71 protein-coding genes (2 of these 71 running past the window's edge) are annotated in these 52,533 nt (G+C 60.0%); 38 read left to right on the top strand and 33 right to left on the bottom strand.

Translation table 11 applies throughout. The features are described 5' to 3' along the window. From ACE3O2_RS00395 to ACE3O2_RS00410, 4 genes are all read left to right on the top strand, one after another. Positions 1–471: the 3' portion of a LysR substrate-binding domain-containing protein gene (locus ACE3O2_RS00395; RefSeq protein WP_374334326.1), read on the top strand. It extends 432 nt beyond the left edge of the window; the window shows 471 of its 903 coding nt (coding positions 433–903); the start codon falls outside the window, past its left edge; it ends in the stop codon at positions 469–471. Positions 472–502: 31 nt separating this feature from the next. Next, positions 503–931 (top strand): hypothetical protein, encoded by a 429-nt coding sequence (locus ACE3O2_RS00400; RefSeq protein ID WP_374334327.1) that lies wholly within the window; start codon positions 503–505, stop codon positions 929–931. 11 nt (positions 932–942) lie between these two features. Further along, positions 943–1,350, top strand: a complete 408-nt coding sequence (locus ACE3O2_RS00405) for a hypothetical protein (RefSeq protein WP_374334328.1) — start codon at positions 943–945, stop codon at positions 1,348–1,350. Positions 1,351–1,461: 111 nt separating this feature from the next. After that, positions 1,462–2,163: an aspartate/glutamate racemase family protein gene (locus ACE3O2_RS00410; RefSeq protein WP_374335503.1), complete on the top strand. Its 702-nt coding sequence runs from the start codon at positions 1,462–1,464 to the stop codon at positions 2,161–2,163. A 6-nt stretch (positions 2,164–2,169) separates the two neighbouring features. Here ACE3O2_RS00410 and ACE3O2_RS00415 read toward each other — a convergent pair whose 3' ends face one another. From ACE3O2_RS00415 to ACE3O2_RS00465, 11 genes are all read right to left on the bottom strand, one after another. Continuing rightward, the gene (locus ACE3O2_RS00415) at positions 2,170–2,610 is read right to left on the bottom strand and encodes an SRPBCC family protein (RefSeq protein ID WP_374334329.1); all 441 of its coding nucleotides are present in this window, start codon (positions 2,608–2,610) and stop codon (positions 2,170–2,172) included. A 194-nt stretch (positions 2,611–2,804) separates the two neighbouring features. Then, positions 2,805–3,689 (bottom strand): hypothetical protein, encoded by an 885-nt coding sequence (locus tag ACE3O2_RS00420; RefSeq protein WP_374334330.1) that lies wholly within the window; start codon positions 3,687–3,689, stop codon positions 2,805–2,807. 157 nt (positions 3,690–3,846) lie between these two features. Further along, positions 3,847–4,359, bottom strand: a complete 513-nt coding sequence (locus ACE3O2_RS00425; RefSeq protein ID WP_374334331.1) for a GNAT family N-acetyltransferase — start codon at positions 4,357–4,359, stop codon at positions 3,847–3,849. A 158-nt stretch (positions 4,360–4,517) separates the two neighbouring features. Then, entirely contained in the window at positions 4,518–4,997 is a 480-nt protein-coding gene (locus ACE3O2_RS00430) for a DUF4124 domain-containing protein (RefSeq protein WP_374334332.1), read from the bottom strand. Between the two features lie 110 nt (positions 4,998–5,107). Beyond that, entirely contained in the window at positions 5,108–5,467 is a 360-nt protein-coding gene (locus ACE3O2_RS00435; RefSeq protein WP_374334333.1) for a hypothetical protein, read from the bottom strand. Positions 5,468–5,552: 85 nt separating this feature from the next. Beyond that, the gene (locus ACE3O2_RS00440; protein WP_374334334.1) at positions 5,553–6,485 is read right to left on the bottom strand and encodes a hypothetical protein; all 933 of its coding nucleotides are present in this window, start codon (positions 6,483–6,485) and stop codon (positions 5,553–5,555) included. Between the two features lie 109 nt (positions 6,486–6,594). Beyond that, positions 6,595–8,322: a flotillin family protein gene (locus ACE3O2_RS00445; RefSeq protein WP_374334335.1), complete on the bottom strand. Its 1,728-nt coding sequence runs from the start codon at positions 8,320–8,322 to the stop codon at positions 6,595–6,597. Positions 8,323–8,350: 28 nt separating this feature from the next. Next, positions 8,351–8,968: a YqiJ family protein gene (locus tag ACE3O2_RS00450; RefSeq protein ID WP_374334336.1), complete on the bottom strand. Its 618-nt coding sequence runs from the start codon at positions 8,966–8,968 to the stop codon at positions 8,351–8,353. A gap of 9 nt (positions 8,969–8,977) precedes the next feature. After that, positions 8,978–9,646, bottom strand: coding sequence for a PspA/IM30 family protein (locus ACE3O2_RS00455; protein WP_374334337.1), 669 nt, complete (start codon positions 9,644–9,646; stop codon positions 8,978–8,980). 1 nt (position 9,647) lies between these two features. Continuing rightward, positions 9,648–10,169, bottom strand: a complete 522-nt coding sequence (locus tag ACE3O2_RS00460) for a hypothetical protein (RefSeq protein ID WP_374334338.1) — start codon at positions 10,167–10,169, stop codon at positions 9,648–9,650. Positions 10,170–10,331: 162 nt separating this feature from the next. Next, positions 10,332–10,436, bottom strand: coding sequence for a DUF779 domain-containing protein (locus ACE3O2_RS00465; RefSeq protein ID WP_374334339.1), 105 nt, complete (start codon positions 10,434–10,436; stop codon positions 10,332–10,334). Between the two features lie 114 nt (positions 10,437–10,550). Between ACE3O2_RS00465 and ACE3O2_RS00470 the strand changes: the two genes are divergently transcribed. Next, positions 10,551–11,264, top strand: a complete 714-nt coding sequence (locus ACE3O2_RS00470) for a hypothetical protein (protein ID WP_374334340.1) — start codon at positions 10,551–10,553, stop codon at positions 11,262–11,264. Between the two features lie 41 nt (positions 11,265–11,305). On the opposite strand, the gene ACE3O2_RS00475 is transcribed toward ACE3O2_RS00470, so the two are convergent. Continuing rightward, positions 11,306–11,671, bottom strand: coding sequence for a DUF779 domain-containing protein (locus tag ACE3O2_RS00475; RefSeq protein WP_374334341.1), 366 nt, complete (start codon positions 11,669–11,671; stop codon positions 11,306–11,308). 143 nt (positions 11,672–11,814) lie between these two features. Next, on the bottom strand, positions 11,815–13,335 hold the full coding sequence (gene adh / locus ACE3O2_RS00480) for an aldehyde dehydrogenase (protein WP_168875926.1): 1,521 nt from the start codon (positions 13,333–13,335) through the stop codon (positions 11,815–11,817). A 322-nt stretch (positions 13,336–13,657) separates the two neighbouring features. Between adh and ACE3O2_RS00485 the strand changes: the two genes are divergently transcribed. Beyond that, positions 13,658–15,571, top strand: coding sequence for a sigma-54-dependent Fis family transcriptional regulator (locus ACE3O2_RS00485; protein ID WP_374334342.1), 1,914 nt, complete (start codon positions 13,658–13,660; stop codon positions 15,569–15,571). Positions 15,572–15,646: 75 nt separating this feature from the next. Here ACE3O2_RS00485 and ACE3O2_RS00490 read toward each other — a convergent pair whose 3' ends face one another. From ACE3O2_RS00490 to ACE3O2_RS00505, 4 genes are all read right to left on the bottom strand, one after another. Next, positions 15,647–15,973: a hypothetical protein gene (locus ACE3O2_RS00490; protein ID WP_374334343.1), complete on the bottom strand. Its 327-nt coding sequence runs from the start codon at positions 15,971–15,973 to the stop codon at positions 15,647–15,649. A 329-nt stretch (positions 15,974–16,302) separates the two neighbouring features. Continuing rightward, the gene (locus ACE3O2_RS00495) at positions 16,303–17,061 is read right to left on the bottom strand and encodes an HNH endonuclease (protein WP_374334344.1); all 759 of its coding nucleotides are present in this window, start codon (positions 17,059–17,061) and stop codon (positions 16,303–16,305) included. Positions 17,062–17,298: 237 nt separating this feature from the next. After that, positions 17,299–18,213, bottom strand: coding sequence for a hypothetical protein (locus tag ACE3O2_RS00500; protein WP_374334345.1), 915 nt, complete (start codon positions 18,211–18,213; stop codon positions 17,299–17,301). A gap of 33 nt (positions 18,214–18,246) precedes the next feature. Continuing rightward, entirely contained in the window at positions 18,247–19,155 is a 909-nt protein-coding gene (locus ACE3O2_RS00505; RefSeq protein WP_374334346.1) for a hypothetical protein, read from the bottom strand. Positions 19,156–19,422: 267 nt separating this feature from the next. On the opposite strand from ACE3O2_RS00505, the gene ACE3O2_RS00510 reads away from it, so the two are divergent. From ACE3O2_RS00510 to ACE3O2_RS00540, 7 genes are all read left to right on the top strand, one after another. Further along, positions 19,423–20,337 carry a diguanylate cyclase gene (locus ACE3O2_RS00510; protein WP_374334347.1) on the top strand — a complete coding sequence of 305 codons (915 nt, stop codon included), beginning with the start codon at positions 19,423–19,425 and terminating at the stop codon, positions 20,335–20,337. A gap of 74 nt (positions 20,338–20,411) precedes the next feature. Next, on the top strand, positions 20,412–21,029 hold the full coding sequence (locus ACE3O2_RS00515; RefSeq protein WP_374334348.1) for a DJ-1/PfpI family protein: 618 nt from the start codon (positions 20,412–20,414) through the stop codon (positions 21,027–21,029). Next, positions 21,026–21,589 carry a nucleotidyltransferase family protein gene (locus ACE3O2_RS00520; protein ID WP_374334349.1) on the top strand — a complete coding sequence of 188 codons (564 nt, stop codon included), beginning with the start codon at positions 21,026–21,028 and terminating at the stop codon, positions 21,587–21,589. The genes ACE3O2_RS00515 and ACE3O2_RS00520 overlap by 4 nt, the downstream gene beginning before the upstream one ends. A 51-nt stretch (positions 21,590–21,640) precedes the next feature. Beyond that, complete coding sequence (locus ACE3O2_RS00525; RefSeq protein WP_374334350.1) at positions 21,641–22,117, top strand: hypothetical protein; 477 nt, start codon at positions 21,641–21,643, stop codon at positions 22,115–22,117. Between the two features lie 21 nt (positions 22,118–22,138). Then, a complete protein-coding gene (locus ACE3O2_RS00530; protein WP_374334351.1) occupies positions 22,139–22,513 on the top strand; it encodes a hypothetical protein in 375 nt (124 codons plus the stop codon). After that, the gene (locus ACE3O2_RS00535; protein WP_374334352.1) at positions 22,510–22,902 is read left to right on the top strand and encodes a hypothetical protein; all 393 of its coding nucleotides are present in this window, start codon (positions 22,510–22,512) and stop codon (positions 22,900–22,902) included. The genes ACE3O2_RS00530 and ACE3O2_RS00535 overlap by 4 nt, the downstream gene beginning before the upstream one ends. 47 nt (positions 22,903–22,949) lie before the next feature. Further along, positions 22,950–23,378: a hypothetical protein gene (locus ACE3O2_RS00540; protein WP_374334353.1), complete on the top strand. Its 429-nt coding sequence runs from the start codon at positions 22,950–22,952 to the stop codon at positions 23,376–23,378. 217 nt (positions 23,379–23,595) lie between these two features. Here the strand turns inward: ACE3O2_RS00540 and ACE3O2_RS00545 are convergent, their stop codons facing one another. Then, a complete protein-coding gene (locus ACE3O2_RS00545) occupies positions 23,596–24,342 on the bottom strand; it encodes a DUF4184 family protein (RefSeq protein ID WP_374334354.1) in 747 nt (248 codons plus the stop codon). 649 nt (positions 24,343–24,991) lie between these two features. Between ACE3O2_RS00545 and ACE3O2_RS00550 the strand changes: the two genes are divergently transcribed. From ACE3O2_RS00550 to ACE3O2_RS00565, 4 genes are all read left to right on the top strand, one after another. After that, positions 24,992–25,255: a DUF2798 domain-containing protein gene (locus ACE3O2_RS00550; protein WP_168875939.1), complete on the top strand. Its 264-nt coding sequence runs from the start codon at positions 24,992–24,994 to the stop codon at positions 25,253–25,255. A gap of 126 nt (positions 25,256–25,381) precedes the next feature. Then, positions 25,382–25,822, top strand: a complete 441-nt coding sequence (locus ACE3O2_RS00555; RefSeq protein WP_374334355.1) for a hypothetical protein — start codon at positions 25,382–25,384, stop codon at positions 25,820–25,822. Positions 25,823–25,915: 93 nt separating this feature from the next. Beyond that, positions 25,916–26,410, top strand: coding sequence for a hypothetical protein (locus tag ACE3O2_RS00560; RefSeq protein ID WP_374334356.1), 495 nt, complete (start codon positions 25,916–25,918; stop codon positions 26,408–26,410). A 44-nt stretch (positions 26,411–26,454) separates the two neighbouring features. Continuing rightward, positions 26,455–26,853 carry a hypothetical protein gene (locus ACE3O2_RS00565; protein WP_374334357.1) on the top strand — a complete coding sequence of 133 codons (399 nt, stop codon included), beginning with the start codon at positions 26,455–26,457 and terminating at the stop codon, positions 26,851–26,853. A gap of 8 nt (positions 26,854–26,861) precedes the next feature. Here the strand turns inward: ACE3O2_RS00565 and ACE3O2_RS00570 are convergent, their stop codons facing one another. Both ACE3O2_RS00570 and ACE3O2_RS00575 read right to left on the bottom strand, forming a co-directional pair. After that, positions 26,862–27,245 (bottom strand): hypothetical protein, encoded by a 384-nt coding sequence (locus tag ACE3O2_RS00570; RefSeq protein ID WP_374334358.1) that lies wholly within the window; start codon positions 27,243–27,245, stop codon positions 26,862–26,864. Positions 27,246–27,272: 27 nt separating this feature from the next. Then, the gene (locus tag ACE3O2_RS00575) at positions 27,273–28,145 is read right to left on the bottom strand and encodes a hypothetical protein (RefSeq protein ID WP_374334359.1); all 873 of its coding nucleotides are present in this window, start codon (positions 28,143–28,145) and stop codon (positions 27,273–27,275) included. A 156-nt stretch (positions 28,146–28,301) separates the two neighbouring features. Between ACE3O2_RS00575 and ACE3O2_RS00580 the strand changes: the two genes are divergently transcribed. Continuing rightward, a complete protein-coding gene (locus ACE3O2_RS00580; RefSeq protein WP_374334360.1) occupies positions 28,302–29,036 on the top strand; it encodes a hypothetical protein in 735 nt (244 codons plus the stop codon). A gap of 11 nt (positions 29,037–29,047) precedes the next feature. Here ACE3O2_RS00580 and ACE3O2_RS00585 read toward each other — a convergent pair whose 3' ends face one another. The 7 genes from ACE3O2_RS00585 to ACE3O2_RS00615 all read right to left on the bottom strand — a co-directional run bounded on the left by ACE3O2_RS00585 (position 29,048) and on the right by ACE3O2_RS00615 (position 33,021). After that, positions 29,048–29,554 carry a hypothetical protein gene (locus ACE3O2_RS00585; RefSeq protein ID WP_374334361.1) on the bottom strand — a complete coding sequence of 169 codons (507 nt, stop codon included), beginning with the start codon at positions 29,552–29,554 and terminating at the stop codon, positions 29,048–29,050. 212 nt (positions 29,555–29,766) lie between these two features. Continuing rightward, entirely contained in the window at positions 29,767–30,393 is a 627-nt protein-coding gene (locus tag ACE3O2_RS00590; RefSeq protein ID WP_374334362.1) for a hypothetical protein, read from the bottom strand. Further along, positions 30,390–30,818 carry a hypothetical protein gene (locus ACE3O2_RS00595; protein WP_374334363.1) on the bottom strand — a complete coding sequence of 143 codons (429 nt, stop codon included), beginning with the start codon at positions 30,816–30,818 and terminating at the stop codon, positions 30,390–30,392. The genes ACE3O2_RS00590 and ACE3O2_RS00595 overlap by 4 nt, the downstream gene beginning before the upstream one ends. A 64-nt stretch (positions 30,819–30,882) precedes the next feature. Beyond that, a complete protein-coding gene (locus tag ACE3O2_RS00600; protein WP_374334364.1) occupies positions 30,883–31,344 on the bottom strand; it encodes a hypothetical protein in 462 nt (153 codons plus the stop codon). Positions 31,345–31,485: 141 nt separating this feature from the next. Beyond that, positions 31,486–32,241: a hypothetical protein gene (locus ACE3O2_RS00605; protein ID WP_374334365.1), complete on the bottom strand. Its 756-nt coding sequence runs from the start codon at positions 32,239–32,241 to the stop codon at positions 31,486–31,488. Then, positions 32,238–32,597, bottom strand: coding sequence for a suppressor of fused domain protein (locus ACE3O2_RS00610; RefSeq protein ID WP_374334366.1), 360 nt, complete (start codon positions 32,595–32,597; stop codon positions 32,238–32,240). The genes ACE3O2_RS00605 and ACE3O2_RS00610 overlap by 4 nt, the downstream gene beginning before the upstream one ends. 7 nt (positions 32,598–32,604) lie before the next feature. Continuing rightward, positions 32,605–33,021 carry a hypothetical protein gene (locus tag ACE3O2_RS00615; protein WP_374334367.1) on the bottom strand — a complete coding sequence of 139 codons (417 nt, stop codon included), beginning with the start codon at positions 33,019–33,021 and terminating at the stop codon, positions 32,605–32,607. A gap of 192 nt (positions 33,022–33,213) precedes the next feature. Here ACE3O2_RS00615 and ACE3O2_RS00620 point away from each other — a divergent pair, with 192 nt between their 5' ends. The 6 genes from ACE3O2_RS00620 (at position 33,214) to ACE3O2_RS00645 (ending at position 36,786) form a co-directional block, all read left to right on the top strand. Then, positions 33,214–33,621 carry a hypothetical protein gene (locus tag ACE3O2_RS00620; RefSeq protein WP_374334368.1) on the top strand — a complete coding sequence of 136 codons (408 nt, stop codon included), beginning with the start codon at positions 33,214–33,216 and terminating at the stop codon, positions 33,619–33,621. Between the two features lie 136 nt (positions 33,622–33,757). Continuing rightward, positions 33,758–34,120, top strand: coding sequence for a hypothetical protein (locus ACE3O2_RS00625; protein ID WP_374334369.1), 363 nt, complete (start codon positions 33,758–33,760; stop codon positions 34,118–34,120). 74 nt (positions 34,121–34,194) lie between these two features. After that, entirely contained in the window at positions 34,195–34,437 is a 243-nt protein-coding gene (locus ACE3O2_RS00630; protein ID WP_374334370.1) for a hypothetical protein, read from the top strand. 43 nt (positions 34,438–34,480) lie between these two features. Then, positions 34,481–35,050 (top strand): hypothetical protein, encoded by a 570-nt coding sequence (locus tag ACE3O2_RS00635; protein WP_374334371.1) that lies wholly within the window; start codon positions 34,481–34,483, stop codon positions 35,048–35,050. Between the two features lie 166 nt (positions 35,051–35,216). After that, on the top strand, positions 35,217–35,966 hold the full coding sequence (locus ACE3O2_RS00640) for a substrate-binding periplasmic protein (protein WP_374334372.1): 750 nt from the start codon (positions 35,217–35,219) through the stop codon (positions 35,964–35,966). Positions 35,967–36,003: 37 nt separating this feature from the next. Further along, a complete protein-coding gene (locus tag ACE3O2_RS00645) occupies positions 36,004–36,786 on the top strand; it encodes a substrate-binding periplasmic protein (RefSeq protein ID WP_374334373.1) in 783 nt (260 codons plus the stop codon). A gap of 3 nt (positions 36,787–36,789) precedes the next feature. On the opposite strand, the gene ACE3O2_RS00650 is transcribed toward ACE3O2_RS00645, so the two are convergent. Further along, positions 36,790–37,416 (bottom strand): hydrolase, encoded by a 627-nt coding sequence (locus tag ACE3O2_RS00650; RefSeq protein ID WP_374334374.1) that lies wholly within the window; start codon positions 37,414–37,416, stop codon positions 36,790–36,792. 42 nt (positions 37,417–37,458) lie between these two features. On the opposite strand from ACE3O2_RS00650, the gene ACE3O2_RS00655 reads away from it, so the two are divergent. Next, the gene (locus tag ACE3O2_RS00655; protein WP_374334375.1) at positions 37,459–38,064 is read left to right on the top strand and encodes a TetR/AcrR family transcriptional regulator; all 606 of its coding nucleotides are present in this window, start codon (positions 37,459–37,461) and stop codon (positions 38,062–38,064) included. 42 nt (positions 38,065–38,106) lie between these two features. Here ACE3O2_RS00655 and ACE3O2_RS00660 read toward each other — a convergent pair whose 3' ends face one another. Both ACE3O2_RS00660 and ACE3O2_RS00665 read right to left on the bottom strand, forming a co-directional pair. Continuing rightward, on the bottom strand, positions 38,107–38,493 hold the full coding sequence (locus ACE3O2_RS00660) for a nuclear transport factor 2 family protein (RefSeq protein ID WP_168875961.1): 387 nt from the start codon (positions 38,491–38,493) through the stop codon (positions 38,107–38,109). 652 nt (positions 38,494–39,145) lie between these two features. Then, positions 39,146–39,607: a hypothetical protein gene (locus ACE3O2_RS00665; protein ID WP_374334376.1), complete on the bottom strand. Its 462-nt coding sequence runs from the start codon at positions 39,605–39,607 to the stop codon at positions 39,146–39,148. A 219-nt stretch (positions 39,608–39,826) separates the two neighbouring features. Here ACE3O2_RS00665 and ACE3O2_RS00670 point away from each other — a divergent pair, with 219 nt between their 5' ends. Next, on the top strand, positions 39,827–40,117 hold the full coding sequence (locus ACE3O2_RS00670; RefSeq protein ID WP_374334377.1) for a hypothetical protein: 291 nt from the start codon (positions 39,827–39,829) through the stop codon (positions 40,115–40,117). A gap of 73 nt (positions 40,118–40,190) precedes the next feature. Here the strand turns inward: ACE3O2_RS00670 and ACE3O2_RS00675 are convergent, their stop codons facing one another. Further along, positions 40,191–40,715 (bottom strand): hypothetical protein, encoded by a 525-nt coding sequence (locus tag ACE3O2_RS00675; protein ID WP_374334378.1) that lies wholly within the window; start codon positions 40,713–40,715, stop codon positions 40,191–40,193. 5 nt (positions 40,716–40,720) lie between these two features. Beyond that, a complete protein-coding gene (locus tag ACE3O2_RS00680; RefSeq protein ID WP_374334379.1) occupies positions 40,721–41,305 on the bottom strand; it encodes a TetR/AcrR family transcriptional regulator in 585 nt (194 codons plus the stop codon). An 81-nt stretch (positions 41,306–41,386) separates the two neighbouring features. Here ACE3O2_RS00680 and ACE3O2_RS00685 point away from each other — a divergent pair, with 81 nt between their 5' ends. Beyond that, a complete protein-coding gene (locus ACE3O2_RS00685; protein WP_168875965.1) occupies positions 41,387–41,800 on the top strand; it encodes a DUF2000 domain-containing protein in 414 nt (137 codons plus the stop codon). A gap of 23 nt (positions 41,801–41,823) precedes the next feature. After that, a complete protein-coding gene (locus tag ACE3O2_RS00690) occupies positions 41,824–42,423 on the top strand; it encodes a LysE family translocator (protein WP_374334380.1) in 600 nt (199 codons plus the stop codon). Between the two features lie 20 nt (positions 42,424–42,443). Here the strand turns inward: ACE3O2_RS00690 and ACE3O2_RS00695 are convergent, their stop codons facing one another. Further along, a complete protein-coding gene (locus ACE3O2_RS00695) occupies positions 42,444–43,049 on the bottom strand; it encodes a TetR/AcrR family transcriptional regulator (protein WP_374334381.1) in 606 nt (201 codons plus the stop codon). A 118-nt stretch (positions 43,050–43,167) separates the two neighbouring features. Here ACE3O2_RS00695 and ACE3O2_RS00700 point away from each other — a divergent pair, with 118 nt between their 5' ends. The 10 genes from ACE3O2_RS00700 to ACE3O2_RS00745 form a co-directional block, all read left to right on the top strand. After that, complete coding sequence (locus tag ACE3O2_RS00700) at positions 43,168–44,466, top strand: NAD(P)/FAD-dependent oxidoreductase (protein ID WP_374334382.1); 1,299 nt, start codon at positions 43,168–43,170, stop codon at positions 44,464–44,466. Then, positions 44,459–45,232, top strand: a complete 774-nt coding sequence (locus tag ACE3O2_RS00705; RefSeq protein ID WP_374334383.1) for a DUF1365 domain-containing protein — start codon at positions 44,459–44,461, stop codon at positions 45,230–45,232. Before ACE3O2_RS00700 ends, ACE3O2_RS00705 begins: the two co-directional genes overlap by 8 nt. Beyond that, positions 45,232–46,440, top strand: a complete 1,209-nt coding sequence (locus ACE3O2_RS00710) for a class I SAM-dependent methyltransferase (protein WP_374334384.1) — start codon at positions 45,232–45,234, stop codon at positions 46,438–46,440. Before ACE3O2_RS00705 ends, ACE3O2_RS00710 begins: the two co-directional genes overlap by 1 nt. Positions 46,441–46,493: 53 nt before the next feature. Further along, positions 46,494–47,270: an SDR family NAD(P)-dependent oxidoreductase gene (locus ACE3O2_RS00715; protein ID WP_374334385.1), complete on the top strand. Its 777-nt coding sequence runs from the start codon at positions 46,494–46,496 to the stop codon at positions 47,268–47,270. 20 nt (positions 47,271–47,290) lie between these two features. Further along, positions 47,291–47,704, top strand: coding sequence for a nuclear transport factor 2 family protein (locus tag ACE3O2_RS00720; protein ID WP_308418692.1), 414 nt, complete (start codon positions 47,291–47,293; stop codon positions 47,702–47,704). Positions 47,705–47,796: 92 nt separating this feature from the next. Continuing rightward, on the top strand, positions 47,797–48,174 hold the full coding sequence (locus tag ACE3O2_RS00725; protein ID WP_374334386.1) for a nucleotide pyrophosphohydrolase: 378 nt from the start codon (positions 47,797–47,799) through the stop codon (positions 48,172–48,174). Positions 48,175–48,236: 62 nt separating this feature from the next. Beyond that, complete coding sequence (locus ACE3O2_RS00730; protein WP_374334387.1) at positions 48,237–49,568, top strand: hypothetical protein; 1,332 nt, start codon at positions 48,237–48,239, stop codon at positions 49,566–49,568. Positions 49,569–49,725: 157 nt separating this feature from the next. Continuing rightward, positions 49,726–51,588: a DUF2971 domain-containing protein gene (locus ACE3O2_RS00735; protein ID WP_374334388.1), complete on the top strand. Its 1,863-nt coding sequence runs from the start codon at positions 49,726–49,728 to the stop codon at positions 51,586–51,588. Positions 51,589–51,653: 65 nt separating this feature from the next. Then, a complete protein-coding gene (locus ACE3O2_RS00740; protein WP_374334389.1) occupies positions 51,654–52,034 on the top strand; it encodes a VOC family protein in 381 nt (126 codons plus the stop codon). 33 nt (positions 52,035–52,067) lie between these two features. After that, positions 52,068–52,533: the 5' portion of an exonuclease domain-containing protein gene (locus ACE3O2_RS00745; protein ID WP_374334390.1), read on the top strand. 131 nt of this gene lie beyond the right edge of the window; the window shows 466 of its 597 coding nt (coding positions 1–466); it begins with the start codon at positions 52,068–52,070; the stop codon falls past the right edge of the window.

Below are 52,533 nucleotides of genomic sequence, written 5' to 3' on the forward strand. Positions count from 1 at the left end.
ATCGGGGTGCGCTATGGCACCGGCCACTGGCCCGGTCTGACGGCGGAAAAGCTGCTGGATGAAGACCTGTTCCCGGTCGCCTCCCCGCGCCTGCTGGAACGGCACGGCAGCATCGCCACCCTGCTGGCGAACGAGAGCCTGCTGCACGACCTCTCGATGGATGGCCACGCCGACTTCCCCGGCTGGGAAGGCTGGCTGCAGCACGCTGGCTGGAGCGGGCTGCCGGTACGGCGCGGCCTGCAAATCAACAACTCCGCCGCGGTACTGCAAGCCGCCATGGACGGCCACGGCATCGCCCTCGCCCGCAGCGTGATGGTGAAAGACGACCTCGCCACCGGCGCGCTGGTGCGGCTCAGCCCCGACCTCACCCTGCCCTCCCCGCTGGCCTACTACGTGGTCTACCGCCCGGACTGCGCCACCCAGCCCAAACTCACCCGCTTCCGCGACTGGCTGCTGCAGGAGGCCGCATGAGTGCCATGTCGACACCCACCCGGAGGGCAGCATGAAACAGACTCAAAAATGGATCGCGTTCGTCCTGCTGGTCAGCAGTGTCGGATGGATGATCCCCATCCTGAGTGCCCTGCTGCATGGCCATGTGCACGCTCGCTCTGCCACCCTGCTATCCGCTTTTAACGGCCCCTTGCTGTGTGGCCTGCTGTGGATGCTCACCGCACTGCTGCTCCTGCTGCAGCGGTGGCGGCTGGCCTGGGCTACACTATTGCTGCTGAGCATCGCCCTGCTGCTGCGCTGGTGGCATTATCGGGAGCAGCTCCCGCCCTTTGGCCGTAGCCGGTTTCACCCTGAAGGCACAGGCAACCTGGTCATGGACATCTGGCAGCAACAGCACTTCGCCCTGCTGATGGTGAATGTATCCGTGCTGGTGCTGCTCGGGTGTGCCAGACGCCTATCCGCCGAACCGCGACAACCCTGATGCTGAGCCCCATGCCCACACGCCCCGCCCTGCCATCACGACCCAAACCCATACTGCTGGGGCTACTCGCTGGTGCACTGGCCTTTGTCGCCCTGCAGATGATTGCAGCCCAGTATGCCGACTACCGCGCGCTGAGCAATAGCGAGGACCTGCTCGCCGCCTTGCGCCCGGTGCAGCAAGCACTGGATGCCGCCCCCGGTGGTGCACAGGCAGGTGCCGAGCAAGCGGAGCAGACATTGCGCTCGCCTTCAGGGTGCACGATCGGGCGCTATCGTGTGATACACCATGGCATGATTGTGGCCTATGGTGATTTTGGCCAACTGTTGCTGCTGATGCGGTCAGGCAAGGGCTGGACGTGTACCGGAGGCAGCCCGGATGCCGTGCCGCGCGCATGCCGGTCGTCGCCTTCCAATCCTTAACCTGATCTTAAGCCTGCACCCTGTATGCTGCTGATGACGCACGGTCGCGGGTCAGCCGGAGGCGTGTGCAGGATCACAATTACAGAACAAGATGAGGGCAAGCACGTGAGCATGAAGATTGGCATTGTGGGGGGGCTGAGCCCGGAATCGACGGTGACCTACTACCTGCACCTGACCCGGCGCTATGCGCAGTTGTTTGGGGGATCAACCGCACCGGAGATCGTGATCTACAGCGTGAATCTGGAGGCTTACCACCAGTATCGCAATCAGGGCCGCTGGGACTTGATCACCGATGATCTGGTGAAGGCGATTCACCATCTGGAGGGCTGCGGCGTGGACGTGGCGCTGATCTCCACCAACACCATGCACAAGGTGTTTGCCGAGGTGCAGGCACGCTGCACGGTGAAGCTGCTGAGCATTATTGATGCCACCATTGCCGCCATTCAGGCGCAGGGCTTGCGCAAGGTGGGCTTGCTGGGCACCCGCTTTACCATGGTGGACGATTTCTTCTCCAAGGAGCTGACCCGGCACGGGCTGGACCCTGTGACGCCGAATGCAGAAGAAGTGGCGATGATCCACCGCATCATCGAGGATGAACTGGTGAAAGGGATATTTACCGAGGCCTCCCGCGCGCAGTACCTGGCAGTGATCCAGCGCCTGATCGGCGAAGGCGCGGAGGGCATCATTCTGGGCTGCACCGAGATTCCACTGCTGATCCAGCAGCAGCATGTGCCGGTTCCGGTGTTCGACACCGCCACCTTGCACGCCGAGGCGGTGCTGCAGTATGTGCTGCCGCACCATACGCCGGTTTGACGCCGCTCAGGGGATATTCGGCTCCACCAGCCGCGCCAGATGCTGCAGTGATTCTTGCCAGCCGAGGTAGCAGGCTTCCGGCGGGATCAGGTCGGGGATGCCTTCTTGCACGATGTGGATTTCCGTCCCCACGCTGACCGGCCGCAGGGTGACGGTCACCTGCATCTCGTCAGGCAAGGCCGGGTCGTCAAAGCGGTCGCTATAGCGCAGCCGCTCGTTCGGCACCAGTTCCAGATACTCGCCGCCAAAGTGGCGAGTCTGCCCGGTGCCGAAGTTGGTGAACGAAGCACGATGAGCGCCGCCCACCCGGGCCTCCAGCGCTTCCACACGGCAGGTAAAGCCATTGGGCGGCAGCCAGCGCGCCAGCGCATCGGCCTCCAGAAAAGCACGGTAAACCTTGTCCGGCGTGGTAGTCAGCACACGGTGCAGGCGGATGGTATTCGGCATGGCGTCACTCCCGGAGGGTGGTGTGAGCAGGCAGCATAGTCGCTGGTACGGGGCGGGGACAGAACATCATCCTGTCATGCCCTCTCAGCTTAATCAAGCAAGTCGGGCAAACATGTTTTATCAGGCTCAGCGCTCAGCTTGCCCTGCCAGCAAAAGCCAGAGCTATGCTGTGACAAGCCTCATTCCCACCGCTTTTAATTGTAATACATATGTGAAGTGATTCTATATTTCCCCAAGTCCACCATACCTTGAGCATCAAGAATGTTCGTATAGCGAATAACAATCCCATCGCGTTCAAAACACCGATCCACCATAGCCTTCACCAATTCGGTATAGCGCTCAGCGATCAAACCCATTGCAATATCCATAGATTCTGCTGCATTGCCTTCAAATGCAGGAAATTGGTTTTGTGCTGCACGTCGAAACAGCCAGAGCACGTCTGGAGGAATATTTGATTCCAGAAATTTTTCATCAGGGGTACGCCCCATGTGGGCATCGGCATAAATGCTGATCAAGCGCCTATATTCATCGGCATTGATTGGCATCGCCGCCCCTGACGGTATGGATGACGTACCCATAGCTCCATGCAGAATAGCTTGGTCTACCAATACTTGCCTATAATTCCAACGGACAATTGCACGCACCCTTGGGTTTTTGCCCCCTTCAAACGCCATGTCAAGCCATGGGCTCTTGAGCCTGCAACCACGGGCTGGCCCCACCCCCAAGACAGGAAGATATTTTGGCTCCCCTTCAGAGACAACAAGCTCCCATTTTAAATACTGAATAAGGCTCGCCTTTTCCCCTTTCTCTCTGACATTACAGGCACCCGCTTTTTTCATATGGTCAGCGATATGCCCGGCTATTGAAGTAACAAACGCCCGATAATTTTTATCCCCTGACATAGTGATTCTGGATAACGTTGCCACAGGGTTTACATACTTCTGACTGATCAGCTGCACTGGAATATTCAAATTTGAGCATGCCATATTGGCACCTACACATGCATTAGCCCAAAGCAAGCCGACAATGGCTGAGCAAAAAATTACATATTTTTTTACTCCACAATGGTACTTCGCCATTATCCGCTCCAAATTCATAATACCAAACACCTACACCATTTGGGGGCCTCGCAAAGACACGGCCCTCATCGTTTTAATGCTTGTAGATTCTCGGAAGGTAGTGTGAGCAGGCAGCATAGTCGCTGGTGCGGGGTGGGGGCAAGGGTCGTCTGGCTGATCAGCCTGCCACAGCGGGGCTGACAAAGCGCTGGGCCGGGTCGCCGTCAATGATGAGGGTGTCAAACTGACCGCCAGTGTAGTCAGTGAGTACCCGCTTCCAGAAAGCGGTGGCCGCGGTGTTGGCAGGCAGTTGCAACATCTCCCAGCGGCCCGGCAGCCGGTCGAACAGCGCACAGGCCGCCCGCCGCCCCACCCCGCTGCGCCGGTAGTGGCGCAGGATGAAGAATTCGCTCAGCCGGTAGTCCACGTCCTGACGCATATGCGGGAAAGGCCGCGCGCCCACCAGCGCCAGCCCTACTGGCTGCGCATCCTGCCAGAACAGGAAAGGGTTCACCTGCGGATCATCCTCCGCCAGCCAGGTGGGCAGATAATCCGGCGACCACGCCCCATCCGCGCCCAACGGGTAGAAATCGGTAAACTCGGAGAGGTCATGCAGATACAGACCATACAGTGCCCGGAACAGGCCATGCTGCGCCGGAGTGACGGCTTGCAGGGTGATGGCAGGGGTCATGAGATGCATTTGAATTCAGTTGCGGACAGCGATTCCACTCGCGGCAGACCCGCGCCGGGCACCTTGAGCAAGATCCACCAGCCCGCTTTTGTCGCAACACCAACGACAATAAGGTCGTTACCCCGTCCCTTCATACTCGACACGGGTGGGTATCGTCGTCACTGAAAGCTAGTTGGCACAAGAGATATGCAATAAGCAGACCCAGCAACGGCCAGTTCACCTTCGCTTAACGAGGGGTTTTTAGCATACGCTACCATCATGCTGGCGTACGTTTTTTCCAAAAGCCCCCCCGCAAACTTGGAAAAGTCTGCTTTCTTATATTCGGCCTCAGCATCATGATAGAGCCGAGACTCATTGTGAGGTCTGAGTTTCAGCAGTCTGGCTTGGTTGCTTGCCGCAACACGGCATTCCGAACGCAGTTCTCCCTGAATTGCTTTGAACTGAGTATTGATCTCCGAAAGGGTCTTCTCCCGTTCCGTCTTCGGTGCTGGTTTTGGTGCCTCCATCACCTGCTGCTGCCCTCCATCGCAAGGCGTACTGCTGTAGGTGGTCTTGCCGTTGATCGCACATTTGTACATGGCCGCGTGGGCAGCAGGGGTCAGCAAGCACAGCAGCAGCCCCAAGGTACTGATCCGCATGAATCCCTCCAAAGTCAGAGCCGGCATGATACTGCACCGGGAGCGCAGTCGCTGACCCCACCTCCCGTTTCCCTGACCTTTGGTTCAGTTAAGTTGCAGCACAGCAACACTCAAGGCACCCGCCGTGTCACGCGCAGCCTGACGGTATAAGCGCTGAGCGGCAGCGGGTCCGTACTCGGGCGTTTGGGCAGTATTTCCTGCAGTTCCACCTGCCAGGCTGGATGCTGGTAGCGCTGCCCCCATGCCGCCAGCCCCTGCATGATCGGGCCATCCTGCGTAGGCCAGCTGAGCCCGATCAGGGTGGGCGGAGCGCTGGTCTGCTCGCGCAGGCCCAGCACCAGCAGCGCGTGCCCGGCGTGGTAGCACTCGCGGTCCTGCGGGCAGCGGTGCTCGTCCACCGACAGCAGCTCCAGCCACGGTCCGCCGTTTTGCAGGGCAACGGCCTTGCCGCCGCTGAGGGTGAGATGCATGGTGGGCTCCGCCTGTATGTGCAAGGCCAGCAGCAACAGGCTGCTGCAGGCCAGATGTCGTAATAGCCGCTTCAAGTGCGCCCCTTCAGTGAAAGCTGACCAGGAACTGCGGCATCGCCCGCTGCCCTGGCTGGTAGAGCGCGTAGCCGTAGCGGTTATAGCCCTCCCGCATCATCAGGAAACCCGGCTGGCCGTTGCCGTCCAGGTCAACCACACTCAGCACCGTCAGGCTCGGCCCGCCAAAGCCGTCACCCTCCAGCTGGTCTGGCAGCAATTGCACCTTGCCGTGACGCGGGCGGTAGAACCAGAGTTGCTCCGGGTAGGTCAGATCGCCATCGCAATGGCTGCGGCGTGAGCGTTTGAACTGGAGCTGTGCCAGCTGGTTTCCCCGCTGGTCCTGCCACTGGCTGATGACCTGCAGGTCATCCTGCCGCACAGGCCGGACTGGCAAGACACGCCCCATGCGCGTACACGCCTTCACGCGCGGAATGTGCTGGCGAAAGTAAGGGAACCATGCCGCCTTGGCGTGTTGGTCCGGCGGCTGTGCCTGCCAGCCCTGCGGTGACGACGCGGACTGCACGCCCCCCACGGTTGCCAGCAGGGGCAAGCGCTGCGCTGGCATATGGACGGAGACCTGCGCCTTGGGCGCATCCGCAGGCCACGGCGCCGGGCCAGCCAGTTGTTGCTGCCCCAAACGGCTATAGGTTGTGAATGCAGCCGGTGTCACCCCCTCCACCGTGCCGACAGACCATCCCCGAGACCAGACCGTCCAGTTCAAGCGGGCCGGAAAAGTCTGCGGTGCGCTACGCAGGCATGCCTCCGTCCGACAATCCGACGGCAGCGCCTGCCAACCTGCCTCAGTGCGCTGAAACAACACCCGCACCACCGACTGCGCCGGCTCACCGTCGTACGTACCTTCCTGCTCCTCCAGCACCCCCAGCCACGTCGGCCCGGTGGCCATCGCCCACAGTGGCAAGGCCAGCAGCCCGGCCAGTGCTCTCCTCACATATCGCCCCATACCCACCCTCCGCCATCATGCGTAGAGCATACTGCTTGCGGCAGTCTGGCGGTGTGAGGAAATGCTCACTGGTGGGTGGCGGTCGCCCGGTCTACGCCGGTGCCTACCGTCAGACGGTGCTTGCCCCCGGACCAGAGCTTGAGTCGTCGGCCTTGAGGACGACTGGGCTGATCATCTGTGCCACAGATTCGGAAATGCCCGTCAGGGACGGGTTGGCCAGCCCGGCGTCTTTCATGATGGCATCCACGATGGGTTTGGCTACCTGGTATTGCAGCGCCGAGTTCATGACTTGCTCGGGCAAGGAGCCTTGTCCCGCTGCCCGCCCGGGGCCGGCTTCGCCGCTACCGCTGCCGCCCACAGGCATGCCGTTGACCTGGAACAGACGAATCGAGTCGATCTTCTCCATGGGGCGTGAGGCCTCCTGAATGATGCTGGGCAGTGCCTGGATCAGTTGCAAACGAACGGCCAGATCAATCTGGGCGGCACCCAGGCGGTTCTTGGCATCGTTGATGGCGGCAATCCCTTCGGCTTCCGCCAGCGAGGCTTCGCGCCGGGCATCCGCCTCTACCTTCAGGGCCAGCGCCCGGTTTTCGGCGGCCTCGCGCTCGGCCTCGGCAGACACTTTAACGGAAATGGCCAGCTGCTCCGCTTCACGCGCTGCATCAATCAGTTGAATGGATTTGTCGCGCTCGGCAATCGCCACTTCGCGGGCCGTATTCACCGCCTCTTCCGTCTTGACCGCCTCAGCGCGCGCGGCATTGGCGGCAGCATATGCCTGCGACTGCTCTTCCGACTTTTTGGCAATGGCGATAGCGGCATCCTGATTGGCCAGCTCCACCGATTGCCGCTGCTCGGCCTGCTTCACCTTGGTTTCCCGCTCGGCCTCAATGGTCTTTTTCTGAATCGTCAGGTCCTTGTCGATCTCAACGCTGTTCACTGTGCGCTCTGCTTCAATACGGCGCTCTTTCACCAGACGCTCGGCATTGATGCGGACCTCTTCCGCCTCGCGGTGGCGTTCGGCTTCAATCTTGGCAATTTCAGCGGTTTGATCGGCTTTGGCCCGGGCCAGCTCTTGCTGCTGGGTCAGCGTGGCAAACTCTTGCTGCTTGGTAATATCCAGCTTCAGCCGCTCGGCTTCCAGATTCTTGGTGCGCACCTGAACTTCGGTATCCTGCTCAACATCGTTGCGTTGCTTGCGTCGCGCCTCGGTTTCCTGGGTGAGCCGGGTCAAGCCTTCGGCGTCGAAGGCGTTGTTGGGGTTGAAGAACTCCTTGGAGGTCTGATCCAGACTGGTCAAGGAGACCGACTCCAGCTCAAGGCCGTTCTTCTCCAGATCTTCAGCCACCGCATTCTGCACCGCCTGCACAAACTCACGGCGCTTGTCCTGCAACTCTTTCATGGTCATGGTCGCTGCGGTGGCGCGCAGGGCATCCACAAACTTGTCTTCCACCAGAATCTTGAGCTCGCTGGGTTCCATGGTTTTGCGTCCCAGCGTCTGCGCGGCGGTGCTCACCGATTCAGCCACCTGCTTGACACGTACAAAGAATGCAGCCGCCACGTCAACACGCATGCGGTCCAGCGCAATCAGGCTTTGTTCCTCTCGGCGCGAAACCTCCAGCTTGAGCGTATTCATGTTCACCGGAATGATCTCGTGGAAAATCGGCAGCACAATGGCGCCACCATCCATGATGACCTTCTGCCCCCCCAGGCCAGTCCGCACAAATGCGGTTTCTTTCGAAGCGCGGTGGTACAGCCGGGCGAAGATGATACCGATGAACAGCAGGCCGAACAGCGCAATCGCGGCAGGCACGCCAATGTAGATCAAGAAATCGACCATGTTTTAACCCTTGCTTGGATGAGGTTGCTTAAATCAGATCAGGATGGGGATTGCGTATCCCCCGGTAGTGGGCACCCACTTTTTTGACCAGCAGAACGGCATCGCCTTCTTCAAAGGTGTCATCCGGCAGGTCCGGCTCCACCAGCACATAGTGCGTATGCCCATGTACGTCGCGCAGCTTCATCTGCGCTGCGGCACCTTGCCGTGCCGTGCCTTGAACCACCACACCGGCCCGTCCCAGCAGGCTCAGCTCACTGACGGCGGAGCTTTCGTCGCCGGGTATCACCCGCGCCAGCAGACCACCGACACCACTGACCATGGCAACCCCGGCCAGCATGGCCGGCAGCGCGGCGAGCCATGCCGGCAGAAAACGCCCCAGCAAGGCATGGCTGAAGGCCTGAATGGCATAGCCGCTCATGGCAAAGCCTGCCAGAAAAATGCCCAGCAATACCAGCAAGGGTACCTTGCCCAGGTGTAGCCAGCCGAGGGGGGCTTCGATACTGTCCGGCAGATCCGGAATCAGGCCATCCATCCAGCCAGAAGGGCTGGCACCAAAGAGCAAACCAGAGCCCTCGATGATGAACAGCGCCAGCATCAGCAGCAGTGCGGCACCAAATGGCCAGGTTTCCAGTGCAAACCAGATCATGGGTAATCCTTATTGTGCCTTCAAGGCAGCCAAGCGCTCATTGACCTTGTTTTCGCGGACCAGATCATCCAGCTCCTTGAGCTTTACCGTTTGCTCCAGCGACGCACCACGCCCAGCGGCATCCAGCCCGGTTTGCCGTTGGTAGGTGCGGTCAAACGCCGATTGCGCCGCTTGCAGCCGACCTTCCAGCGGCTTGCCTGCGCGTCCTGCGGCATGACCCGGACCAGACGCCAGCTGGCGCGACTTCTCGAAGTCGCTGATCGCCAGCTGCATTTCGCGCTTCTTGCTCATCAGCGCATCGACAAAGCCGCTCAGCTCTTTTTCGTCGGACACCAGCTCCGCCAGGCTGGATTCCAGCACCGGCAACTGTGCCTCAATATCAATCTGCCGTGCAATCGCCGGTTTGGCCAAGTCTTCACGGTCGCTTTGCAGGGCGTGCTCGATGGCGGCCCCCAGTTGCTCGTGCTCCTTGTTCAGGTGCAAATGCTGTTGCTGCGCCAGATGCCGATTGGCCACCGTACGCCCAAGCTCCGTGCGTACTTCGTCAGCGATCTGCTCCACCTCACGTACCGACTGCTCCAGCATGGCAACCGGCGCCACATCTTCAATCTTGTCCAGCAGGGCATGCGCCCCGCCCGCTATCACCCTTGAAACCCGTTGCCGTAGTGTGTCGCTCATCTCAGTTCCCTTCCGTGGTATGAATGCCTTGCTGCTGAATGATGGTGGCCAATTCCAGAATGGGCGTGATTCTGCGGGTCACCACATCGGGATCGTATGCTCTGGCCTGCCGGGTGACAGCCTGCCGCAAGAGGTTTTCCAGCAACTGCATGCTGCGCTGGATCAGCTGATCCTCCAGGCGCTGTGCATCCTTCAGGTCCAGCACTTGCGCACTGGCCAGGGCAGCCATCAGCGACGGGACATGCTCCAGCAAGGTAGCCAGTACTTCGGAGTGTCCCTGTGCGGGCTCCAGACGCGCCAGTTGCCGACGCAGGGTTTCGGCAAGCGCCTTTTGCCGTTCCAGGGCGCTGCCGTAGTCGGCATCCCCCTCCTGCTGGTGCTTGAGCTGGGTCAGCCCGGCGCGAAGCTTGTCACTCATCGTCGTCGCGCCCTCAAAGGTCGAGGTCGACAACCATTGGTACAAGTCTTCCGGGATCCGGCCCGATACCGGCATCATGGTGGTGGTTTTGCCATATGTATTCATTTGAATACAATTGTAGCCAACCGCATACAAATGTCAACGATTATGTGCACATGCATCAGAGGGGGCAAAACAACCGCTGCCCACTACACATGTCGGCTGACCCCACTTCGCGGTGTGAGGACATGCTCACTGGTGTGGTTGCTCAGCCCCTCCAGCCTTACGTCAGGGGCCCACAAAGGCTTTGCCTTCCGGGCCTTCGAGGGAGAAGGTGCCGCCCCTGCCGTCGATCACGTCGATGATGAGCTGGGGTGCATCCAATGCTCTCATTGGGATATGCTGGCGAAGATAGGGCAACTGCGGATGTTGCCCAGGCGTTGATTAACGCTTCTTACCCACCAAGCAGCACTTTCACCGGTCTATGCACGCACCATGAGATTAATATTGGCACTGGCCCTTACCTTGATTTCAGGCACCACATTTGCAAATGATTACTTCAATTGCAAACCAAACCTGGATTTGCAAGAATTTGACCACGAATTCATGAATTATGGCTGGAGATCGCCAAAAGCCGTTCAAGCTTTGCTGTGTGGTGTATTGAAGCAGCGTGATTATGAAAACACCTCTTATGCAAAAGGTGTTTTATATTCATACGCAGACAGCCAGTTAAGAATGACATCCAAAGAGTGGGTGGAACACTATAAAATTTACGGCTCCGTCCTCCCCAAAAACATTTCCATTTCAGACAACATTGCATTTTCAAAATCAGCGATCATCAAACTCTCTCTTGACCCGGACGACGACAGTGCCAAATATAAATTGGCCATGTGCCTCTTGGGAGAGCATAAAGGCAATGACTATTTTTTCGGTTGCGAATGGAAAGGGTTTGACAAAGACAAAGAGAAAGGGCTGCGTATGCTGAATGACATTGCAGGCCTCCCCTCTTCTGGCAAGCTTAGTAGTGCATATTCCGGCGACGCCTTGCGATACCTGGCCCTGTTTCACTTTGAGCACGGGGCGATCAACAAAGCCTATTGCCTGTCTGCTCGACAACGGTCCATCTCACCAAACGATGACTGGGCATCTGAATTTCACGAAGACATTGTTCGCAGAATTAAGCGTAAGAAAGGCAGATTCAGCATTCCGTGCCCACGCTGAGGCGGTCATTGTTGGGTGATGGCAATCTCAGCACACGGCATTCACCCGCCAGCCACCACCTCCGCCCATTCCGCATCCGTGAAGACGCGGGAGCGGGTGTGGAAGGCTTTGCCTTCCGGGCCTTCGAGGGAGAAGGTGCCGCCCGTGCCGTCGATCACGTCGATGATGAGCTGGGTGTGTTTCCAGTATTCGTATTGGGAGCTGCTGATGTAGAAGGGGCAGCCGCCGATGTCGCCCAGGTGGGTGTCGCCGGGGCCGATGGTGAGCTCGCCGGGCAGGTAGCAGTTGGCGGCGCTGTTGTCGCAACAGCCGCCGGACTGGTGGAAGATCAGATCCGGGCCGTATTTGTGCTGCAGGTGGGCGATCAGCGCCAGCGCGGCGGGGGTGGCGATCACTTTGTCGACCATGGTTGGCTCCTGGGTGGAAGGCAATGGCGCAATGTGCTGCGGTGATTACGCTCTGCTGGGCTGTGCTGTTGGGTTGTTCTGGTGCGGGTGATACCGGCCCCTTGCGGGGCCGGTTTCCATCACGGCTTCTGCGAAACCATCGCTCAGAAGAAGCCCAGCTTCTGCTCGGCGTAACTTACCAGCAGGTTCTTGGTTTGCTGGTAATGGTCGAGCATGTCCTTGTGGGTTTCGCGGCCGATGCCGGATTCCTTGTAGCCGCCAAAGGCGGCATGTGCCGGGTAGGCGTGGTAGCAGTTGGTCCACACCCGGCCAGCCTTGATGGCGCGGCCCATGCGGTAGGCGATGTTGCCATTGCGGGTCCACACCCCGGCTCCCAGCCCGTACAGGGTGTCGTTGGCCATCTCCAGGGCGTCGGCTTCGTCCTTGAAAGTGGTCACCGCCAGCACCGGGCCGAAGATTTCTTCCTGAAAGATGCGCATCTTGTTATGGCCCTGGAACACGGTGGGCTGCACGTAGTAACCATCGGCCAGCGCGCCGCTCAGTTGCGCCCGGTTGCCGCCGATCAGCACTTTCGCGCCTTCCTGCACGCCCAGGTCGAGGTAGGAGGTGATCTTGGTGAGCTGCTCGCGGGAGGCTTGCGCGCCGATCATGGTGTCGCTGTCCAGCGGGTTGCCCTGCTTGATGGCGGCGATGCGGGCGAGGCAGCGTTCCATGAAGCGGTCGTAGATGGATTCGTGGATCAGGGCGCGTGAGGGGCAGGTGCAGACTTCACCCTGGTTGAAGGCAAACAGCACCAGCCCTTCGATGGCCTTGTCGAGGTAGTCGTCGTCTGCCGCCATCACGTCCGGAAAGAAGATGTTGGGCGACTTGCCACCCAGCTCCAGTGTGGCAGGGATCAGGCTGTTGGCAGCAGCCTGGGCAATCACCCGGCCGGTGCTGGTGGAGCCGGTGAAGGCAATCTTGGCGATGCGCTTGCTTTGCGCCAGCGGCATGCCGGCTTCGCGGCCAAAGCCGTTGACGATGTTGAGCACGCCCGGCGGCAGCAGGTCGGCAATCAGTTCGGTCAGCAGCAAGATGCTGACCGGGGTGGATTCGGCAGGCTTGAGTACCACCACATTACCGGCAGCCAGCGCCGGGGCCAGCTTCCAGGCGGCCATCAGGATGGGGAAATTCCACGGGATGATCTGCGCCACCACGCCGAGCGGCTCGTGGAAGTGGTAGGCCACGGTGTTGTCGTCGATCTGGCTGATGCTGCCTTCCTGCGCACGTACGCAACCAGCAAAGTAGCGGAAGTGATCCACCGCCAGCGGAATGTCGGCGTTCAGCGTTTCGCGGATCGGCTTGCCGTTGTCCACCGTCTCGGCGTAGGCCAGCCGCTCCAGATTGGCCTCGATGCGGTCGGCAATCTTCAACAGGATGTGCGCGCGTTCGCCCGCCGAGGTCTTGCCCCATGGCTCGGCAGCGGCGTGGGCGGCATCCAGCGCCAGCTCAATGTCCTCCGCGGTGGATCGTGCGGCCTGGGTATAGGGCGCGCCGCTGATCGGGGTGATCACGTCAAAATACTGGCCTTTGACCGGCGGAACCCATTCGCCACCAATGAAGTTTTCATAGCGGGCCTTGTATTGGACCAGGGCATCTGCCGTACCGGGTGCAGCGTAGATCATGGTGTCGCCTCCTTGTAGGTATGCAGTGTCATGTGTCATGACACCTGCACCCACCATGGCAAGATGCGTACCAGCCGAAGGCTGAATGGCAAGGCACTGATTTATCAGTGTTATTCATAAAATGCAGCACCACGGCACCCAAGCCTGACACGTCCCGAAGCGGGACACTGTCCCAAAATGGGACACCCGGCAGGCAATTTGACCGGTAGGGCTTGTTTATTCCTTTTGGCTTCAGTACCTTAGCTTGCATAACAGCGGCCACCGACCACGGTGAGACCGGACACAAGCGCCCGCGCGCAGCGCCCGGCGCAAAGGAGGAGACATGTTGCCTGCCCAAACGGGCCCGGACCTGCGCCGCGCCCGGCAACGCTATCTGGCGCACGGTGAAGCGCCCCCGGCAGATCTGGTCGGGGCCATGCTGTCACGCTCCTGGCAACGCTGCCTGGCGGCGGGGCTGGCCCCGGTGGGCCGCCTGCCCAGCCCGCTGCAGCTCGACGCCAGCCAGATAGCCCGCGCCAGCGACCGGCAAAGCGAGCTGGTGGCCCACGCCCGACCGGTGATGGAATACCTGTACGGGCAAACCCGCGACAGCGGCAGCATGGTGATCCTGGCCGACGACCGCGGCGTGCTGCTGCAAACGCTGGGCGACATGGATTTCCTCAGCCGCGCCGAGCGGGTGGCGCTGATGCAGGGCGCCTCCTGGCACGAGAACCAGCGCGGCACCAATGCCATCGGCACCGCCATTGCCGAATGCGCACCGATTGCCATCCACGGTGCCGAGCATTTTCTGGAGCGCAACGGCTTCCTCACCTGCGCCGCTGCCCCGGTGATGGCCCCGACGGGCCGCCTGCTCGGCGTGCTGGACATCTCCGGCGAACAGCGATGCCGCCACCCGCACACCTTTGGCCTGGTACGGGCTGCCGCGCAGATGATCGAAAACCGGCTGTTTGAAGCCCGCCACGGCGACGCCATCCGCCTGCGCTTCCACCCGCTGCCGGAAGGCATCAGCACCGTGGCCGAAGGCGTGCTTGCCCTCACCGAAGACGGCTGCTGCAGTGGCGCCAACCGTGCGGGCCTTGCCCTGCTCGGCCTGGTCCCGGCGGACCTGGGCCTGACTCCGGTTACGCAAGTGTTTCAGATTCGGGTAGCCGATCTGGTGGCTTGGGGCCGCCAGCACCCCGGCGAAGCCATGCCTGTGCTGCGCCACAACGGCCAGCGCGTCTTCCTGCGTGTTGAGCTGGCACGCGGCGCGCGGCGCATCGTCGCAGCCGAACCCGCCCGCAGCACCCCGCCGCAGGACGCCTTCACCCGGCTGGATAGCGGAGATGCCGCGCTGCAAACCGCCATCAGCAAGGCACGCCGTGTGCTCGGCAAGCCCATCGCCCTGCTGCTGCAAGGCGAATCCGGTGTTGGCAAGGAATTGTTTGCCAAGGCCTGCCATGAATCCGGCCCGCGCCAGGCCCGCCCCTTTGTGGCGGTGAACTGCGCCACCCTGCCGGAGAACCTGATCGAAGCCGAGCTGTTTGGCTACCTGCCCGGTGCCTTCAGCGGTGCACGCAAGGAAGGCTGCCCCGGCCGCATCCGCGCTGCCCACGGCGGCACCCTGTTTCTGGACGAAATCGGCGACATGCCGCTGGCGCAGCAAGCCCGGCTGCTGCGGGTGCTGCAGGAGCACGAGGTGGTGCCGGTGGGCGGCAGCACCCCGGTGCCGGTCGACTTTGTCCTGATCTGTGCTACCCACCGCAACCTGAAGCAGGACATGGAAGCCGGGCGTTTCCGTGCCGACCTCTACTACCGCATCAACGGCCTGACCCTGATGCTGCCTCCCTTACGCGAGCGCAGCGATTTTGCCGCCCTCACCGCCCGCGTGCTGCACGAGCTCTCCCCCGAGCAGCCCCGCTACCTCGACGACCGCGTCGCTGCCGCCTTCGCCCGCTACCACTGGCCCGGCAACCTGCGGCAACTGGTCAACGCCCTGCGCACCGCCTGCGCGCTGATGGGCGACGACGAGCACACCCTGAGCTGGGACCACCTGCCGGACGACCTGCTGGACGAACTCCACACCCAGCCCACCCCACTCCCCAGCCCCCACCCGCCGGAAAACCTGCACGCCCTCTCCAACGCCGCCATCCTCCGCACCATCGCCTGCTGCGAAGGCAATATGTCCGAAGCCGCCCGCCGCCTCGGCATCAGCCGCAATACGTTGTACCGGAGGATGAAGGAAGTGAGGGGGTGAGGCAAGGTACGGCGCAATGCCTTTTGGTTATTGCGCCCTACGCGGGCTGCCAGAACATGTTTGAACTTCTACAGATTATTCATCATCCTCAACAAAGTGAACCCATTTCTGATCGGATAAAGGCTGGCCATTTACGTAAAACTCTTTAGCGATTTCCTCTGCCTTATGCGAATCTCGGCACAACTGAAATGAAGGCCAATAATCGCCGGCGACATCTACCCTTGTTGAGTCTCCAGTTCCATTGTCGAAGGTGTACTCCTCAACATCAGAGACAAATAAACAAATATGCGCCAATCCATATTTTCCAAGAAAAACCATGCTTTGCCCGTCACCGGCATAAAGCGTTAGGCATTCGACTTGGCCGGAGAATATTCTTGCCAAGACATCGAAGACAAGCGCCAAATCTGGCTCTTTGCACCACTTTTTTAACGGCTCACCGACTAAGCGATACGAGCACCTAGTAACCGCGCTGTTTATTCCCATTATTTAGTCCTACCATACGAATTAAGTCCGTGTAGGGCGCAATAACCAAAGGGCATTGCGCCGTTTATGGTGAACCACATGCGCCAAGCCCGACAAGTTCAGCCCAACGGTGAGAGGGGTACCTCTCCAACACAAAACACCGGGGCAGCACCTCTGTCTGTGTATTGAATGCACCTCGATCCGTTTCAAAGGTGAGGCAGGGTACGGCGCAATGCCCTTTGGTTATTGCGTCCTACGCGAGCTGCTTCTCACAACCAATGAAGGTTATAATTAGCGTTACGTGCAAGCTCCTGCACGATAATGCGGATTACTAATCGCAAATTTTTAAGCTCATCAGCAAATTTCCTCCATACAGGGTCACCGCTGTCGCAAATCAATGTGGATAGATCTGTGTCCTTGCCGATAGACCGAAGAAATTCATTGATAATATTCTGCAGTTTAGTTAGAGTGCAAAATAGTTCTGTATCTGAGTTTACACGTGCTCTCGTTTGAGTAAGTCGCTCACGAATCAAGTTCAGAGAATCAAGAACTCTTGGTGGGAACTCCTGATCAAGCCCTTCGTAGAGAACTCGCCGCCCCTCAAGGAAAGATACAAATTCCTGGACTTCCTGGTGATATCGCCTTTCATTTTTGAGACTACCAATAGCAGCCTCTAGGTCTAGGCCAACTAGGCCCCTAATCACTTCCTTGTGGCGTTCCTTCCAATCGAAGAGTGTGTCGACAGAGTATTTCACGGGGTCATCGTCGATTTTCTTATGGCATATATTGCACAGCCATATCCCATTTTCAGCACTGGATAGATTAATGGCGGGGTTGTCAACAATAGCATCTGCTCTCGGTCCCTTCTTTCCAGCCGGAAGAATATGAGCACCTTCCGCAATGCTCCGAGCGTTTCCTTTAGTAGTAGGGTAGCCCGTGAAGCAAAGACAACTCGGATTCGCACAAATGTACATCGCACTCTGAGCTATTTCCCTTAAAACAGATGCAGAAAAACCGTTCTTGCGCATATCGACCCCTAAATGACTAATACGTTACGCAGACGTAGAAAATACTTGGATGAACTTTAAAGCTAGGTCGTACCCTTGCCAACCCGGACAACGTACTGAATGAGCCCCACACCCTCTCCAACGTAGTCATCCTCCACACCACCGCCTTCTGCGAAGGCAATATGTCCGAAGCCGCCCGCCGCCTCTGCATCAGCCCTTGTAGGCCGCAATAACCAAAGGACATTGCACCGTACGTGCTCAAAATGCACCAGAAGAGACGGCTGGCGGTGCTGGCGGCCCACACTCCGGGCCCGTAGTGGGGTTATCCTGAGCGCCGGGCCGGCGCAAGCCGCACATGGCCTGTAGCAGGGTGGCATAGGCTTCTTGCTGCCCCAGCGCGTGGCGCACAAAAAGCGTGATGGCGGTGCTCTCTCGTTTTGTCATGGCGTCCATCGGCTCACCCTTTTCCCCGTATTGCGATACGATCCAGTATGCGCCGAGGTCACCCTCGATCTTCAGTACGGCATGGTAGTATTGGGCATCGGCCCCTCCTGCTACCTCGGCGGGGCACATCAGAGACACCTCTCCTGCCTGCACCGGAACAGGATGATCCGCCTTCGCGTCACCACGGCAGCGGATGGAGCTACCGGGCGCCCTGATTCGCAGGGTTTTCAAATCCACCAGACTGAATCGACCGGGGAGCGCCTGTTTGATGGCAGACCAAGGGCTCGTGCATACCGCATGCGCCCATTTGCGCTTCATCTTGGTGCAGGTCATTTCGCTACGCTCTTCAGGGCCGCTCCAATCCAGCGTAATCGTCATCCGCTCCATCGGCAACGGCTGGTTCGGGTTCCCTGTTTGCTGCAGAAATTGCTGACGTTTCGCCTTCTCCGCCTTGCGGTCGCCTTCGTGATCCAGGGTAAATGCAATGTACCCATGTCCATAATCCTCAAGGGCAATCAAAGGCAGGGTCACCGGGCGCTGTGCGATGGCGAGGTGAATGTCCAATGCGCCGGAGCCATCGTCAGCCAGCTGGTCCGCTTGAGAGGAATTCAAATCAAGCATGATCAAATACAGCACCACCAGCACAACAGCCAGCCCCCACGGCCACCAGCGCTTCCGCTTGCGGGAAGCAGTGTGTCGCTTGGGCTTTTGTTCTACGGCATCCGTCATGGATTTTGTTTTCCTGTGAACCGGGGGGTAGCGTCAGGGCTGAGGGTCCTGCACGGCAGGCTGGCCCGGCATTTTTCCGTCGTGAATGATGAATGGCACTTCAGGATTTGGCAACGGCACGCGGTATTCATCCAGCGGCAGCAGGTCGGCCAGTTCCTGAATGTGGCCGTAGCGGATGTCTTGCCCTTCTGAGGCGAGGCAGCGGTCGATCAGGGCGAGGGTCAGCCGGGTGTAGCGTTCTGCCGAGCCTGGTAATACGGCATACACCCCGTCGGCGGAGGGGGGCAAATCGTTGCGGGTTGAATAGCGGTGGAGCCAGCGCAACTCCGGGGGCAGTTGGGGCTCGGTGGCTGCGGGGGTCACGCCGTGATAGTCCTGCCGTACCCAGCCCATGGCTTCAGCCAGCTTGCCATAGGCCTCTGCGCTGAACGGCATGGCGACACCGTCCACCACGCCATCCAGCCCGGCCAGTCGGGCTTGGTCGGCCAGCAATTGCCGCTCATTCCAGCGCACAATGCCCTGCACCCACGGCACTGGCCCGCGTTCGATGCTCAGGTCCAGCCAGGGGCTGTGGAGCTGGCAGCCCCGCGTGGGGGCATCCTTCAGCGTCGTAAACACCTGTGGCGGGCTGCCTGCGGGATACACCAGCGTCCAGCGGACAAAGCGCAGCAGTGAGCGCTGCTGGCTGGCGGCGCTGGCCGGGCAGTGCTGCGGGTCGGCCAGCCGTGCGGCCAGATGCTGGCTGATGGCGGTAACAAACTCACGGTAAGCTGGTGTGTGTTCGGCCCACCGGATGGTGGACAGGGTGGTGACCGGCGCGCGATTGGACGGGTCCACCAAACGGATCGGGATCAAGTCTGCCGGGCAGCTTGCCGCCACGCACTCGCTGCCGAGCAGGGCGGCGAGCAGAAGGGTTCCGGCGATGGTGGGGTTACGCATCATTAAGCTCACAGGCATCGCAATGATTGAGGGCTCAGCTGGATCAAGTGTCGGCGATTGTGCCAGTATAAGCCCGGCACGGGCACCGGCTTTGATGTTTTTAGCCCGGCTTGCCGTGCCGGGCCGCCTGACCGGGCGGGCTTGTGTTCCATGCCCGCACTGCTACGCTTCAGGCAAGCTACCGGACACCGACACCCTGATTTCGCCCGAAACCTTGCTTGGCATGTATACGGTGATGACCTCTCCTACGTTGACCACGGCTGTTACGCCATGAGCTGGCAATCCCGCCTGCCGCCGGAGCTGCTGTGGCAGGCTGCTGCGCAATCGCCCTTGCTGGTGGCCCTGTTTGATGAGCAGGATGTGCTGCAATACGCCAATCCATCATTCTGCCATGCCTATGGGGTGGCGGAGGGCGAGCAGCTCAGTTGGGCCAACCTGATGCGGCGCAACCATGCGCAACGTGAGGGCTCGCTGATCGAAACGGATGATATCGAGACCTGGTTGCATCAGGTCAGCGCCCGGCGCGGCAAGCTGCCGGTGCGCAGCTTCGAGGCCGATCTGTGCGATGGCCGCTGGATCTGGATGACCGAGACCCTGCTGCACAATGGCTGGATGCTGTGCCAGGCTTGTGATGTGACCCAGCTGCGCCATGATGAGCGCGCCTTGCGGCAAGCGCTGCAGCGTGCGGTGCGGGACAAGCAGACCGATACCCTCACCCAGATCAGCAGCCGCGCGCACATCCTTCGCCTGCTGCAGCGGGATCTGAAGCGATTATCCGTATCCGGCCGCCCGCTGTGTCTGGCGGTGCTGGATCTGGACCATTTCAAGCAGATCAACGATCAATACGGCCACCCGTTTGGCGACAGGGTGCTGGTGAACTTTGCGGCGCGGGTGCAGCGGCAGTTGCGCCGCAGTGATCGTTTTGGCCGGCTAGGCGGCGAGGAATTCCTGCTCATCCTGCCCGACCTGCAACCGCACGATGCCACCACCGTGCTGACCCGCCTCTGTGAGGACATCGCTCAGCCAGTGTCCCTGGGGGAACAGCCCGCATTCCGCTACACGGTGTCCATCGGGCTGACCCTGGCCCACCCGGATGAAACGGCCGACCGCCTCTACGCCCGCGCTGACCGTGCGCTCTACCTCGCCAAGCAGGGTGGACGCAACCGGGTGGTAGCCCTCGGTTGATCGCGTCCGGATCCGTCATCGCCGCCACCGGTCCGACCCCGTAGAATCAAGCCACCATCCCGTGGAGTATTCCCATGCACATTGCCATCCTCACCTTTGACGGTTTCAACGAGCTGGATTCGCTGATTGCCCTCGGCATCCTCAACCGCATCAAAAAGCCGGACTGGCGTGTATCGCTGGCCTGCCCTACCCCCACCGTACGCTCCATGAATGGGGTGACCCTGCACGCCCAGGCCACGCTCGCAGAAGCCGCCACAGCGGATGTGGTGCTGGTCGGCAGCGGCATGCAAACCCGCGAAGTGGTGGCGGATACCGCGCTGATGGCGCAATTGCAGCTGGACCCGGCACGGCAGCTGCTGGGCGCGCAGTGCTCCGGCACGCTGGTGCTGGCCAAGCTGGGCCTGCTGCACGGCATACCCGCCTGTACCGACCTGACCACCAAGCCGTGGGTGGAAGCCGCCGGGGTGGACGTGCTGAACCAGCCACTGTTTGTCTCCGGCAACATCGCCACCGCAGGCGGCTGCCTGGCCTCGCAATACCTCGCCTGCTGGGTGATTGCCCGACTGGAAGGGCTGGAAGCAGCCTGCAGCGCCATGCACTATGTGGCACCGGTCGGCGAAAAGGAAGACTACGTGGCCCGCATGCGGCGCCATATCGAGCCCACTCTGCACAGTATGCCCGCGCTGGCATGAACCACGCCGACACCCTGCGTTCGCTGGTCCACCAGACACCGTGGCTGATGGACTGGCTGCGGCAGGCCCGCGCGCTGGCGTTGCCGGACTGGTACATCGGCGCCGGAGCCATCCGCAACCGGGTATGGGACCATCTGCATGGCTACCCTGCCCAGCCCTCCTGCGACGACATTGATCTGGTCTACTATCAGCCGGAGGCCACGCTGGCGGACGAAGCCGCGCTGCAAACCCGGCTCAATGCTGGCCACACCGGCCCACACTGGGAAGCGGTGAATCAGGCGCTCGTCCACCAGTGGTACCCGGCCCGCTTCGGCCAGCCCTGCCCGCCCCTCACCTCCGCGCAGGACGGCATCGCCGGCTGGCCGGAAACCGCCACCGCCATCGGCGTACGACTGGAAGCCGACGACCGCCTCACCCTCGCCGCCCCCTGCGGCCTCGACGACCTCTTCCACCTCACCCTGCGCTGGAACCCCCACCGCGTCCCGCGCGCCACCTTCCTGCAACGGCTGGAGGGCAAACGGTTTCAACAACGCTGGCCAAAGTTACAGGTAGCGGAGTAGCGTGAATAAATCCGCTACACTGTGACCCACTCTTGAACTCTGGCTTGCCCCATGCGCCTCACCCACCACTCAAACTTCCTGCGCGCCATCCAGTCGCTGCTTCTTTTGCTCCTGCTGGCCTGCTGCAGCGCTCAGGCATCCATCACCACCAGCGGCAATTGTGATGCGGTCAACCCTGCGGCGCTCAAAGTGCTTGCACCGACAGAGTGGCAGGAAGTTCCAATCAGCAAAGTCTACATTGCCAAGCAACTGCTGGCAGGTAACCCGTTCGAGCGTGTGGATGAAATCAATGCCTCCATTCTCCTGAATCAGGAAGTCTCAACCCGCAAGAAAGAAACGTACCTGATCCAGGCCCGCTACACCAATGCCGGTATTGGACGCTTCACCGTGCGTAGCGACGGCAAGTCAGTGCTGATTCAGTTCGACGCCATCGGCCCCATCACGCATGCTGACCGGGACACCTACATGCTGCTGACCTTGCCGAGAGCGCCGCAGTGCGTAATGATTTCCATGCAGGGCTCAGAGTAGCCCATCACCACGGGATTCCCGATGACTTGGTACATTGCCAGCCTCGTCTCCCTGATCGAGCAAACCGAAGGCGGGCAGCAGGTGTTCCCGATGTTTGAGGAGTACTACCTGTTTGAAGCCCATACAGATGCCGAGCTGCAGGCGCATATCGCGGCTGAGGCGGACAGCATTCAGGCCGCCGGAGCCAGTGGCCTGCGCTACTGCGGCAAGGAGGCGACCCAGCGCTACCTTGGCGTACGGCAGATTAACGCCCTGCCCGCTCAACCGGTTGATGGTGCCTGGCTGACCCGCAGCCGGATGATTGCGGCCTCTCGAGAAGAGGCCGAACGCTACGCCCAAGGTGAAGGGGTTTGGCTACGCTGCGTACCTGATCTGCCCTTGCAGGCTCAGCCATGACCTGGGTTGTCGCCAGCTTTGTGTCGATTATCGAGTGGGGGGATGCCGCGCAGGACAGCTTCCCCATCATCGAGGATAACCATCTGTTTGAAGTGCATTCCCAGACCGAACTGGACGACAAACTCGCCGCCCGTGTCAACGCAATCAATACACAAGGCGCCAGCGGCGTGTACTACGATGGCAAGCCCGCCACCCAGCGCTGCCTGGGGGTTCGCAAGGTCAAAACCATCTGCAATGCGCCGCCGCTGGACATGGATATTGACCCACCCGCACACGGCACCGAGCTGAGCTACACCTATCTGGAAGCCTCCAGCAAGGCCGATGCCGAACACTACGCCGACGGCGAAGCCGTGAGCCTGTATCGGGTGGATGATGCAACGGCGTATTGATGAAGTATTGCCTCCCCTGTAAACACCGCCAGCGTTGACGAGAGCACATGATGACACCAAGACTGGAACTCTATCTGGATGACAGCAGTGCGCTGTGCATGGCCAAGGTGGAAAAAGCCGATGGCGCCAGCCGGGTGTTCATGCAGCTGCCGCTTGCTGAGCTCGGCTTGCATGACCGTGAACAGGCGGCTCGTCAGTTGGGAGCGGCGATTCTGGGGCTCTTCGCCATTTGGCATCCTGCCCGGCTTGCCGAGCATTACACCGCCCAGAAAGAAGCGATTGGTGAAGCCAACGCGCTAGACCACTTCAACAGTGCCATGCAACTCATTCAACAAGCGCTCGCCCAGAAAACCACTGCCTTTAGCCCGGCCATTGAATTTCTGCTGACGCAGGCGGCACCGCACAACGAGGACGCACGGACCTTTCTGCGGGAAACCTGGCCGATACTGCGTGCGCATCTGGAATCACAGCCATGAACGCTGCGGGTCAAGCCGACTGACACGCATGGTGCAAAATATCCTGCTCATTTTGCTCTGGATCGCCATCAGCCTGCTCGGCGGCTGGGCGGGGGGGATCATTTTTGTTCGCTCGGCTTCTGGCCTGGCGTAGCCGTGACCGCCGTGAGTCTGTTCGTCAATGGCTGGCTGGCGGAGTGGGAGGATCGGCAGCAAGACCGGGATGAGTGAGACGTTCTCAGCGGCGCTCGCGCAGCCATAGCCCAACCGCCAGTGCGGCATAGGCCAGCGCGAACAGGCTGGTGGCGTGAATGGTGGTGCGGACCAGCAGGGATTCGCTGCTGATGCCGGGCCGCAGGCTGAGCAGGGCGCCACCGGCAAAGGCCAGCAGCACCAGCAACAGCAGCCCGCCCCAGCCATGCAGCGGGCGGGGGTCGGTCGCCGTTGCGCGCTCCGGCATCACCCTGCGCAGCCAGCGGCGATAAGCCACCGTCAGCACGCCGACGCCGAACAGCGTACTGCCATGCTGCAGCACGCTGTACGCGGCCACCGTTCGCCCGCCCAGCACCAGCAGCGGTTCCCGCAGTACCGGCCAGGTCTGCACGAATAAGCCGTGGTAGTGGGTGGCGGCGTCCCACACGATATGCGTGGCCGCCCCCAGCAGCAGCGCCAGCAACATGCGCAGCAGGTCCACCCCGGGCCAGAAGCAGGGGCGCGGTGCGTGCCGCCACGCGCTGCGATGTGGCTCGGGTAGCGGCGCGCTCCACAACGGCAACAGCAGCACCAGCAACCACGCCAGCGGCAGCACCACCGGCAGGCAATGCGTGAGCAGCCCGCTGACCGTATGCGCCTGGGTCGCCCAGTCAAAACGCCCGATGTAGTAGCCCAGATCTGGCGCAATACTGCCCAGCGCCAGACCGGTCAGGGGCAGCTTGAGCCGTTGCAAGGGCAAGACCGCGGCGGGGTGGGCAAAGGTCCAAGGCATGGGGATTGAGAACGGAACTGCGGCAGTGTCCGAAAGCTTGCGAACCAAAATGAAAGTACGGGACAATCCAAGGATGACAGAGCCCCTTTGCAGAGGGGCACCGTCATAATCGTTGACACTGGCAAGCAGGCAACAATGATTGTGCTTTGGCTAGATGGGAAAATTTAGCAAAGTACTAAGCAGCATAATCTACGTTTCCTGCCAAAAAGCGTCAAGTAATTTATATACACATTTCGTTCAAAATCGAGCGAATTTTGTGTATCTTTTTTGGAGATTCGTAGTGGTAAAAGTACACATAAAGATTCGACTTCAGTGGGTAAAGCGCCCTTTTTTCAAGGTGTTAACCACCATCATCCTCGCCTCCAGCCTCAGCACGGATGTTCCGCCCTCTCAGCCAACATCCCCAGCGGCAAGTATGTCCACATGATTTAACAGAGCATCTTAAGCAAACATCATTTGCAGAATTCTGCATGTGATGTTTGCTGCGCCTTGACAGCCCGCCCTCCGCGCTGCCAGACTATTCCTGCCTTTCCTTTCGGGATTCGCCGTAAGCGTTTACGTCAATCAACGCACCCATGCTGCCGGTCTGTCCGGTGCAGCGGCCGTCTGGCCGGGTGCTTGATGTGGCTGGCTTGAGGAGAATCTTGCAATGCAATCCGTTGATGCTGTTACCCCCCGTTCGCGCAAGCTGCCGGCCCGTTATGCAGGCATCGTGATGCCGTTTCTGCTGTCCCTGCTGATGACCTGCGTGGTGTCGCTGATCAGTACCCTGCGCAATGTGGGCTGGGTGGATCATTTTGCCAGCCGCTGGCTGAGTGCCTGGGGCATTTCGTGGCTGATTGCCTTCCCTGTCCTGCTGCTGGTGCTGCCGGTGGTGCGCAAGCTGACAGCCATGCTGGTGGAAAAGGCTTAAGCCGTTGTGATGTTGTCCGCGCCCGGCTTGTGTTAGTCTGTGCCCGCTGCCGGGCTGGGCGCGGGAACCTTTGGCGGGCCTGCGGGGACCAAGCGTGGTTGGCTTTTCCATCAAGGACAAATGACGATGCGTAAACTTTTGCCGGTCGCCCTGTTGTTGTGCGGCCTGTCTGCCCAGGCGGCGGAGTGGGCCCGTGTGGGTAACGATAACCGGATCGACCTGAGCGCGGTGAAGCTCAAGAGCGGCTCGGTGACCTATCAGGTGCGCTGGGACAACCCGAGCGACGCGAACGACTATATGTTCACGGAGATCGTGGCCAACTGCAAATCGGGTGACACCTACTTCTCCCGCATTTATGAGCATCACCCCGGCAAGAAAGCGGCTTTCCGCAAGCCGACCGGTGAAAGTGCCAAGCATGGCAACCCGCCCAAGGATTCGCCGATTGGTTTCCTGAACAACCTGTTCTGCAGCGGGCAGGCCAGCGTGAAGACCATTGAAGAGGTGCTGTATCAGGCACCGGCTGAAAGCACGGCGCTCAGCCCAGAAAAACCGGCCAGCGCGCCGTAAGCCAGCTTTGCCATGGTGGCCGGTCAGCCATACCGGCCCCACCTGGCGTGCTGCTCAAGGCAGCAGCCTTCCATGACACACCTGCGGATGCCCATGCCCAGACTGTTGCCGCTCGCCCTGCTGCTGTGCGCTATCTCTGTTCATGCTGAGTCGTGGGCGCGGGTAGGTGAGCATAGCCGGGTCGATCTGGCGGCGCTGAAGTACCACAATGCTTCAGTGATCTATCCCATCCGCTGGGATAACCCGGATGATGCAAACGACTACCTGTTCATCGAGGTAGAAACCGACTGCAAATCCACCCTCACCCGCTTCCCGCACCTGTATCTGCATCGCCCGGATGCTCCACCGGCTTTCCACAAGCCGCAGGATGCGCTGGTTCAGCCGATACGGCTGGGTTGGGGCAGAGGAGTACCGCTCCCTCCTGTCACGCGGCCGGTGAAGTTGGGCTGGGATTCGGAGCTTGGTTTTCTGAGCCGCAAGCTGTGCGCAGGTGGGGCCAGTGCTGCCAGCATCGAAAACGCGCTGTTTCCGCCTCCGCTGGTAGACATCATGCCCTATGAACCGCCAAAAGCCGCTAGCGTGCCTTAAGTCGTGCTACCCTGCTCTGCTGTTCCCCCCATCATGGACCCCGCATGCGTACTGCCCTGCCCCTTGCCCTGCTGCTGAGCGCACTACCGCTGCATGCCGAGAACTGGGCCTGGCTGAATGGCACCATGCGTATGGATCTGGATGCGGTGCGTACGCAGCAGAACCTGATCAGCTATCAGGTCCGGCTGGATCATCAGTTCGACCCGGAAGACTTCACCCTGTATGAAACGACGGTGGATTGCAGCACCGGCGATACCTGGCTGACGGCACGGGAGGAGCATCACCCCGGCCATCCGCCAGTCATCAGCAAGCTGGCCCCCGAACAAATACGGCGGACCCCCGCCAGCAGCAAATCCATGGCGGGCGTGCTGAATACCCTGCTGTGTAACGGCAAGCCCGATGTGGCTACCATCGAGCGGGAAATGGAAAAGCTGGCCCCCTGAGCGACACCTCAGTCACTACTGCTGTTGCTACTGTCGCTACTGTCACTGCTATCGCAGCTGTCATGATCGTCGTCACTGCTGCCCCCGGGATCGCTGCTGTCGTTCACGCAAGCCGCCTCGGATGAGCTGTCATCCGATGAGCGCCACGTGTCACTGCTGCTGTAGCGGGTATAGCCGCTACTGGGTTCATCATCATCGTCACTCATAGAACCGCCGGCCCACCCTGCTCCACCCAGCATGGCCTGCGCCAACAGCAGCCCCAGCAGCGGTAGCGCCCAGATCATCAGGATCGGCCCCATTCGCCGCCCGCCAAGTTCAGCCGATTGCAACACTCGCCACGTCATCAGCAGGTTGGCCATCAGCAAAGTGATGAACAGGATTTTCAGGGTCATGGCAGCGCTACCTTTCCGGTCAATCCATCAAACGGCTGATCCCGCACCACCGTCTTGCCCGCCTGGCTGGACCCGCAAGCGGCATGTCCGGGACTGGGCATAGGCCAGTACCGCAATCATTCGCTCCAACAGCGCCCGCTCGCCTGACGAATGCTCCTGTGCCAGCCAGGGCAGCAAGGCGGCCAACGCCTGCGCTGCGGCGGCGGGTGACACGTCGTTCTCATCCTTAAGGGCACACAGCGATGCAGCAGCCGGTTCGTCCAGCCGGTGCAGCAATCGCATCGCTGCGGGCCACTCCTCATGGCGAAGGCTGCCGATCAACTGCGGCACGCCATCAAGCACGGCCTCATCCACCGCCCGCCAGCACACTGCAAGCGCCGCGTCGGTACTGTCCCCATCCGCACATTGTGCGTTCACCCAGGCACGGAAGGTCGGGAAAGCCGCCTCGGCCTCCGCCACAATCCGGGAAACAGGCCGCTTGCGGCTGGGGGCATGTTGTTTGGCAAACCGCTTGAAAGCTTTGACCCGCTTGCGGGTATCGTCCGGGTAGCTGACAGCCTCGGCAGCAGCGTGGCCCTGCGCCAGCAGCCACAGATAATCGTCGAAATCTCGCGCCGCCACGCCTCGCTCACCCTCGGAGCCCAGGAACACCACCGGCTGCATCAGCAATGGCAGATCGGGCAACACCTGCCAGAAGGCCGTCATCCCGCCTGCGCCATCTTCTGCAAACACCTTCAGACTGCTGCCATCAGCCTCCGGATTGCCGGTCCAGGCCCGGAACCAGCGCTTGGTCTCTTTCTTGGGCAGAAAGGCCGACAGCGGCTCAAAATAAAGGCCATCGTCCTCACCGGTGTCATAGTCCAGCGCGTGCAGCTCAGCCAGCAAAGGGGGAAATTTCATGGTCCATCCACTTCAATACCAGGGGCAATTCGCCTACAGCATAGCAGTGTCGTGCCGCTCGGAGTGCCCCATCACCGAACAGCAAGGTAACAGGAACCAAGATCATATCTTCCGGTCTGTGAGGGGAAACCTGCTGACCTGCTCTGGAGCCCACCCATGCGCCGCATAGCCCTTACCCTGACCTGCGCCCTCAGCCTGCTGGCCACCACTTCGCACGCAGCCGCCCTACGCGCCTGGGGACCGGAGCAGGTGGTGGGTGCTCCCAATACGCAGGGTCAGGGTGATTTCGTCACCGCCTGGGCTTCGCTCAGCGAGGATGGGCAGATGGAATGGTTGCTGCTGGACTATGCCCGCAGCGTGGTCCCCAGCCAGCTTCGGGTGTTTGAAACCTTCAACCCCGGCGCGGTGGTCAAAGTCACCGCACTGGATGCGCAAGGCAAGGAAACCCCGCTATGGGAAGGTCAGGACCCGCTCCTGGGGAACACGGGGCACGTGGCGGAGCTGCCCTTGAACGGCAAGCGTCCCACCCGCCAGATCAAGCTCTATCTGGATTCCGTCAAGGTGGCGGGCTGGAATGAGATCGACGCGGTGGAGCTGATTGGCCGTGATGGCAGCCGCCAGTGGGTGCAGCAAGCCAGCGCCAGCACCAGCTATGCCGAAGCGGACAATACCGGCGACGCATCGACCAGCTACACCCCGGCAGCGGATACCCTCACCGCTTACCTCGGCAAGACGCTACGTATCGAGCTGGACAACCGGCAAGTAGTACGCGGCATCCTGCAAGCCAGCAGCCCGACCTTCCTGACGGTAGAGGACAAGCCAAACAAACGCCGCCTGCTGATCCCCACCGCCCGTATCCTGCTGATCGAAGTACCCTATTCGTCACGCTGAAGCGTGCAGGCTCAGCCAGGCGTGTTTTCAGCCTCCACCCGGACATCTACTGACCAGGATTGAATCCCCGAGGTGTTGCAGCCCCCCAGCCCCGTGTCACCGTAGGCGCCAATGGTCAGCACATGCGGCCCGGCAGCGGCGCGGATCAGGCGCGAGGCTGATGCACCGGGATGCAGCGCACCAAAGAAGTACGGGGTGGTGCCGCCATCCAGCACATCCAGAAACACCACATACATGATGGGGGCGCAATGGCTGCTGGGCGCACGCAGGCTGACCAGATAGAAGCCTTGGTCACCCTGATTGGCGGTAAAGCGGTGGGTGGCAAAGTGGCTGCACGAGGTCTGCCCTCCCGCGTTGGTATCCGCAGGCAGGCACGTAACCGCACCGGAATTCTGCCAGACCGGAAACTGGCGCGCTGCGGGCGGCAACGTGGTGGGCAAGGAAAATGGCCCAGCCCATACCACACCCCAAGTCAGCCATGCGGCCAGCCCCAAAAGCAAACGTACCCCTGATGTCATGAACATTCTCCTGCGCGCTGAAAGTGGGAAGACACTGCATGCGGGCTGGTGCCACGAAGGCCGGAGCCCAGTAGCGAACCACCCGCCGTCCCGATCAGACCCAATGTCAGCATGCCTGCAGTGCAAGCACCGCTACGGCGGCATGGCCAAATATGCCAAAGTCTTTAAAATGGGACATTGTCATGATAGCAGGACTATCACAGTCTGCCAGTTCAGCCCTGGCGCAAGGCCTCAAGCCGCGCCAGGGCGTTGGCCAGCTCCGCCCGGTTGCGGGCCAGCTTCATCCAGCGCGGCAGGCGTGACAGCATGGCGTAGTGGTGCGCGCCGTGGTGCTCGCGCAGCGAGGCGTGGATATAGCTAGATAGCGCCGCCAGATGGCGCGGGTTATATACCCACAGCGTACCGTGGCGGGTCGGTGTGGTCAGCCGCAGCGGCAGGCCAAAGTGCGGATCGCGGCACGACTCGGCCACATGCACCCGCCCCATCTCCACTGCCACTTGTGATGTTCTGCCACAGGCCGGGCACAGTGCAGGCCATTCGCCAGGCCGCTGTGCAGGCGCGGCCTCCCGCTGCACGCGCACGCTCAGCCATTTGTGCCCGCAATGCCCACAGGGCCGCCGCCCGCAAAACGCAACCGGTCCCACCCAATCCCCCGCCGCACTGGAGAGTTGCGCCAAGCACTGCCCACACCGAAACCGCGCATCCCAGCGATACGGCGACCACGTCGCCCGTACCACCCCCGACGCATCACAGCGCACGCAACGCACCCACACCTCATCGGCGTAGCTGTGCAGGGACTGATTGTTGTCGCGATGGCGGAGGGGTTGTGGGTTCCTCATTGTGTTGCCAAGTCCAGTATGGTGGCCAACTCCCCTGTAACACTGATGATACTTCCCACAGCAAGAGCAGGCTCATACTCAAACTCCACAGGGATAACCGACGACCCCCCCATGTCAATCAGGTACACATCGGGTTCCATCCTGTTAACAACACGACCAGTCATATAGGTACTGAGCGAACCAGATCGCTGGGAAAAGCCAAGATCAGAGGATGCATCAAGTTGTGTAAATCTGAGTACATAGCACAACCTGACAGGCACTGCTATTGAGGAGCCCTGAACCAACATGCGAGAGCGCTCACCTGCTTCCAGGTACTCCGACACCTCCAGATGGCTGACCCAAACCGGCCCTTCAGCCGTCCTGATCTGCAAAAGCCGTTGATAGCCCTCCACTTCAAGCTCTTCAAGCACTCCAGAAATGACCACAAAACACTCCCGTAATGCACTTGGAAAATTCAGTTATACTCCCACCAGCCTCTGTAACATCCTCTCATATGGCGACAGTTAAGCGCTCAAATTCTGCTATTGCCGCTTTGAGCTGACTAGCTTCGAATGTAATAACGCCCCCTGTCTCAACCCACATCACAGAAGAGCCCACGTGATCTGATCCATCAGTGCAATCAAATCCAAATCTCCTCCAGGTCACTTGTGACCCACTGGTAACTTGCTCTACCACAACACACGTACAACGGAAATCCAGGTCATCGCTACAAATTAAAAGCGGCACGATGGTTGAACAATCTTGTGCATGAGGCTTGAGCCTTTTTCTGGCGAGAGCAAGATCATCATCATCAATCAGCCAAGCATATGCTGGCACTAGTCCTTTGATGAGATTACAACCCAGACTCTTTTCCAGCCATTCATCCAGGGGGACTCCATCTATTGTCCAAACTGGATACGGTGCCTCCTTTGCATCAGGCGCATGTAGCGCTGCAGAAATACTCATCTTCACCCACGCTTTCCCTCTCTACAATTCGCTTGCCGACAGCACGACAAATACACCCCTCACCAGACCTTCACATGCCATCAAGATGATGCAATCAGGTCTATCGCCGGTAGACCGACGTCAGCCGGAATGATCACGACGGCAACATCATGCCACATCGCCTGGCAAGACCAGCCGGTCCAGCACATGGTCCTTCGCCAGCAAGGGCAGCGCCAGCAGCTGGCTGCGCTCCGCCTCGCTCAGCGGCACGCCGACCAGCTTGAGCTGGCGTAGCGAGCGCAGCGCTGCCAGCTCGGCGTAGCTGCCCTGCTTCAGTTTGACCCAGACCAGCCACAGGGCTTGCAGCGCGGGTAACTGGGTGAGGGGGTGTAATGACTCCAGCGGGGCTTTGCGGCTGGAGGCCACGCCGTCGCCACAGATGCTGAGCGCACTCAGGCGCTGCAAGGCTGCCACGGCGCGATAGTCGGACACCTTGTACAGCCCTTCCAGCGCCAGGCTTTGTAGTGTTTGCAAGTGCGCCAGCGGGCTGAGGTCGGTCACGCCCGCAGCGCATAGGTGCAGGTGTTGCAAGGCGGTCAGACCGACGATGGCGCTCAGGTCGGTGATGCCACTCCACTTGATATACAGCCCCTCCAGCCGGGATTGCTGGCACAGGCTGTCGAACAGCGCTTGCGGCACCTTTGAATGCAGCCACAGCCGCCGCAATCCGGGGCGCGGTTGCGCGAAGAACTGGCACCAGGCTTCGACGATCTTTTTCTGCTGGCTGGCGGTATGGGTGTTGCCGAGCTGGGTACACACCAGCGCCAGGTCTTCACCGCCCTCGTACTCGCTGACCTCGGTGATGGCAGCGGGGCCGGGGTTGATGCGGGCGTGCCAGTAGGGCAAAAAGCTGCGGCACGTCAATGCACCACACTCTTGCGGTTCAGGGTGCTGATCTGCCCGACTCCGGACTTTTGCAGCGCCACCAGCAGGGCATCCCTGCCATGTGTCATGGACCACCGCATTTCTTCATCGGTAATCACTGTCGCCACCAACATTTCCATTTTGCCAGCAGGCAACGTGGTACCCACAGGCAAAGGGGGCTGGGCTTTGGCGATCAGGACATTGATCGACAGGGTGGGCCCAACCTGGATTTGTTCAATAGTGAGCCCATGGTATTTCTCAACCCGGTCCAGCAAGCCGGCATCATTGCCGATCTCGGCGTTGGCAGCCCATTGCAGGAAATTAAGGGGCCACTCCTGATCCCTGGCTGCCACCATGGCAATTTCATAGCCATACCCGGCAGCCCCCCCCCGGGCGCTGGGGTGCAGGCGGTTTGCTGACCGGCTTACCGCTGGATTGCTGGGTCTGCCCGTTCTTCACTACCCGGGAAAATTCCGTCATGCGTATGGCTGCAGGCATGTCGCTGTTGGTGAATCCGAACGTGGTATAGACCGCCAGTCCTTTTCCCAGCCGAGGTGCAGGTATTGCATACAGGCCGCCCCCCGGCCATACCACCATCATGTTCATCATCTTCATGATGTCTTGCGGCAGCGGGCCAACTTGCTGCTCAAAGTAATGCTCACGCGCTTTGTAATTGGCTTGCCAGGCTTGCTCGGCAGCATCCTGTCCGGCCTGCGAAGACACACCGACCACGGATAATGCGGCTGCCGACAAGCGGCTCAGCAGGTGACGTACAACCACAGCAACACTCCGGTACATAGAATGTGCCTCAGCCTAAGCAATTGGTTATGGCATGTCAATGTACTGTCGCAATGCGTAAGGTGAATGAGGCTCTCCTGAACATATTGATTGAGATAAATAGCTGCGGCTCAGCCATTGTTCAGCTTGCCGGGTGCAAACTGAGCCATCAGTTCCCGATATATGGAGAGCCTCATGTCCAAGTTGCTACCCGCCCTGCTGATGTTGTGCGCCCTGTCCTGCCACGCCGAGGAGCGGCTGTGGATTATCAAGACAGAGCCACTCTATCTGGACTTTGCCAGTGTCAAGCGCACGGGCAGCCTGCTGACCTACCACATGCGTCAGGATCACGCCAAACCTTATATGTTGTATGCGGCCCTGGAGGTATTGCACAACTGCAGTTCTCTGAATACTCAGGTGACGCAGGGGTATGCGCGCTTCGAAGGGGAGGATGAGCAAACCGTGCCAGTGGACGAGCAGATACGCGAAACGCTGCGCCCCAAAGGGGCAGCTTTCATGCAGGTGCATCGTCTGCTGTGCCAGGGGGCGAGTCCGCGCGAAGTCATTCAGGCCTGGACGGCTGCAGGCATGCCAAAGGAGTAAACTGCCGCCTCCGGCCCACATCCCGCCCGCCATCTTGCGGGTGGCGGGCGCTTGCCTTTTTGATCTAAATATACCAAAAGGCATTGACATGAATATATCGACAGGTATAATTGTTTCATCCTGACGGAGAGACAGCATGTCCATCGCCCCCCTGATCCAGCATATCCGCCATACCACTGCCAGCCTGCGCGCAGACAACGACCGCGCCGAGTTGCGTGAGTTGCAGTCGACCCGGCAGGCCCTGCAGCAGGAACAGCGAGAGACGGTAGACGCGCAGATTGCGCTGATCGGGCTGCTGCAGCCGGATGCGCTGCAACAGGGCAGGCGACAACGGCTGGCCGAGCTGGCCGCTCAACAACGTCAGGCGCTGGCCCGGCTGGCAGAGCGCATCAGCATACTACAGCAGCAGCTCACGCCTGCCCGCCCCCCGCGCCCAGTAACATCCGCCAGCCTCTCCACCCTGATGGGCTACGGCAGCAGCCGCTACCAAGGCGACTAACCCCTCCCCCGATAACCCCGCCCACCCGCTGTTCCACACAGCGGGCAGGCCCCCTGCACGCTTGCGAGGCCCTTATGCACGCTGATACCGACTGGCTGGATTACCCTGCTGAAGACACCCTCACTCCACCGCCCCCCTCCACGGAGCAGGCCGCCCATGCCCGTCGCCTGCGCGAACGCCGTGCGGCACTGGAGGAGCGACGACTGGCGGCGTCACTGGCGGGCTTGTCATTAACCCCCGCACAACAAAGGCATGCATTACATACCGTTGCAGAGGAAGGCCGACCATGTCAGGATGCCCCGCCTGACAGAGGTTAACCATCATTTGCCACATTTTGCAGCGATTGAGGACACATCATCCATGCAGATTGAGCTTGAAGCCCCTGGCTTCACCACAGCACACACACCAGATGGCTGGAAAGTTACCATTCCCATGCAAAAGCACTGGGCCAAAAGCCTGATCACACTGGTTTGGCTGTGTGGCTGGTTATTTGGGGAGATTGTCGTCGGCAAGCAGCTGCTGGGTCCCGCTGGCAAATCCTCAGCGCTTTTTCTGACAGCATGGCTGATACTGTGGACTACTGGAGGCATCATTGCTCTGATCGACTTGCTATGGCATTTATCAGGGCGAGAGCATGTCGTTGTCAGTGGTAAGCAGCTTCATCACCATGTGGAACTGATCTGCGGTATCCGCACTACCCGCAGTTATGACACGGCATCCATCCAGCACCTCCGCACCATCGAAAGCGGCCGGCCGCGCCTGAAAAACAATTTCAGCTTCTTTCAATCCGTCAGAGGCAGCCTGGGCACCATCGCTTTTGATTACGGTGCTCGCACCTATCACTTTGGTGCATTTCTGGATGCGGCGACCGCCAGAATACTGATTGAACAGTTACAAGCGCGTTTACCGCAGCAGTTCAGCCCATTCTGAGCCCACGGCGATCCACATACAGGACCAATTGATCAAGCCGGACAAGGTACAGCCAAGATAAAGGGGGCACCAAGGCGAACCAGCCAGGCCAGCCGCGGCTATCGGAGCAGCCCCCTCATGCTGTTCTGCTACACTGCAGTTAATCCATGCTGCAGGAGTGCATGCCATGCGTCGCATCATACAGAGCATGAGTCTGGCGGTACTGCTGCTGTTGGCCCTGCAGGCATCGGCACAAACCCTCCGGGTGGTGGGCGCGCAGTTTCCTCGCATTTTTGAGCAGCAGGGTACGGACGGATACCGTGGCATGGGGGTGGAGCTGGTGCAGGAGCTGGCCCAGCGCTTGGGCTACGACGTGCAGTTTGAGCTCTATCCTTGGCCTCGCGCACTGCATCTGGTCGAGAGCGGCCAGGCCGACGTGCTGGTGGGCCTGTACAAGACCGCAGAGCAGGAAGACCGCTTTCTCTTCGCCGAAACTCCTTTTTACCAGGACGAAATGGTGTTCTACGCCCGGAAAGGCAGTTTCAACTGGGATGGCAACATCAGCATGCTGCACCGTCGCAAGATCGGCGTGGTGGCGGGCTGGGTGCATACCACCCCCTTCGACGCCATCAAAGGCAGCCTGAATCTCTCTACCGCGGAAAACGTGGAAACGGGCCTGCGTATGCTGGAGTTTGGCCGCATTGACCTGCTGGCGGCCGACGCGCGCAACGCCGAACCCTTCCTCAACCGGGGCCCGTGGAGCCGGAGGCCGGTTGCACTCAAGCCCAGCCTGGGCACGCAGGTCGGCTATCTGGCTTTCCCCCGCAAACCCCGCTTTGAAGCGCTGCGCAGTGACATGGACCGGGTGTTCCAGCAGCTGCAAGCCAATGGCACCCTCAAGCGCCTGGCACTGAAGTGGTCCGTCGCCTTGCCCTAATGTCCCGCAACGGGCAGCGCCCCAGCAGCCATCTGCTATGCTGGAAAAGTCACTCACCCGGCTGCCGTACATGCGTCTGATCTGGCTTCGCTTTGGTCTTTCCTGCCTGCTCCTGCACGCCGCGGCACTGCACGCGCAGACGCTGCGGGTGGTCGGCACCACCTTTGCCCGCATCTATGAGCAGAATGGCTATGGCGAATTCAGCGGCATGGGCGTGGATCTGGTACGGGAGCTGGCACAACGGCTGGGCTACGACGTACAGTTTGAGCTCTATCCGTGGCCCCGTGCGCAGCAGATGGTTGAGCTGGGCCAGGCCGATGTACTGATGGGCCCCTACAAAACTCCCGACCGGGTGGCACGCTTTACCTTTGCGGCTACTCCGTTCTATCGGGACGAGATTCTGTTCTATGCCCGTCGGAGCAGCCCTAACTGGGATGGCAACACCAGCAGCCTGTATGGCAAGAAAGTGGGTGTGGTGGCGGGTTGGGTGTATACCCCCCAGTTTGACGCCATCAAGGGTAACCTGGAGCTGACCACGGCCGATCAGGTGGAAACTGGTCTGCGCATGCTGGATTTTGGTCGCATTGATCTGCTGGCGGTCAACCAGCGCAACACCCAACCCGTGCTGATCCAGCTGGGGCTGATGAGCAAACTCACGCCCGTACAGCCCGCACTGGGCAGCCAGGTGGGCTACCTGGCCTTCCCCAGACAGCCGCGCTTTGAAGCGCTGCGCAGTGATATGGACCGGGTGTTCCAGCAGCTGCTGGCCAATGGCACCCTCACCCGGCTATCGCAAAAATGGTCGGTGGCCTTGCCTTGAGGTTTAGCCCTGCTCCGCCTGAAAATGAAGGTCCGCACTGACCACCACCCGCGCAATCCGGGGTAGCACATGCTGGATGCTCTGCTGGTGCAGCTCCGGCAGCAGGCTGCTGCACACATCCTCCAGTACCACCACATCATAGCCCAGCTCCCAGGCCTGACGTGCGCTGGATTCCACCCCCAAGGTCGTGGCGATGCCGCACAGCACCACCGTGCGCACCCCGCTGCGCCGTAGCAGCACCTCCAGCTCGGTGCCGTGAAACGCGCCCCAGTTTCGCTTCTGCACGCAGTGCTCGCCTGCCTGCTGCAAGCCCTCTACCAGCTCACTCCAGCCGGCTGGCATGCCGCCCTCTGGCCGGGGAAAGGGGCGATCCACCTTGCCCGGTGGGTAATCAGCAAAATCCGCCCGCCACCCCACCCGCACCCAGATCACCTGGCTACCGGCCTCACGAAACCGCGCCAGCACCGGCTGCGCCGCCGCCACCACTTCCGCCCCGCTGCGTGGGGCCAAAGTCAGATTGACGATACCGTTCTGCAAGTCCACCAGCACCAGTGCGGTGGTTTTCGGGTCCAGCTCCAGCATGGGCGTATCCTTGAGGTGATATTGGGCTAGGCGATTTTGGCGCAGCACGCTATGCTTCACCCTGTTTATGAGCAATGTCTCACAAATTATATGAGCATACCCTCACAAAAAACAAGCCCGGACCCGCAAGCCAAAATCCCACAGCGCAGCCGGGGTATCCAGCGGGTGGATGCCCTGCTCCATGCCGCCAGCGAGGTCTTCCACGAGCACGGCTACACGGCGGCCACCATGAGCGAAGTCGCCCGCCGTGCCGGTGCCCCCATCGGCTCGCTCTACCAGTTCTTCCCCAACAAGGCACTGCTGGCCGATGCCGTGATCAATCGCTATGCCGACCGGCTGCTGCAGGGCATGCAAGCGATTCAGGCTGAGGCGACGCTGACACCCCGGCAACTGGCGCGGCAACTGTTCGCACTGATGCTGCTCATGCAGCAGGAGCGCGCCATCGCCCTCGCCCTGGTCGACGCAGCCGACCCGCACAGCCGTCGCCAACAACTGCGCGACGCCCTGCTACTGCAGCTCACCGCCCTGCTCGCCCGCCTGCACCCGGCGCAACCCGCCGAGCGCCACCGCCTGCGCGCGCACTTTGTGCTGCAGCAGCTCAAGCAAATCCCCACGCTGCACCACGAAGCACAGCAGCACCCCGGCCTGCTGGAAGAAGCCGAGCGCGCCCTGCATGCCTATCTGAAACGGGAATGACACCCGCAGGCCGACCGCCTGCGGGAAAAGGGAAGCGCGGAATCAGCTACGGTCGATGATGCGGCTGATCTTGCCGCCCGAGAAGGCAAACTCAGACTGCCCCTGCAGCGCCAGCACACTGCCCGCCGTCATGCCATTGGGCAAATCCACTGCCAGCGTGCCCCGGTAGTCGATCGCCACCACCGCCGCTTCCGGCGACAGCTGCCATGCCGTCACCCGCTGCTCGCGCTCACGGAACAAAGCCTTGCCCTGCTCCGCCAGCGCCCGGAACGCCTCACGCCCATCGGTACTCACCGTCAGCGCCCCGCCGCTATGGTTCTCAAAATGCACCTCATCCGACAGCAAGGCCAGCATGCCCTCTACATCAAAGGCGTTATAGCAGGCCAGATAGCGCTCGATCAGGGTTTGCGGATTCGCGGTATCACTCATGATGGCTCCCTATGCCGGATTCAGACACCGCCCGCCTCACCTCGGCAGGCTCATAAGCCACGCTGCTGGTGGCTGCATTGAGGCTGTCATTTCCCGGTGTTACCGTCAAGTTATGGTTTGATGAAGGTGGTTTGAGGTAGATGGCAGCCTTACGGATGAGCAAGGTGTCACAGAAGGCACAGGCACATCCTGTGTCCCGGGGTTACAATGACACCGCACAGCAAGGCCAATAAGACGCGGGGTTGGGGAACCCCTTGTGGTGATTACCCCGGCTTTAACCATTCCCCAAGGTATCCTGAAACCATGCCAAAAAAGATTCCGCCCCCTCACCCGAAGCAGGAAAATGCTTTACTGAAAGCGTATATCCGGAAAGTCGCAACATCATTCATCGCTGTAACGACTACGATACTGCTCACATTACTGTTTGCTTGGCTTGATCTACGCAAACTGGCAGTGCTCACTTTCTTCCTGGGCTGGTGTTATACGGTATGGCGTATTCTTGGTACTTGGTGGTTAATTATTAAACCATGGTTTACAGGGAAAAAGCCTAAGGGCCACAGCCAGAAACCCAGAGCAAGACAAAGTCGACATAAAGTGCACTAATATGGTAATGGCCCCCATGCTTGCACCATGAAGCAGGATGTCTACCCCGTTACCGACCTGCTTTTTCCAGATCGCAGCAATACACTAGCAGCTCGTCTGCGATAGGAACACCCGGCACCGGCTGTGGCCACGCCGGATTGTGCCAGTCGCCCAGCAGAATCTGCTCCAGCAATGGCTCCACCTCATTAGTCATCCGGTAGCGACAGGAAAATGGCAAACGACCGTGACTGGACGATACCAAACTAAAGCGCAGTTGCCGCACCTGTGCATCATGCCAGCCATATAGCATCATCGGCGCGGCATCAGTGCTACGCGAGAGTACCGCAGCATAATGCTGGCATACCTGCGCCATGAAATCCTGCAAACCCGCCAGGCTCAATTCGGACAGATGGGCATCATCCGGGGAAAAGCGAAACAGGTTTTCAATCGCCTCGTCATTGATATCATCCCCATTCTGATGGACCGTTTGCTCCTGCTGCACCAGTGCCAACCACCGCTCCAACAGTTTCACCTGCTGCCCTCCTCCACAGTTTCAGATACCCTCTCCGGGCTGGGCCCGTCATGCCACGCCTCACGTTGACACCCCTCGTTCGCCACGTTTAACGTACACCTCTCCCGATCTGGTACGGCATGCGGATTGCTCCCGGGGTCAGCATCTCGCAAGCGCGTCAGCTCGTGGGTCCGCTGCACAGTCCAAAACAAATGCGCCTTTCAATACAGGAGCCCCAGATTGATCCAGGTATTTTGCATCCAGCTGCTTGGTGAGCCCTTCCTTCTAGGTGAGGACGCTGAAGAAAAGGGCTTCTACCATAACGAGTTTGTACTGGCGCTCTCCGAACAACGCGCTATTGCTGCGGCGAAATCCAAGACGATGAAGCGGCTTGCACGTCTGGCACCCAGATTTATTGAAGGCAAACCATTCACACTGCAGGTAGAGGAAGTCCTGTCAGGCGCGTCACCATGGTGGCTGCTGCGTGCTCAAGGTTTTTTGTTTTTCTCTTTAAACGAACCCGAGTTATAGGACTATAGAAATTGAACGTATTGCACAACACTAAAGCCATGCCATGTTTAGGGGCATTTGGAGAAGCTTTAATTTACTGCACTACTGAAAATTCCTGAACAATACCTTTAGGTGAACTCTTTAGCTTTATCATCAGCACTGTTTCTCTCTTTCTATAATTAACCCCCACACCGAGGCTAACAATTTTAATTGTTCCATTCTTCTCACACAAATTAAAGCCTCGCACCCCGGGGTGCACATAGAGTGCTTTAATTAAATAAAAACTGCCTTCGCCCTTTAGGGTCTCCGCTCTGCTAAAGAAAAAACGCTCATCCCCTTTTTGCATTTTATAGTACGCATTCGCTCCAAGGTAAAATCTGGCCGCATCCAATGTTGAATAAGGCACCTCAACCCATGCATTATCGGGAATAAGGTTGAATTTCTTAGCAGGGTTTGTTTCCTCCGTCTGGTTCAGGCAATCGTTATTATCAAACTCTGCTTTTACATAGAGCGGGAAAGATACGGCAGCCAAAACCAGCAACCATCGCACGTACATTAAATTTCCTCCAACTGTTTTCAACCATCCCTGACAAGGCATTACTTTACCCCAGCGGACCATCCCCCTCACCCCTCCAGCATCCGCTCCGCCGTCTCCACCATCGCCTGCACCACCGGGTGTTGCGGGGCGTAGGTCTGGCTGGCGGCGTAGGCGCCTTCGATGAGCAGGGCCAGCGCGTCGGCGCGGGCGGGGGGGAGCTGGGCTTGCTGGCAGAGCTGGTGCAGGCGGGCGAGCAGGCGGGCTTTGCTGTCTGCCACCATTTTGCGGGCCGGGTGCTGCGGGTCGGTGAATTCGCTGGCGATGTTGACGAAGGGGCAGCCGCGAAAGCCGGGCTTGGCGGCGCGGCCCGCGAGGTCGACAAAGAATTGTCGTATCTGTAGCCGGGGCTGGCCGAGGTGGGCGGCTTCGGCGGCGGCAAAGTAGGCCCAGAACACCTCATCCATGCGCTGCAGGTAGCGCAGCAGCAGCTCATCCTTGTTGGCGAACTGGCGGTAGACCGCCATCTTGTTCACCCCGGCCCGGCTGGCCACTTCATCCACACTCACGGCGCGCGCGCCTTCCTGATAGAACAGCGCATCCACCGCTTCCAGGATGCGCTGCTGGGCGTCCTGCGCTTTGGTCACCGTCCGGCGTGGGGTTTTGTCGCTCATACAGTTTCTCTTGACTTGTTACTGATCAGTATCATAACATCGAATCATGTTACCGATTAGTAACAAAATAGGAGAGCGAAGATGTCGGAGCAGAAGTGTGTGATCGTGATTGACCCGGAGCTGCCGCTGGGGGTGATCGCCAATGCCGCAGCGGTGCTGGCGGTGAGCCTGGGTAAAGCGGTGCCGGAGCTGGTGGGGCATGACCTGCAGGATGCCGATGGCCTGCCGCACCGGGGCATCACCACCGCCGCCATTCCCATCCTGAAAGGCAGTGCCGATGGCCTGCAGCAGATGCGCAGCGCGCTGAGCGCACATGAGCCGGAGCTCACGGTGGTGGACCTGACCGATGCCACCCGCAGCACCCGCAGCTATGCCGAATACGCGGCGCATCTGGCGGCCACGCCAAGCAGCGAGGTGCGCTATCTGGGGCTGGCCGTGCATGGCAGCAGCAAGCTGGTCAACAAATTCACTGGCAGCCTCGGGCTGCTGCGCTAATCCTTACCTGCCTGGAGTCGATGATGGACACCCTGCTCAGCTTTATCCTGGCCACCACGATTGTCAGCTTCATGCCCGGCCCCTCGATGGCGCTGATCATGATGCACGCGGTAGACCGCGGCTTTGCCACCAGTGTGCAGACCAGCCTGGGTGCGGTGCTGGCGGATGCCATTTTGCTGGTGCTGGCGCTCTCCGGCGTGGGTGCCATTCTCTACAGCTCGGCGCTGGCGTTCACGGCCCTGAAATGGGTGGGGGTGGTGTACCTGATCTGGCTGGGCATTGCACAGCTGCGCAGCCCGGTGAGCACGTCTGCAGATCAGCCCGCCAGCAAGCCGGGCAATGCTTTTCTGCAGGGGCTGGGGGTGACGCTGTTCAATCCCAAGATCATCGGCTTCCTGATCATGTACTTCCCGCAGTTTCTGGATGCCAAGCGCCCGGCCCTGCCGCAGCTGCTGGTGCTGGGGCCGCTGTTCCTGCTGGTGGTGTTTGTGGTGTTCCTGATCTGCGCGCTGCTGGCGCACGCCATGCGCCGCCTGCTGCTCACCGAGCGCGGCCGCCTGTGGTTCCGCAATACCACCGGCGGCGCGCTGATCGGCTGCGGCTTGCTCTCCATGCGGCTGTAGTTCGTGGCGGCGGCAGCGTGTTACGCCACGCCATCCAGAAACAGTGTGCGCATGTATCGTACGATGTCGTCATCGCTGTAGCGGCTGTAGTCTTTCATATAGTCCACTGCCGGGTCGCAGGTGCGGGCGTAGTAGGCGTAGAGGATGGCATCGGTGGGTAAATCCTTGCGCATCTCTCCGGCGGCCTTGGCCTGTTCGACCATGCCTTGCAGTTGCTTGTGCAGCTTGTACACGCGGGTCATGTAGCGCAGGCTGCGGGTGAGCATCGCTTTCACGTTCTGGCTGGCGGAGGGCAAAAAGGGCAAGCCGCCCTGCAGGCGCACCCGCAGTGCCCACTCCAGCAGGCTGGCCAGCTGGGCCTTGCCGCCCTGCGCCGGGTCCAGCTGCTTCAGGTAATCCAGCGCACCATCGAGCAGCCGGATCATCACTTCCGTGGCCAGGTCTTCCTTGGATTTGAAATGCTTGTACAGGCTGGGCTTGGAGATACCGGCCTCGCTTGCCACATCATCCATGGTCATCAAGTCAAAGCCCTTGCTGGCCAGCAGGGTGGTGGTGGCGTCGAGCACGGCCTGTTCACGTAGCTTGAAGGCCTGATCCTTGAAGCTGAGTTTGCCAAAAATACTCATTGGTATGATCTTTTACTCATTAGTAGCTTTTTTTACTTCGTGGTTATAAGATGACTATAAGCACTCTGCTGCAGGGTGCCAAGCAGTTTTATCGGAATGCGTCAGAACGGAAGCAAAGATGAGCCCCTTACCCGTTGCACGCCAGCGTATCGCCGTCATTGGCTCCGGTATCTCCGGTCTGGCCAGCGCCTGGCTGCTGGCCCCGGCGCATGAGGTGACGCTGTTTGAAGCGGCGGACTATGTCGGCGGGCATACCCATACGGTAGACCTGTCGCTGGAGGGTCAGCAGTTTGCAGTGGATACCGGCTTTCTGGTGTTCAACGAGCGGACCTACCCCAATCTGATTGCCCTGTTTGCCGAGCTGGGCATCCCCACTTGCAGCACCGACATGTCCTTCAGTGTGTCACTGGATCAGGGAGAGGATGAGTGGGCCGGTCGCAATCTCGCCACCGTGTTTGCCCAGCGCCGCAAGCTGCTGTCTCCCCGTTTTCTGGGTATGCTGTATGACATTCTGCGCTTCAATGCCGCTGCCCCCCGCCTGCTGGATACAGCGCTGAAACAAGCCTGTACGCTGGACGAGCTGCTGGCAAAGGAAGCCTATGGCGAGGCCTTCCGCGACCGCTATCTGGTGCCGATGGCAGCCGCCATCTGGTCCAGCCCCAGTCGTGAAATCCTGGACTTTCCGGCGGCGACCTTCCTGCACTTTTGCATGAACCACGGCCTGCTGCAGATCCGGCATCGCCCACGCTGGTTTACCGTGCCGGGTGGTGCACGCCAGTATGTAACACGCATGCTGGAACGCCTCACCGATGTACGCCTCTCCACACCGGTGCGCAGCGTGACACGGGGGCCGGATGGCGTCCGCATTGTCAGTGATGCCGGCACGGAACATTTCGATGCCGTGGTCTTTGCCTGCCATGCGCCACAAACCCTGGCCCTGCTGCAAGATGCCAGCGAGGTGGAGCGCAGCGTGCTCGGTGCCGTCCGTTACCAGCGTAATACCGCAGTGCTGCATGGCGACCCGGCGCTGTTGCCGCAGCGCCAGCCGGTGTGGTCTGCCTGGAATTTCCTGGCTGAATCAACCCAATCGGACACCCGTGCAGTATGCGTCAGCTACCTGCTCAACCAGCTGCAGCCGCTGCCGGTATCGTCACCGGTGATCGTGACCCTGAATCCGGTTCGCGAGCCCGACCCGTCCAAGGTTTACGGACAATTTGAGTATGAACACCCGCTGCTGGACCGGGCCGCCGTCCAGGCCCAGCAGGACCTGCCCATCTTGCAGGGCTTGCAGCGCTGCTGGTATGCCGGCGCCTGGACCGGCTACGGTTTCCATGAGGACGGTCTGAAGTCTGCCCTGAATGTGGCCCGGCATTTTGTCCCACTGCCGGCCTGGGCGCAGGGGGTGTCTGATGCATGATGCCTACCTAATCCCGGGTCTGGTGATGCATCAGCGCTTGCGGCCGGTGCAGCATCGCTTCCGCTACCCGGCCTGCGCCATCCGCCTGCGGCTTGCCGCACTGGACAGGGTGAGCAACCGCTGGTTTGGCGTGGACTGCTGGCGGCCACTCTCCTTGCGCACCCGCGACTATGGGCCGCGCGATGGCTCGCCCTTGCTGCCCTGGATACAGCGGCAGCTACGCGCTGCAGGCTTGCCCGCCGATGGCGAGGTCTGGCTGCAGACGTTTCCACGGGTGCTGGGCTATGCCTTCAGCCCGGTGAGCTTCTGGTACTGCCACGATTGCGCGGGCCAGCTGGTGGCGGTACTGGCCGAGGTCAACAATACCTTCGGCGAACACCATGCCTATCTGCTGGCCCGGCCGGGTGGCGAGCCCATTACCTCAGGCAGCGTGCTGACCTGCCGCAAACAGCTGCACGTCTCCCCCTTCTGCCAGGTGGCAGGTCATTACCAGTTCCGCCTGGCCGAAACCCCGGAACGCATGCTGATGCGTATCGACTATCACGATCCCCACGGTGCGCTGCTCCAGACCAGCATCTCCGGCCCGCTGCAGCCACTGACCGCCGCAGCGGCACGCCGCATGGTATTGCGGCAACCGCTGGATGCCCTGGCCATCATCAGCCGCATCCACTGGCAAGCCTTGCGGCTGTGGATCAAGCGAGTGCCCTGGTTTGGCAAACCGCACCCCCCTGAACAGCCTATCAGTCATGGACAGGAGTACCCCTGATGCCCCTCTCCCGCGCCATCAACCTGCCTTATCGCATGCTGCCACCCTTCGCCAGACTGCTACTCAGTCGCCTGAAGCGGTTGCAGCACGGCAGCCTGCAACTGCATACGCCGGAGGGGGACACCCTGCGGCTCGGCCAGCACGGTGCCGCCCCTGAAGCCGAACTCACGGTGCACGACTGGTCGGCTTGCCGCAAACTGCTGCTGTCCGGTGACATTGGCTTTGCCGAAGCGTACCGCGACGGACTGGTGGACTCCCCCGACCTCACCGCCCTGCTGCGACTGGCGCTCCGCAATGAATCTGCCTTGCGGACCACCCTCAGCGGCAGCCTGCCTGCCCGCTGGTGGTATGCGCTCAAGCACCGCCTGCGCCGCAACAGCAAGTCCGGTAGCCGTCGCAACATCCACGCCCACTATGACCTCGGCAATGCCTTCTATCAGCTGTGGCTGGACAGCAGCTGGACCTACTCCAGCGCCTGGTTCAACGGCGACTGCACGCAATCCTTGTCCCAGGCGCAAGCCGCCAAGTACCAGCGTATCTGCGATGTACTTCAGCTGCGCCCCGGCATGCGGGTGCTGGAAATCGGCTGTGGCTGGGGGGGCTTTGCCGAGCACGCGGCGCGGCAAGGCATCGCCGTTCATGGCATTACCCTTTCCGAGGCCCAGCTGGCTTTTGCCCGGCAGCGGCTGGCCGACTATCCGCAGGTGACACTGGCGCTACAGGATTATCGTGATCTGAGCGGCCAGTACGATGCCATTGTGTCCATCGAGATGTTTGAAGCCGTCGGCGAGGCCTACTGGCGTGACTACTTCCACACCCTGCAGCGTTTGCTCAAGCCGGGTGCCCAAGCGCTGGTGCAAAGCATTACCATCGACGATCGACACTATGACCGCTACCGCAGCCGCAGTGACTTCATCCAGGAATTCATTTTCCCTGGCGGCATGCTGCCCAGCTGCAAACGCTTTGAATCCACCGCCGCTCAGTGCGGGCTGCAGACACTGAACCGGCTGGACTTTGGTCCGGACTACGCCGAGACCTTGCGCCGTTGGCGCGAGGGCTTTGAGCATACGCTGCAGGCAACCCGCCAGCTGGGCTTTGATGAGGCATTCATTCGCATCTGGCGACTGTATTACTGCTATTGCGAGGCGGGCTTCGACGAAGGCCGTACCGGTGTCTCCCAATTCCTGCTGCAGGCACAGCCAGCATGAACACGCGCCTTGTATCTCTGCCCGCCTGCCCGCACTGCGCGGCTTAAGCCATCATGCTGCTGACGCCACCCAACCCACCGATACGTGACTGGCGCAGCCAGCGGGTGTGGGTCATTGGTGCCTCCAGCGGCATCGGTGCGGCCCTGGCGAGAGCCCTGTTGGCGCGGGGCGCCGAGGTGATTTTGTCTGCACGTCGCGAAACCGCGCTGCAGCAGGTTGCGGGGGGTGCGCCCCGCAGTCTGATCCTGCCACTGGATGTGCGTGATCCGCAGTCCTGGCAGCAAGCATGGTACCGCCTGCAACCACAGGTGCCGGACCTGCTGGTGTTCTGCGCGGCCGACTATCGCCCGCAGCGCTGCTGGGAGCTGCAGCATGAGCAGGTCCGCCACACGCTGGAAACCAATCTGAGCAGTGTCTACTACGCGCTGGAGACGGTGCTGCCCGCGATGATGGCACGCCGCAGCGGCGGCATTGCGCTGGTCGCCAGCGTGGCGGGCTGTCTGGGGCTGCCCGGTGCCAGCGTCTATGGGCCCGGCAAGGCGGCGCTGATCAACCTGGCCGAGCTGCTGCATGTTGAACTGCACGACCATGGTCTGGGGGTTTACCTGATCAACCCCGGTTTTGTCGCCACCCGCCTGACGGCGCAGAACACCTTTGCCATGCCCGCCCTCCTGAGCCCGGAAGCCGCTGCCCAACGCATGCTGGCGGGGCTGGAGCGCGGCCAATTTGAAATCCACTTTCCCAAAAGGTTTACGCTATGGATCAAGCTGATCGCCCTGCTCCCCTACTGGTTGAGGCTGCCGCTACTCAGACACCTGATACGGACCTGAGGGCATGTCTGCAGGCGCTGGTGGACTGGTATCAGCAGTTGACGCCAGACAGCCTGGAACACATCCATCGCTACTACCACAGCAGTGCCCGCTTCAAAGATCCGTTCAACACGGTACAGGGCCGCTGGGCCATTCTCGACATTTTCCGGCATATGTTCCAGACACTGGAGGCGCCCCGCTTTGTCATCCTGCAGCAACTGCTCGACGCTGATCAGGCCTTCCTGACCTGGGATTTTCACTTCCAGCGCGGCGGTAAAGCCTACAAGCTGCACGGCAGCAGCCACCTGCAGTTTGGACCGGATGGGTTGGTCACCCTTCACCGCGACTACTGGGATTCCGCCGAGGAGCTGCTGCACAAGCTGCCGCTGATTGGCCCGATCCTGCGGGCCTTGCGCCGCAAATTGTCGGTACACGATGAAGGCTGGACGCACTGACGGCCAGCACCCGCAGCATCTCGGCACCGGAGGCCCTGCACGTCGCCCTGCGCCATGCTACAGTCCGCCCATCCACACACACCGAGACCCGCATGACCACCCTGCAGCAGCTCATCTCCGATCTGGAGCGCTTTGCCACGGAACGCGACTGGCAGCCCTTCCACACCCCCAAGAATCTGGCGATGGCGCTGAGTGTGGAAGCCGCCGAGCTGGTGGAAATCTTCCAGTGGGAAGACGGCCAGCGCCCCTTCGCCGATTACGACCTCGCCCAGCAAACCGCCACCCGTCATGAGGTGGCCGACATCCTGCTCTACCTGCTACGCTTTTGCAGTGTCACCGGCATCGACCCGCTGGCAGCAGCGGTAGAGAAAATGCGGCTGAACGCGGAAAAATACCCGGTCGAGACCGCCAAGGGGCGGGCCAAGCAGGTGCAGGCCTCGCTCAGCCGTGACACCCCTGCGGCTGACTAGCCTGATTGCTGCAAGGCCGGCAGCACGTTACCATGCCAATGTCCTTACCTTCCGGCCTCCTCATGCCCATTGCCTATTTGCGTTTTGGTTGCGCCCTGCTGCTGATGGTATTAACGGGGGCACACGCCCTTACCCCGACACCCCAACCAGACTCCAGCACAGTCGGCATCACTGAGTGCAACCTGCAGACGGATGAGGTACCGGAACCCTACCCCGGTGCAACACCCACCGGCTATAAGGGGGCGTGGGTCAAAGATCCGGTCTGGCAGCGCAATGTCCGCCACCGCGCCGGGCCGGATGGCCGCTCCCAATACCGTCTGCGCTGGCAGCGGCAATGGTATGCCTCGATCGAACCCATCAAGTTGGGGGCCAACCAGTATGGTTATGAAGTACGCGATGGTGGCTGCCTGCGCCTACTCAACCCGGCAGGCCAGCCCTACCCGCTGCCCCCCTATCTGAGCAGCCACATCCAGCTGGTTTCGCAAAAGGATACTGGCTGGCTCTACACATTGCGCAGTGGGTCTGGCGGCGATCAACATGATCTCTATGTCCGCTTTCAGCAGGGGCAGCTACAGGCAGTATCCCCTCATCGCTATGCCAGGCAGTTCACCAGCTCGACCCTGCAGGCGGAACATCTGGTGTACCCGCTCACCAACGTGGTCGTTCATGCCTCAGCCCCGCAGGGGCGCGATGGCCACGGCGTACTGAACCTGATGACCTTGCAAGAGGTGCTGGCGCCACGCTGGCTGGGCATCTCGGAGCTTTACCTCAGTAGCGATGATGGACAGGAGTCGCCTCACTACCTGCTCACCGACGATGGCCAGCAGCAAATGCTGTTCAGTGGAGATGGCCAGCGACAAGTGCTGTCGGGCTTTCACAGCCTGCGTCTGCTACCGCAAGCCCTCCCGGCGGTCCCCCACCTCCCTCCCTCCAGCAATGCGGCCTACCTTGTCACCGAAATGGGCGGCCAGACATGTCGCCTGTACGGTCTGGACCTCACCCCTTTGCTGGTGCAGCCTCACCGCCTGCGCAACGGCAGCTGCCTGACCGCACCAGACCAGACCGGCGGCCTGGGACTGGCTGGCGAAACCCCGGATGGCATCCTGCACTTCTACACCCGCCAGCCCGACGGCACCTTGCGGCAAACCGGGCAGGTGAACGGCAGCCTGGCCGCCCTCACCCGCACCGGTAACGCCGTGACCCGCATCGACACCCCAGCCGGGCCGCGCTACCGCGTGTACACCTTTGCCGCCCAGCCAACCCACCCGCAGGATTTTGATGACTTCCGCGACCTCGGCTGCGGCTTTCATGAAGTCCGTCTCGGCGAGCAATGGCTCACGCTGCTACCCGACGGCAGCACTCGCACGGAACGGTATTTTCCGTTTAGTTGTTGAAGTCCAGATCGCCCCAGCAATACGGTACACAACAACACGCGTTAAACTGTGCGGGCCTGCCGCCGCAGCAGACCTGCTTGCCATGCAGAATGGTGACACCGTGCCTGCGCGAAGGTAAAGGGCCGAAACCCAAAATCCAATGATCAGGAAGCAAAAAATGACAGAAGCAGGCGGATTGGGAAAATATATCATGGAAAAAAATGATGTCCTGCGGAGGATAGAGCAAGGTGAATGGCCTTCAGGCCCGGCCCTACAATACTGGATTACCAAAAACCCGGTCGCACTTTGTGAGACTCTGGCAAAAAAACGTACAAACAGGGAGCTAATTGAGCATCCAGAATTTACTTCCTTCTTCCTTACAATACTTACTCACAGCCAACAAAATGAGCTTCTTGAGGAATCCAAGATTTGGTGCGAAGATGCCTTCCATGTCACAGGAAAACCAATCCTTCATATCCTCATAGGGTTATTTCTAGAAAAATTGGACATGTATCATGAGGCGCTTGAACACTATGATGCAGCAGAAAAAATGGGAGAGAATCTAGCTGTAGAATTTACAATAGCCAATAAATTAAAAACCTCTCCAAAGGATGCCATAAGCACAGCCTATACCTATATGAATTATACCGATGATAAATCAATTCACGCGGCATATGAAATATTATCATCACGAGTCGACATAAAAGCACGCAATGATGCATATCAATTAATAAAGGATCGTGCAACAAAAGGAAGCAGGCTGGCCTTGGAAAAGCTAGAAACAAGTACAGCCATACCAGAGTTGCTATTTTCCTTGACAAAGGGTTACAGCGTTTCCGATAGTGGAACCCTGGATCATTTAATCAGCATGCTGGAGAATCTGGATCACGGGATTCGTCATATCAGGGAAATTCACCATACCTGCCAAAACAAAACCCAAGGCCTGGCTCACTATGGCAGCAGCACTTTACCTGCCAAGCTTCTGACTGCCCAGTCCAAACCAACCGCGGCAGAGCAGCGTATTCTCAATATTGTAGCGTGCGAAACAGCCAACACCGATCTTGAGCAGCAATTTTTTGATCTTGCAAAGTCGATAAACAGCAAACCGGGAACACAAGACAAGCTCCGCCGCTACCACTCCAGCAAAATGAATGACCCTTCTGAGGGTCGGCGCTTATTGAATTTTCATGACATCCATTATCATTCACCTACGGATGATGGTGAAAACGAAGCTCTGGAAGCCGCGAAACATTGCTCCATAAAACTTAACGAACTATTCGACAAGCACTATAACGATATTTCATCCAAAGGCCACAAAAAAGAGGCCCACTCTGCACAGATTCATCAGCATCCCTCCATGTATATCACCTGCTTTTCCGCACAGCACGAAGGAAACGACAATCTGAACCTATGGCGCTTTTATGGTCAGGAGGCTACCGGATGCAGCATTGGGTTTACCCTCTACCCAGACCCTATCGACCGTGAGAGCAAGCACAATGATGCCGCACTGTGGAGAGGAACCGGGCTCCGCAATATTGACTTCAACGGCCAGCCGAAACGTCCGCCTATTTTCAAGGTTATCTATGATGATAAAACCATTATGGAGGTACTGAGTACACTCAACGAGCATTTACTGAATGTCTTAGCTGCAATGGAAAAAACCCTAGAAGAAGCTCAAGAGGTGCAAAAAGAGAGTATCAGAACCGAAATTGAAACCTGCATTGTCGAACTTTTCCTTGAAATCATTTACCTTTACAAAGACAAACAATACTCAACGGAAGAGGAGTGGCGCAGCTTGCAACTTCGCTATCTGGATGACCCGGCAGTGAAAATGGATGAAGCCGGTTTCCTGTACGATGAAACCGAGCCTTTCCTGCTGCGCCAACCGGATGCGCATATCATCATCGGGCCAAATCATCCCGAACCCAAGCAGCTCTTGTGGGAACTACGCTATCGCTTGCAACAGCATGAATTAACTGACGTTAAGGTATCGGTATCCGACATCGCCTACCATCCGGTCAAGTCAGGGTCACGACATTAAGCCCCCATTGACCACGTTCACCCATCATGGCAGCCTGATGCTCACTTCCCCTTCAGGAACCCACCATGCAGCGCGTCACCGGTATCGGCGGTATCTTTTTCAAGTCAGCCGACCCCAAACGGCTGGGGGCGTGGTATCGGCAGCATCTGGGGGTGCCAGTGGGGGATTGGGGTGGGGCGTTGTTCAAGTGGGGTGGGCCGGAGAGCACGCCGGGTATGACCTTGTGGTGCCCTTTCGAGCAAGACACGGCCTACATGGCCCCCAGCCCGGCCCCTTTCATGATCAGCTTTCGCGTCGCTGATCTGGACAATCTGCTGTCCACCTTGCGCAGCGAGGGCTGTCAGGTGCTGGAAGAAACCGAGGTCTCCGAGCATGGCAAGTTTGGCTGGGTGATGGACCCGGATGGCAACAAGGTAGAGCTGTGGGAACCCCCTGCCGGGCAGTGAGATCTTAGCCTGCCCGTTACCCCGACAGACCACATGCGCATGGATCGCCCTTACACCCCTACCCACTATCTGCTGGTCGATTTTGAAGCCACCTGTTGCGATCAGGGCAGTGTGCCACGGCAGGAAATGGAGATCATCGAGGTGGGCGCGGTGATGGTGGAGTCAGCCTCGCTGGGGATAGTGGGGGAGTTTCAATCCTTTGTGCGACCGCAGCGCCACCCACGGCTGACTGCTTTTTGTAGCGGGCTGACCCATATCAGCCAGGCGGAGGTGGACGCCGCGCCTACCTTCCCCGAAGTCTGCGCGCACTGGAAAACCTGGCTGAGCGGGTTTCCGGATTACCTGTTTTGCTCGTGGGGCGACTATGACCGTACACAGCTGGAGCAGGATTGCGCCTTGCATCGGGTGCCTTACCCGATGCGCTCCGGCCATCTGAACGTGAAACGGCAGTTTGCCCACCAGCAGCATCTTCCCCGCCCACTGGGGCTGGGTCAGGCGG

Source organism: Leeia sp. (genome assembly GCF_041909055.1).
GTDB lineage: Bacteria > Pseudomonadota > Gammaproteobacteria > Burkholderiales > Leeiaceae > Leeia > Leeia aquatica.

Bases quoted from the DNA above. Each gene is read 5' to 3' on its own strand.
- ACE3O2_RS00590 (WP_374334362.1), bottom strand. From the start codon at position 30,393: ATGAGGAACCCACAACCCCTCCGCCATCGCGACAACAATCAGTCCCTG.
- ACE3O2_RS00475 (WP_374334341.1), bottom strand. From the start codon at position 11,671: ATGGTCGACAAAGTGATCGCCACCCCCGCCGCGCTGGCGCTGATCGCC.
- ACE3O2_RS00710 (WP_374334384.1), top strand. From the start codon at position 45,232: ATGCCCCTCTCCCGCGCCATCAACCTGCCTTATCGCATGCTGCCACCC.
- ACE3O2_RS00545 (WP_374334354.1), bottom strand. From the start codon at position 24,342: ATGCCTTGGACCTTTGCCCACCCCGCCGCGGTCTTGCCCTTGCAACGG.
- ACE3O2_RS00460 (WP_374334338.1), bottom strand. From the start codon at position 10,169: ATGAATACATATGGCAAAACCACCACCATGATGCCGGTATCGGGCCGG.
- ACE3O2_RS00675 (WP_374334378.1), bottom strand. From the start codon at position 40,715: ATGGTCCGCTGGGGTAAAGTAATGCCTTGTCAGGGATGGTTGAAAACA.
- ACE3O2_RS00685 (WP_168875965.1), top strand. From the start codon at position 41,387: ATGTCGGAGCAGAAGTGTGTGATCGTGATTGACCCGGAGCTGCCGCTG.
- ACE3O2_RS00725 (WP_374334386.1), top strand. From the start codon at position 47,797: ATGACCACCCTGCAGCAGCTCATCTCCGATCTGGAGCGCTTTGCCACG.
- ACE3O2_RS00550 (WP_168875939.1), top strand. From the start codon at position 24,992: ATGCAATCCGTTGATGCTGTTACCCCCCGTTCGCGCAAGCTGCCGGCC.
- ACE3O2_RS00585 (WP_374334361.1), bottom strand. From the start codon at position 29,554: ATGACATCAGGGGTACGTTTGCTTTTGGGGCTGGCCGCATGGCTGACT.
- ACE3O2_RS00560 (WP_374334356.1), top strand. From the start codon at position 25,916: ATGCCCAGACTGTTGCCGCTCGCCCTGCTGCTGTGCGCTATCTCTGTT.
- ACE3O2_RS00655 (WP_374334375.1), top strand. From the start codon at position 37,459: ATGAGCATACCCTCACAAAAAACAAGCCCGGACCCGCAAGCCAAAATC.
- ACE3O2_RS00435 (WP_374334333.1), bottom strand. From the start codon at position 5,467: ATGCATCTCACCCTCAGCGGCGGCAAGGCCGTTGCCCTGCAAAACGGC.
- ACE3O2_RS00530 (WP_374334351.1), top strand. From the start codon at position 22,139: ATGACTTGGTACATTGCCAGCCTCGTCTCCCTGATCGAGCAAACCGAA.
- ACE3O2_RS00570 (WP_374334358.1), bottom strand. From the start codon at position 27,245: ATGACCCTGAAAATCCTGTTCATCACTTTGCTGATGGCCAACCTGCTG.
- ACE3O2_RS00715 (WP_374334385.1), top strand. From the start codon at position 46,494: ATGCTGCTGACGCCACCCAACCCACCGATACGTGACTGGCGCAGCCAG.
- ACE3O2_RS00640 (WP_374334372.1), top strand. From the start codon at position 35,217: ATGCGTCGCATCATACAGAGCATGAGTCTGGCGGTACTGCTGCTGTTG.
- ACE3O2_RS00735 (WP_374334388.1), top strand. From the start codon at position 49,726: ATGACAGAAGCAGGCGGATTGGGAAAATATATCATGGAAAAAAATGAT.
- ACE3O2_RS00740 (WP_374334389.1), top strand. From the start codon at position 51,654: ATGCAGCGCGTCACCGGTATCGGCGGTATCTTTTTCAAGTCAGCCGAC.
- ACE3O2_RS00425 (WP_374334331.1), bottom strand. From the start codon at position 4,359: ATGACCCCTGCCATCACCCTGCAAGCCGTCACTCCGGCGCAGCATGGC.
- ACE3O2_RS00730 (WP_374334387.1), top strand. From the start codon at position 48,237: ATGCCCATTGCCTATTTGCGTTTTGGTTGCGCCCTGCTGCTGATGGTA.
- ACE3O2_RS00515 (WP_374334348.1), top strand. From the start codon at position 20,412: ATGCACATTGCCATCCTCACCTTTGACGGTTTCAACGAGCTGGATTCG.
- ACE3O2_RS00445 (WP_374334335.1), bottom strand. From the start codon at position 8,322: ATGGTCGATTTCTTGATCTACATTGGCGTGCCTGCCGCGATTGCGCTG.
- ACE3O2_RS00630 (WP_374334370.1), top strand. From the start codon at position 34,195: ATGCACGCTGATACCGACTGGCTGGATTACCCTGCTGAAGACACCCTC.
- ACE3O2_RS00410 (WP_374335503.1), top strand. From the start codon at position 1,462: ATGAAGATTGGCATTGTGGGGGGGCTGAGCCCGGAATCGACGGTGACC.
- ACE3O2_RS00450 (WP_374334336.1), bottom strand. From the start codon at position 8,968: ATGATCTGGTTTGCACTGGAAACCTGGCCATTTGGTGCCGCACTGCTG.
- ACE3O2_RS00485 (WP_374334342.1), top strand. From the start codon at position 13,658: ATGTTGCCTGCCCAAACGGGCCCGGACCTGCGCCGCGCCCGGCAACGC.
- ACE3O2_RS00620 (WP_374334368.1), top strand. From the start codon at position 33,214: ATGTCCAAGTTGCTACCCGCCCTGCTGATGTTGTGCGCCCTGTCCTGC.
- ACE3O2_RS00500 (WP_374334345.1), bottom strand. From the start codon at position 18,213: ATGACGGATGCCGTAGAACAAAAGCCCAAGCGACACACTGCTTCCCGC.
- ACE3O2_RS00525 (WP_374334350.1), top strand. From the start codon at position 21,641: ATGCGCCTCACCCACCACTCAAACTTCCTGCGCGCCATCCAGTCGCTG.
- ACE3O2_RS00645 (WP_374334373.1), top strand. From the start codon at position 36,004: ATGCTGGAAAAGTCACTCACCCGGCTGCCGTACATGCGTCTGATCTGG.
- ACE3O2_RS00505 (WP_374334346.1), bottom strand. From the start codon at position 19,155: ATGATGCGTAACCCCACCATCGCCGGAACCCTTCTGCTCGCCGCCCTG.
- ACE3O2_RS00405 (WP_374334328.1), top strand. From the start codon at position 943: ATGCCCACACGCCCCGCCCTGCCATCACGACCCAAACCCATACTGCTG.
- ACE3O2_RS00465 (WP_374334339.1), bottom strand. From the start codon at position 10,436: ATGAGAGCATTGGATGCACCCCAGCTCATCATCGACGTGATCGACGGC.
- ACE3O2_RS00575 (WP_374334359.1), bottom strand. From the start codon at position 28,145: ATGAAATTTCCCCCTTTGCTGGCTGAGCTGCACGCGCTGGACTATGAC.
- ACE3O2_RS00580 (WP_374334360.1), top strand. From the start codon at position 28,302: ATGCGCCGCATAGCCCTTACCCTGACCTGCGCCCTCAGCCTGCTGGCC.
- ACE3O2_RS00415 (WP_374334329.1), bottom strand. From the start codon at position 2,610: ATGCCGAATACCATCCGCCTGCACCGTGTGCTGACTACCACGCCGGAC.
- ACE3O2_RS00635 (WP_374334371.1), top strand. From the start codon at position 34,481: ATGCAGATTGAGCTTGAAGCCCCTGGCTTCACCACAGCACACACACCA.
- ACE3O2_RS00705 (WP_374334383.1), top strand. From the start codon at position 44,459: ATGCATGATGCCTACCTAATCCCGGGTCTGGTGATGCATCAGCGCTTG.
- ACE3O2_RS00400 (WP_374334327.1), top strand. From the start codon at position 503: ATGAAACAGACTCAAAAATGGATCGCGTTCGTCCTGCTGGTCAGCAGT.
- ACE3O2_RS00555 (WP_374334355.1), top strand. From the start codon at position 25,382: ATGCGTAAACTTTTGCCGGTCGCCCTGTTGTTGTGCGGCCTGTCTGCC.
- ACE3O2_RS00680 (WP_374334379.1), bottom strand. From the start codon at position 41,305: ATGAGCGACAAAACCCCACGCCGGACGGTGACCAAAGCGCAGGACGCC.
- ACE3O2_RS00520 (WP_374334349.1), top strand. From the start codon at position 21,026: ATGAACCACGCCGACACCCTGCGTTCGCTGGTCCACCAGACACCGTGG.
- ACE3O2_RS00565 (WP_374334357.1), top strand. From the start codon at position 26,455: ATGCGTACTGCCCTGCCCCTTGCCCTGCTGCTGAGCGCACTACCGCTG.
- ACE3O2_RS00625 (WP_374334369.1), top strand. From the start codon at position 33,758: ATGTCCATCGCCCCCCTGATCCAGCATATCCGCCATACCACTGCCAGC.
- ACE3O2_RS00700 (WP_374334382.1), top strand. From the start codon at position 43,168: ATGAGCCCCTTACCCGTTGCACGCCAGCGTATCGCCGTCATTGGCTCC.
- ACE3O2_RS00690 (WP_374334380.1), top strand. From the start codon at position 41,824: ATGGACACCCTGCTCAGCTTTATCCTGGCCACCACGATTGTCAGCTTC.
- ACE3O2_RS00440 (WP_374334334.1), bottom strand. From the start codon at position 6,485: ATGGGGCGATATGTGAGGAGAGCACTGGCCGGGCTGCTGGCCTTGCCA.
- ACE3O2_RS00420 (WP_374334330.1), bottom strand. From the start codon at position 3,689: ATGGCGAAGTACCATTGTGGAGTAAAAAAATATGTAATTTTTTGCTCA.
- ACE3O2_RS00430 (WP_374334332.1), bottom strand. From the start codon at position 4,997: ATGCGGATCAGTACCTTGGGGCTGCTGCTGTGCTTGCTGACCCCTGCT.
- ACE3O2_RS00610 (WP_374334366.1), bottom strand. From the start codon at position 32,597: ATGGTGGCAGCCAGGGATCAGGAGTGGCCCCTTAATTTCCTGCAATGG.
- ACE3O2_RS00540 (WP_374334353.1), top strand. From the start codon at position 22,950: ATGATGACACCAAGACTGGAACTCTATCTGGATGACAGCAGTGCGCTG.
- ACE3O2_RS00455 (WP_374334337.1), bottom strand. From the start codon at position 9,646: ATGAGCGACACACTACGGCAACGGGTTTCAAGGGTGATAGCGGGCGGG.
- ACE3O2_RS00495 (WP_374334344.1), bottom strand. From the start codon at position 17,061: ATGCGCAAGAACGGTTTTTCTGCATCTGTTTTAAGGGAAATAGCTCAG.
- ACE3O2_RS00535 (WP_374334352.1), top strand. From the start codon at position 22,510: ATGACCTGGGTTGTCGCCAGCTTTGTGTCGATTATCGAGTGGGGGGAT.
- ACE3O2_RS00695 (WP_374334381.1), bottom strand. From the start codon at position 43,049: ATGAGTATTTTTGGCAAACTCAGCTTCAAGGATCAGGCCTTCAAGCTA.
- ACE3O2_RS00510 (WP_374334347.1), top strand. From the start codon at position 19,423: ATGAGCTGGCAATCCCGCCTGCCGCCGGAGCTGCTGTGGCAGGCTGCT.
- ACE3O2_RS00660 (WP_168875961.1), bottom strand. From the start codon at position 38,493: ATGAGTGATACCGCGAATCCGCAAACCCTGATCGAGCGCTATCTGGCC.
- adh (WP_168875926.1), bottom strand. From the start codon at position 13,335: ATGATCTACGCTGCACCCGGTACGGCAGATGCCCTGGTCCAATACAAG.